The 55552-nt window shown below is 69.7% G+C and carries 54 protein-coding genes and 2 tRNA genes (1 of these 56 cut by a window edge); 24 read left to right on the top strand and 32 right to left on the bottom strand.

Going from position 1 to position 55552, the window contains the following annotated elements; genetic code table 11:
• A protein-coding gene (locus M503_RS0107335; RefSeq protein WP_051414370.1) for a glycoside hydrolase family 127 protein crosses the window boundary here: on the top strand, positions 1–1694 show its 3' portion. It extends 742 nt beyond the left edge of the window; 1694 of the gene's 2436 nt are visible here — the last part of the coding sequence; the start codon falls outside the window, past its left edge; it ends in the stop codon at positions 1692–1694.
• A gap of 172 nt (positions 1695–1866) precedes the next feature.
• Positions 1867–2526: a DUF6766 family protein gene (locus tag M503_RS0107330; RefSeq protein WP_028919708.1), complete on the top strand. Its 660-nt coding sequence runs from the start codon at positions 1867–1869 to the stop codon at positions 2524–2526.
• Between the two features lie 10 nt (positions 2527–2536).
• Here M503_RS0107330 and M503_RS0107325 read toward each other — a convergent pair whose 3' ends face one another.
• Both M503_RS0107325 and M503_RS0107320 read right to left on the bottom strand, forming a co-directional pair.
• Positions 2537–3022: a DUF2269 family protein gene (locus M503_RS0107325; protein WP_028928178.1), complete on the bottom strand. Its 486-nt coding sequence runs from the start codon at positions 3020–3022 to the stop codon at positions 2537–2539.
• Positions 3003–4244 (bottom strand): SDR family oxidoreductase, encoded by a 1242-nt coding sequence (locus tag M503_RS0107320; protein WP_037060815.1) that lies wholly within the window; start codon positions 4242–4244, stop codon positions 3003–3005. The genes M503_RS0107325 and M503_RS0107320 overlap by 20 nt, the downstream gene beginning before the upstream one ends.
• On the opposite strand from M503_RS0107320, the gene M503_RS17335 reads away from it, so the two are divergent.
• Entirely contained in the window at positions 4200–4805 is a 606-nt protein-coding gene (locus M503_RS17335) for a hypothetical protein (RefSeq protein WP_197017192.1), read from the top strand. The genes M503_RS0107320 and M503_RS17335 overlap by 45 nt on opposite strands.
• On the opposite strand, the gene M503_RS0107310 is transcribed toward M503_RS17335, so the two are convergent.
• The 3 genes from M503_RS0107310 to M503_RS0107300 all read right to left on the bottom strand — a co-directional run bounded on the left by M503_RS0107310 (position 4728) and on the right by M503_RS0107300 (position 7678).
• Complete coding sequence (locus M503_RS0107310) at positions 4728–5243, bottom strand: hypothetical protein (protein WP_051414368.1); 516 nt, start codon at positions 5241–5243, stop codon at positions 4728–4730. The two genes, M503_RS17335 and M503_RS0107310, sit on opposite strands and share 78 nt — an antisense overlap.
• Entirely contained in the window at positions 5240–6769 is a 1530-nt protein-coding gene (locus M503_RS0107305; protein WP_028928176.1) for an FAD-dependent oxidoreductase, read from the bottom strand. The genes M503_RS0107310 and M503_RS0107305 overlap by 4 nt, the downstream gene beginning before the upstream one ends.
• 105 nt (positions 6770–6874) lie before the next feature.
• Positions 6875–7678, bottom strand: coding sequence for an exodeoxyribonuclease III (locus M503_RS0107300; RefSeq protein ID WP_028928175.1), 804 nt, complete (start codon positions 7676–7678; stop codon positions 6875–6877).
• A 170-nt stretch (positions 7679–7848) separates the two neighbouring features.
• Between M503_RS0107300 and M503_RS15905 the strand changes: the two genes are divergently transcribed.
• A complete protein-coding gene (locus M503_RS15905) occupies positions 7849–8304 on the top strand; it encodes a hypothetical protein (RefSeq protein ID WP_024869828.1) in 456 nt (151 codons plus the stop codon).
• Positions 8305–8317: 13 nt separating this feature from the next.
• On the opposite strand, the gene M503_RS0107290 is transcribed toward M503_RS15905, so the two are convergent.
• Positions 8318–8881, bottom strand: a complete 564-nt coding sequence (locus tag M503_RS0107290) for a cysteine hydrolase family protein (RefSeq protein ID WP_028928174.1) — start codon at positions 8879–8881, stop codon at positions 8318–8320.
• 275 nt (positions 8882–9156) lie between these two features.
• On the opposite strand from M503_RS0107290, the gene M503_RS0107285 reads away from it, so the two are divergent.
• From M503_RS0107285 to M503_RS0107270, 4 genes are all read left to right on the top strand, one after another.
• On the top strand, positions 9157–10080 hold the full coding sequence (locus M503_RS0107285; protein ID WP_028928173.1) for a magnesium transporter CorA family protein: 924 nt from the start codon (positions 9157–9159) through the stop codon (positions 10078–10080).
• Between the two features lie 231 nt (positions 10081–10311).
• Complete coding sequence (locus M503_RS0107280; RefSeq protein ID WP_028928172.1) at positions 10312–11451, top strand: PAS domain-containing sensor histidine kinase; 1140 nt, start codon at positions 10312–10314, stop codon at positions 11449–11451.
• Position 11452: 1 nt separating this feature from the next.
• On the top strand, positions 11453–11821 hold the full coding sequence (locus tag M503_RS0107275) for a response regulator (RefSeq protein ID WP_028928171.1): 369 nt from the start codon (positions 11453–11455) through the stop codon (positions 11819–11821).
• Between the two features lie 100 nt (positions 11822–11921).
• Positions 11922–12428, top strand: a complete 507-nt coding sequence (locus M503_RS0107270) for a ferritin-like domain-containing protein (RefSeq protein ID WP_028928170.1) — start codon at positions 11922–11924, stop codon at positions 12426–12428.
• A 527-nt stretch (positions 12429–12955) separates the two neighbouring features.
• Here M503_RS0107270 and M503_RS0107265 read toward each other — a convergent pair.
• A tRNA-Val gene (locus M503_RS0107265) sits at positions 12956–13030 on the bottom strand.
• 271 nt (positions 13031–13301) lie between these two features.
• Positions 13302–15329, bottom strand: coding sequence for an excinuclease ABC subunit UvrB (gene uvrB / locus M503_RS0107260; RefSeq protein ID WP_024869834.1), 2028 nt, complete (start codon positions 15327–15329; stop codon positions 13302–13304).
• 394 nt (positions 15330–15723) lie between these two features.
• Here uvrB and M503_RS0107255 point away from each other — a divergent pair, with 394 nt between their 5' ends.
• Positions 15724–16254, top strand: coding sequence for a GspH/FimT family pseudopilin (locus tag M503_RS0107255; protein ID WP_028928169.1), 531 nt, complete (start codon positions 15724–15726; stop codon positions 16252–16254).
• 130 nt (positions 16255–16384) lie between these two features.
• Here M503_RS0107255 and M503_RS0107250 read toward each other — a convergent pair.
• The 7 genes from M503_RS0107250 to M503_RS0107220 form a co-directional block, all read right to left on the bottom strand.
• Positions 16385–16461, bottom strand: a tRNA-Asn gene (locus M503_RS0107250).
• Between the two features lie 51 nt (positions 16462–16512).
• Complete coding sequence (locus M503_RS0107245) at positions 16513–16917, bottom strand: type IV pilin protein (protein ID WP_028928168.1); 405 nt, start codon at positions 16915–16917, stop codon at positions 16513–16515.
• A 4-nt stretch (positions 16918–16921) separates the two neighbouring features.
• Entirely contained in the window at positions 16922–20725 is a 3804-nt protein-coding gene (locus tag M503_RS16815) for a PilC/PilY family type IV pilus protein (protein ID WP_155951990.1), read from the bottom strand.
• Between the two features lie 18 nt (positions 20726–20743).
• Complete coding sequence (locus M503_RS17595; RefSeq protein WP_037060810.1) at positions 20744–21292, bottom strand: pilus assembly PilX family protein; 549 nt, start codon at positions 21290–21292, stop codon at positions 20744–20746.
• The gene (locus tag M503_RS0107230; RefSeq protein ID WP_028919722.1) at positions 21292–22377 is read right to left on the bottom strand and encodes a PilW family protein; all 1086 of its coding nucleotides are present in this window, start codon (positions 22375–22377) and stop codon (positions 21292–21294) included. Before M503_RS0107230 ends, M503_RS17595 begins: the two co-directional genes overlap by 1 nt.
• Positions 22378–22396: 19 nt before the next feature.
• The gene (pilV, locus tag M503_RS0107225; RefSeq protein ID WP_051414364.1) at positions 22397–22846 is read right to left on the bottom strand and encodes a type IV pilus modification protein PilV; all 450 of its coding nucleotides are present in this window, start codon (positions 22844–22846) and stop codon (positions 22397–22399) included.
• 12 nt (positions 22847–22858) lie between these two features.
• Positions 22859–23395: a GspH/FimT family pseudopilin gene (locus M503_RS0107220; RefSeq protein WP_028919724.1), complete on the bottom strand. Its 537-nt coding sequence runs from the start codon at positions 23393–23395 to the stop codon at positions 22859–22861.
• 225 nt (positions 23396–23620) lie between these two features.
• On the opposite strand from M503_RS0107220, the gene M503_RS0107215 reads away from it, so the two are divergent.
• The gene (locus tag M503_RS0107215) at positions 23621–24634 is read left to right on the top strand and encodes a sensor histidine kinase (RefSeq protein ID WP_028919725.1); all 1014 of its coding nucleotides are present in this window, start codon (positions 23621–23623) and stop codon (positions 24632–24634) included.
• A gap of 22 nt (positions 24635–24656) precedes the next feature.
• On the opposite strand, the gene ppnN is transcribed toward M503_RS0107215, so the two are convergent.
• The 5 genes from ppnN to grxD all read right to left on the bottom strand — a co-directional run bounded on the left by ppnN (position 24657) and on the right by grxD (position 31379).
• Positions 24657–26036 (bottom strand): nucleotide 5'-monophosphate nucleosidase PpnN, encoded by a 1380-nt coding sequence (gene ppnN / locus M503_RS0107210; RefSeq protein ID WP_024869843.1) that lies wholly within the window; start codon positions 26034–26036, stop codon positions 24657–24659.
• Positions 26037–26220: 184 nt separating this feature from the next.
• Complete coding sequence (locus M503_RS0107205; protein ID WP_155951989.1) at positions 26221–29472, bottom strand: TonB-dependent receptor; 3252 nt, start codon at positions 29470–29472, stop codon at positions 26221–26223.
• Between the two features lie 232 nt (positions 29473–29704).
• Positions 29705–30304, bottom strand: a complete 600-nt coding sequence (locus tag M503_RS0107200) for a YhgN family NAAT transporter (protein WP_028919727.1) — start codon at positions 30302–30304, stop codon at positions 29705–29707.
• A complete protein-coding gene (locus M503_RS0107195) occupies positions 30301–31062 on the bottom strand; it encodes an SDR family NAD(P)-dependent oxidoreductase (RefSeq protein WP_051414362.1) in 762 nt (253 codons plus the stop codon). The genes M503_RS0107200 and M503_RS0107195 overlap by 4 nt, the downstream gene beginning before the upstream one ends.
• Positions 31059–31379, bottom strand: a complete 321-nt coding sequence (gene grxD, locus M503_RS0107190) for a Grx4 family monothiol glutaredoxin (RefSeq protein ID WP_028918137.1) — start codon at positions 31377–31379, stop codon at positions 31059–31061. Before grxD ends, M503_RS0107195 begins: the two co-directional genes overlap by 4 nt.
• Before the next feature lie 102 nt (positions 31380–31481).
• Between grxD and M503_RS0107185 the strand changes: the two genes are divergently transcribed.
• On the top strand, positions 31482–32063 hold the full coding sequence (locus tag M503_RS0107185; RefSeq protein ID WP_028919729.1) for a superoxide dismutase: 582 nt from the start codon (positions 31482–31484) through the stop codon (positions 32061–32063).
• A gap of 119 nt (positions 32064–32182) precedes the next feature.
• On the opposite strand, the gene M503_RS0107180 is transcribed toward M503_RS0107185, so the two are convergent.
• Entirely contained in the window at positions 32183–33331 is a 1149-nt protein-coding gene (locus M503_RS0107180) for a 5-(carboxyamino)imidazole ribonucleotide synthase (RefSeq protein WP_028919730.1), read from the bottom strand.
• The gene (gene purE, locus M503_RS0107175) at positions 33328–33852 is read right to left on the bottom strand and encodes a 5-(carboxyamino)imidazole ribonucleotide mutase (RefSeq protein WP_028919731.1); all 525 of its coding nucleotides are present in this window, start codon (positions 33850–33852) and stop codon (positions 33328–33330) included. The genes M503_RS0107180 and purE overlap by 4 nt, the downstream gene beginning before the upstream one ends.
• Positions 33853–33911: 59 nt before the next feature.
• Between purE and M503_RS0107170 the strand changes: the two genes are divergently transcribed.
• From M503_RS0107170 to M503_RS0107155, 4 genes are all read left to right on the top strand, one after another.
• Positions 33912–34181 carry a Trm112 family protein gene (locus M503_RS0107170; protein ID WP_024869851.1) on the top strand — a complete coding sequence of 90 codons (270 nt, stop codon included), beginning with the start codon at positions 33912–33914 and terminating at the stop codon, positions 34179–34181.
• A gap of 4 nt (positions 34182–34185) precedes the next feature.
• Positions 34186–35052 (top strand): carboxylating nicotinate-nucleotide diphosphorylase, encoded by an 867-nt coding sequence (gene nadC / locus M503_RS0107165; protein WP_028919732.1) that lies wholly within the window; start codon positions 34186–34188, stop codon positions 35050–35052.
• A 187-nt stretch (positions 35053–35239) separates the two neighbouring features.
• Positions 35240–36556, top strand: a complete 1317-nt coding sequence (locus tag M503_RS15895) for a DUF2272 domain-containing protein (RefSeq protein ID WP_081720967.1) — start codon at positions 35240–35242, stop codon at positions 36554–36556.
• A gap of 56 nt (positions 36557–36612) precedes the next feature.
• Positions 36613–36957 (top strand): DUF3301 domain-containing protein, encoded by a 345-nt coding sequence (locus M503_RS0107155; RefSeq protein WP_028919733.1) that lies wholly within the window; start codon positions 36613–36615, stop codon positions 36955–36957.
• A 36-nt stretch (positions 36958–36993) separates the two neighbouring features.
• Here M503_RS0107155 and M503_RS0107150 read toward each other — a convergent pair whose 3' ends face one another.
• From M503_RS0107150 to M503_RS0107125, 6 genes are all read right to left on the bottom strand, one after another.
• Positions 36994–37452 (bottom strand): ClpXP protease specificity-enhancing factor, encoded by a 459-nt coding sequence (locus M503_RS0107150; protein WP_024869855.1) that lies wholly within the window; start codon positions 37450–37452, stop codon positions 36994–36996.
• Between the two features lie 48 nt (positions 37453–37500).
• The gene (locus M503_RS0107145; RefSeq protein ID WP_028919734.1) at positions 37501–38136 is read right to left on the bottom strand and encodes a glutathione S-transferase N-terminal domain-containing protein; all 636 of its coding nucleotides are present in this window, start codon (positions 38134–38136) and stop codon (positions 37501–37503) included.
• Positions 38137–38306: 170 nt separating this feature from the next.
• Complete coding sequence (locus M503_RS0107140; RefSeq protein WP_028919735.1) at positions 38307–39050, bottom strand: cytochrome c1; 744 nt, start codon at positions 39048–39050, stop codon at positions 38307–38309.
• Positions 39043–40302: a cytochrome b gene (locus M503_RS0107135; protein ID WP_024869858.1), complete on the bottom strand. Its 1260-nt coding sequence runs from the start codon at positions 40300–40302 to the stop codon at positions 39043–39045. The genes M503_RS0107140 and M503_RS0107135 overlap by 8 nt, the downstream gene beginning before the upstream one ends.
• 3 nt (positions 40303–40305) lie before the next feature.
• Positions 40306–40923: a ubiquinol-cytochrome c reductase iron-sulfur subunit gene (gene petA, locus M503_RS0107130; protein WP_028919736.1), complete on the bottom strand. Its 618-nt coding sequence runs from the start codon at positions 40921–40923 to the stop codon at positions 40306–40308.
• A 147-nt stretch (positions 40924–41070) separates the two neighbouring features.
• On the bottom strand, positions 41071–41991 hold the full coding sequence (locus tag M503_RS0107125) for a lytic transglycosylase domain-containing protein (protein WP_028919737.1): 921 nt from the start codon (positions 41989–41991) through the stop codon (positions 41071–41073).
• Positions 41992–42127: 136 nt separating this feature from the next.
• Between M503_RS0107125 and miaB the strand changes: the two genes are divergently transcribed.
• Positions 42128–43588, top strand: a complete 1461-nt coding sequence (miaB, locus tag M503_RS0107120; RefSeq protein ID WP_155951995.1) for a tRNA (N6-isopentenyl adenosine(37)-C2)-methylthiotransferase MiaB — start codon at positions 42128–42130, stop codon at positions 43586–43588.
• 245 nt (positions 43589–43833) lie between these two features.
• On the opposite strand, the gene M503_RS0107115 is transcribed toward miaB, so the two are convergent.
• From M503_RS0107115 to M503_RS0107100, 4 genes are read right to left on the bottom strand one after another with little or no spacing between them, the layout of a single operon-like run.
• Entirely contained in the window at positions 43834–44940 is a 1107-nt protein-coding gene (locus tag M503_RS0107115) for an ABC transporter permease (protein WP_028919739.1), read from the bottom strand.
• Positions 44937–45860, bottom strand: a complete 924-nt coding sequence (locus M503_RS0107110) for an ABC transporter ATP-binding protein (protein ID WP_028919740.1) — start codon at positions 45858–45860, stop codon at positions 44937–44939. Before M503_RS0107110 ends, M503_RS0107115 begins: the two co-directional genes overlap by 4 nt.
• A gap of 40 nt (positions 45861–45900) precedes the next feature.
• Positions 45901–46830 (bottom strand): HlyD family secretion protein, encoded by a 930-nt coding sequence (locus tag M503_RS0107105; protein WP_051414372.1) that lies wholly within the window; start codon positions 46828–46830, stop codon positions 45901–45903.
• Positions 46831–46858: 28 nt separating this feature from the next.
• On the bottom strand, positions 46859–47449 hold the full coding sequence (locus M503_RS0107100; protein ID WP_231472340.1) for a TetR/AcrR family transcriptional regulator: 591 nt from the start codon (positions 47447–47449) through the stop codon (positions 46859–46861).
• Positions 47450–47683: 234 nt separating this feature from the next.
• Between M503_RS0107100 and M503_RS0107095 the strand changes: the two genes are divergently transcribed.
• The 8 genes from M503_RS0107095 (at position 47684) to M503_RS0107060 (ending at position 55491) form a co-directional block, all read left to right on the top strand.
• Positions 47684–48667, top strand: coding sequence for a PhoH family protein (locus tag M503_RS0107095; protein ID WP_028919743.1), 984 nt, complete (start codon positions 47684–47686; stop codon positions 48665–48667).
• A gap of 43 nt (positions 48668–48710) precedes the next feature.
• Complete coding sequence (gene ybeY, locus M503_RS0107090; protein WP_028919744.1) at positions 48711–49193, top strand: rRNA maturation RNase YbeY; 483 nt, start codon at positions 48711–48713, stop codon at positions 49191–49193.
• Between the two features lie 11 nt (positions 49194–49204).
• Positions 49205–49810: a hypothetical protein gene (locus tag M503_RS15890; RefSeq protein ID WP_028919745.1), complete on the top strand. Its 606-nt coding sequence runs from the start codon at positions 49205–49207 to the stop codon at positions 49808–49810.
• A gap of 57 nt (positions 49811–49867) precedes the next feature.
• Complete coding sequence (locus M503_RS0107080) at positions 49868–50752, top strand: HlyC/CorC family transporter (RefSeq protein ID WP_024870404.1); 885 nt, start codon at positions 49868–49870, stop codon at positions 50750–50752.
• Positions 50749–51963, top strand: a complete 1215-nt coding sequence (locus M503_RS0107075) for a DUF4105 domain-containing protein (RefSeq protein WP_051414359.1) — start codon at positions 50749–50751, stop codon at positions 51961–51963. The genes M503_RS0107080 and M503_RS0107075 overlap by 4 nt, the downstream gene beginning before the upstream one ends.
• A gap of 49 nt (positions 51964–52012) precedes the next feature.
• Positions 52013–53026: a magnesium and cobalt transport protein CorA gene (locus M503_RS0107070; protein WP_028919747.1), complete on the top strand. Its 1014-nt coding sequence runs from the start codon at positions 52013–52015 to the stop codon at positions 53024–53026.
• A 142-nt stretch (positions 53027–53168) separates the two neighbouring features.
• Entirely contained in the window at positions 53169–55256 is a 2088-nt protein-coding gene (locus M503_RS0107065; protein WP_028928167.1) for a carbon starvation CstA family protein, read from the top strand.
• A gap of 10 nt (positions 55257–55266) precedes the next feature.
• Entirely contained in the window at positions 55267–55491 is a 225-nt protein-coding gene (locus M503_RS0107060; RefSeq protein WP_028918159.1) for a YbdD/YjiX family protein, read from the top strand.
• The last annotated feature ends 61 nt before the right edge of the window (positions 55492–55552 follow it).

Genomic DNA, 55552 nt, shown 5'->3' with positions numbered 1-55552 from the left:
GCGACCGCCGCTACCTCGCCCTCGCCCGCCGCTTCTGCCACCGCGCCATCCTCGACCCGCTGCTGCGGCGCGAGGACCGCCTCGACGGCCTGCATGCGAACACCCAGATCCCGAAGGTGATCGGCTTCGCGCGGATCGGCGAGCTGGACGGCAACCCGGCCTGGATCGAGGCGGCGCAGTTCTTCTGGGAACAGGTCGCGCTGGAGCGCAGCGTGGCGTTCGGCGGCAACAGCGTGCGCGAGCACTTCAACCCGGCCGAGGATTTCGCGCCGATGCTGCACTCGCGCGAGGGGCCGGAGACCTGCAACAGCTACAACATGCTGCGCCTGACCCTGATGCTGGAGCGGCTGCGACCCGATCCGCGCCACGCCGACTTCTACGAGCGGGTGCTCTACAACCACATCCTGTCCACCCAGCACCCGGACCACGGCGGGCTCGTGTACTTCACCCCGGTGCGGCCACGGCACTACCGGGTCTATTCGCAGCCGCAGGAATGCTTCTGGTGCTGCGTCGGCACCGGCATGGAGAACCACGGCCGCCACGGTACCTTCGCCTACGCGCACGACGGCGGCGCGCTGCGGGTCAACCTGTACCTGGACTCGGAACTGCAGTGGCGCGAGCGCGGCGTGGTCCTGCGCCAGCGCACCCGCTTCCCCGACGAACCAGGCAGCACGCTGGAACTGGCACTGGAGCGCCCGCAGGCCTTCGCCCTGGAGCTGCGCCACCCGCACTGGCTGGCCGGGCCGCTGCAGGTGAAGGTCAACGGCCGCCGCTGGCCGCTGGAATCCACGCCGTCCTCGTACGCGCGCATCGAACGCGAGTGGCAGGACGGCGACCGCATCGAGATCGCACTGCCGATGCAGACGCGCATCGAGAACCTGCCGGACGGATCGGACTGGGTCGCGGTGATGCATGGCCCGCTGATGCTGGCCGCGCGTACCGGCACCGAGGACCTGGAAGGACTGGTCGCCGACGACGGCCGCGGCAGCCATATCGCGCCCGGCCCCTACCTGCCGCTGGACGGTGCGCCGATGCTGGTGGGCAAGCGCGAGCGGCTGGCTTCCGCGATCGTGCCGGTGCCTGGCGAGCCGCTGGTGTTCAGCGCCGACGCGCTGGTGCAACCGACCTCGCTGCGCGGCCTGCGGCTGGAGCCCCTGCACCGCATCCACGACGCCCGCTACATGGCCTACTGGCGCACCGCCACGCCGGATGCGTATCCAGCCGTCCTGGCCGCAGCACGCCAGGCCGAACGCGAACGCGAGGCACTGGAGGCGCGCACCCTCGACCAGGTACAGCCGGGCGAACAGCAGCCGGAAGTCGACCACGCCTACCAGGGCAGGCGCAGCACGACGGGCAGTTTCCTCGGCAGGCGCTGGCGCAGCGCCGAGGAGGCGTTCTCGTATGTGCTGCGCGCGCCGGATGCCGGGGCCGGCACCCCGCTGCTGGTACAGTTGGAGCTGTTCGGCGGCGACCGCGGCGTGGCCATGGAGGTGCGCGCTGGCGGCCGGCTGCTGGGCAAGGTCACGCTGGACGGCGACGGCGTGGACGACTTCTCCAGCCAGGAAATGCGGCTGCCGGATGATGCCGCCGCGGACGCGCGCGGCGACGGCCTCCGCGTCCACTTCGTCGCCACGGATGGGCGGGCGACGCCACGACTGTTCGGTCTGCGCCTGCTGCGCGCGGACACTCCCTGAGCGGTTCAGCACGCCGCTCCCGACATTGACGCGGCCTACGCAGCGCCGGTGCTATCGGTGCCGCATGGAAAGCGACTGCCCTGCTCCACTCCGCGGTGCCGGCCCGATGGCACCTCCGCGCACCGCGCGGCCCGCGGTCCCCTCGGCGCATCCCGCCTGACACCCCGCAGCCATGTCCGCCCCTACTCCGTCGTTCTTCAGGCGCAACGGCCTTTCGCTGGTGCTGGCGGTGCTGTTCCTCGGCTTCCTCGCCGGGCAGATGCTTACCGGCTGGAACGCGGACAACGAGAGCCGCATGCTCTCCGGCCAGGACCCGCTGCCGCTGCGCGAGTACCTGCTCTCCGGCCATTTCATCTCGGCCACCTTCGAGAACTGGGAGAGCGAGTTCCTGCAGATGGGCATGTACGTGCTGCTGACCGTCGGCCTGCGCCAGCGCGGTTCGGCCGAGTCGCGGCCGCTGGACCCGGCCGAAGAGGAAGAACGCATCGATCCGGGCCCGACGCCCTGGCCGGCGCGCGCCGGCGGCATGGCGCGCTGGCTGTACGCCAATTCGCTGGCGCTGGCCTTCATGCTGCTGTTCCTGGCCTCGTTCTTGCTGCACGCGTGGGGCAGCTGGATGCACGAGAACGAGGAGCGCGCCACCGACGGCCAGCCGCCGGTGGCGCTGGTGGAACATGTGACCGGGGCGCAGTTCTGGTACGAGTCGCTGCAGAACTGGCAGAGCGAGTTCCTCGCCGTGCTGTCGATCGTGGTGCTGTCGATCTGGCTGCGCCAGGACAAATCGCCCGAATCCAAGCCGCTGGCGGCGCCGCACCGCCAGACCGGTACCTGAGCCCGCGCGGCTACGCGCCCCAGCCGAACGGCAGGCGCTTGGCGACCATCATGTAGAAGATCGCCAGGAACGAGAACAGCGCCGGCACGCCCAGCGCGGTCCAGGCGCCGAGCAGCCGCGCGTACTGCGCCGGCAGCTCCGCCCTGCCCTGCGCCACCGCTGCGACGGCCACGTCACGCAGGCGCATCTGCAGCCACACCACCGGCAGCCAGCAGGCCGCGGCGAACACGAACAGCACGATCGACCAGTACAGCCACGGCGTGGACAGCGGCAGGTACAGCCGCTGCGCCAGGTAGAAGCCGGTGACCGGCTGGATCACCACGGTGGTGGCGGTGAAGATCCAGTCGGCGACGACCACGTAGCGCGCGACCACCGCGACCGTGCGTGCGTCGCGGGTGAGGCTGATGAAGAACAGGTAGAACGCCGTGCCGACGCCGGTTCCGAACAGGAAGGTCGAGGACAGCACGTGCAGGAACTTAACGGTCACCAGGTCCATCTGTCCGGTCCAGCAGCAGGAGGGCGACGATCATCGCCATGATCGGGACGTTCTTGAGCAGTGGCGCGAACGGGTGCAGCCAGAATTCCGGCAGACCAATGCTGATCAGCACGCTGTAGGCGGTGATCAGCAGCAGCTGCGCCTGGTAGAGCCGTCGCCGCCGCGGCAGCAGCAGGGTCGCCACGCCGAAGACCGCATCGAGCAGCGCACCGCTCCACAGCGCCAGCGTGGCCCAGGCGCCGTGCAGGTCCAGTCGTGCCAGCAGCGCCAGGCTGCCTTCGCGCGGATAGCCCCATAGCGACACCCAGGCCGTGCCCAGCCACAGCGCGGCCAGGCCGGCGCGCATCCACCCCACGGCCCGCTGCACGCGCAGTGGACCGCGCAATGCCCCGGCGGCAGCCGTGTCGATGAACTGCCGGGGGTCGCGCGGCGGGCGGCCGAGCAGGCCGGTGATGGCGGCCGCGTCGCCGGTGTTGCCCGCGGCCAGCATCCGCAGCGAATCCCGGCTGGCCAGGCCCCCACCGAGGCGCTCCGCCAGCGGCATCAGCGGCATGAGCAGGCGCATCGGCACGCCGACGAAGCGCGGCGTGCGGCCGAGCGCCCGCGCAAACCCGGCCAGGTATTCGCGTAGCGGCAGCGCGCGCGGGCCCACCGCGTCCAGGCGCATCGAAGCCGGCGCGGAAGTGGCCGCGCGCAGCATCCCCTCGACCAGGTCGTCGAGATGGATCGGTTGCACCAACTGCCGGCCGCCGCCGGGCAAGGGCGCCAGCGGCGCGGTCGCCAGGCGGGCGAAGAAGCGCGTGCTGCCACCGTCCGGCGAGAACACCAGCGACGGCCGCACGACGACGACCGTCATGGCCGGCAGCGCCAGCAGGTAGTCCTCGGCGGCGCCCTTTGAGGCGAAATAGCCGAGGTCCGAGGCGGCGTCGGCGCCCAGCGCGGACACGTGGACCAAGCGCGGCACCCCCGCCTCGACCGCGGCCTCGGCCAGCGCGCGCACGCCGTTCACATGCACCGCATCGAAGTCCTGCTTTCCTTGCGGCTGGAAGATGCCCGCGGCATTGACCACCAGGTCGAAGCCGCGCAGCTGTTCCACCAGTCCCCGGTGCGGCGGCATGGCGGCGAAATCCAGCCGCAGGCCGCCCGCCCCTTCCCGCCGTCCCGCGAGGACCACCTCATGCCCCGCCTGGACCAGCCGCCGCGCGAACGCGCCCCCGATCATCCCGTGGCCACCCACCACCAGCACCCGCCAGCGCGCCTGCGCAACGTGCTGCTGCGCGCCCTCGGCTCCGGCTCGCTCGCCAGCGTGCTCTCGAGCATCGCGGTCTCGGCCTGGAGCCGCGGCGTCGCCGGCACGGTCCCGGCCGGCACCAATGCCACCAGCCAGTGGGCCTGGGGCCGGCCCGCCCGGCATGCCGATGGATGGTCTCTGCGACATACGCTCCTAGGCTACGCGATCCATCACGCCAGTTCGGTGTTCTGGGCGACCGGTTACGAGGCCTGGTGCGCGCGCTCGCCGCGCCGCCCGCTGGGCAAGGCCGCCACGGTCGCGGTGCTGGCCTACGTGGTCGACTACCACGTGGTGCCGCGCCGGCTCAGCCCGGGCTTCGAGAACCGCGTGTCCGCGCCCGGGATGGTATGCGTGTACGGCAGCTTCGCCCTCGGGCTGGCGCTGGTGCGCCTGGTGGGTGGCGCGCGCCACCGCTCAGGCGCTCCGCGCGCGCCAGGCCGCGCGGTACTCGGCCAGCCACGGCAGCACGCACAGCAGCAGCGCCGGGGCTAGCGCCGCCAGCCACCACGCGGCCGGCGCCGGCTGCCAGGCCAGACCGCCGCGCCATGCGGCGGCCCCGTCATGCACCAGGATCATGCCCAGCGCGATCCACGGCGCCATGTCGAGCACGCTGTGCAAGTGCTGTTCGAACGGTTTGATGGGCCGGCGCCCGTAGGCCACGCGCGTGTCCGCGTAGCCGGCCACCGCATGCGCCACCACCAGCGCCAGCAGCAGCACGCTGCGCCCCAGGCCCGGCGCCAGCGCCAGCCAGGCCAGCACCGCCGCGCCCAGAGTCAGCAGTTGCACGCCGTGCAGCGACGATTCGGCCACGCCCGAGGTATGCGGCAGGTCGGTGCGGCGATGGCTGGCGAAATCCAGGCAGCCGGCGCCCAGCCACAGCAGGTAGCCGGCGTAGGTCCATGCCCAGCCGCCTGCGGCCGTGGTGCTCATCCATCGCGTTCCAGATCGAAGGGCGCCAGTGGCTCGCTGGTGGGGCCGTTGAGGATGGCGCCGCTGCACGCCTCGAAGCGGGAGCCGTGGCAGGGGCAATCCCAGGACTTCTCCTCGCTGCTCCAGCGCACCACGCAGCCCATGTGCGGGCAGCGCGCGTTGTGCGCGTGCAGCGAGCCGTCGCCGGCGCGGTACACCGCCACCCGGTGCACGCCCCGGCGCAGCACCGCGCCGGTACCGGCGGCGATGTCGTCCACGTCGGCGACCTGCGAAGGCTTGACCCAGTCGCGGAACTGCAGGGCGACGTTGGCGTTCTCGCGCAGCCATTCGCCACCGGCGCGGACCGGCTTGCGGCCCGGGTCGTAGAGCTCGCGCCAGGGATTGTCGCGGCCCTGCACCAGGTCGGCGACCAGCAGGCCACCGAGCGTGCCGTGGGTCAGGCCGTTGCCGGAATCGCCGGTGATCAGCCAGACGTTGTCGTTGCGCGGATCGGCGCCGATGAAAGCCAGGCCGTCGACCGGCTCGAGCACCTGCCCGGACCAGGCGGCGTGGAAGCCTTCCACTTCCGGGAAACGCTCGCGCGTCCAGGCCTGCAGGCGCACGTAGGCCTCGGGATCGTCGTCCTGGCCGGTCTTGTGGTCCTCGCCGCCGACCAGCAGTTCCTGCACCGCCGGATCGGAGGTGTCGCGCAGGCGCACGTAGTGGTAGGGATCGGCGTCGTCCCAGTACAGCGCGTCGGGGATCGCGCCGGCCGGCACCCTTCCGGCCACCACGTAGGTCCGGTAGGGCGCCTGCTTGATCCAGGTGGCGTCGGTCTGGTGGAACGGCACGTTGCTGGCGCTCACCGCGGCGGCGGCGTGCAGGCGCGAGCCGTCGCGCAGTTCCAGTTCGACCTCCGCGCCGCCGGTTACCGCGGTGACCTCGCCGCGCATGAAACGCCCGCCGGCGTCGCGCACTTCGCGGGCCAGCGCCAGCAGGTAGGCGCCGATGTCCACCCGCGCCTGGTGGTCGAAGCGCAGCACCGGGCCGAGCACGGCCGGGGTTTCCACGCCGGCCTCGAGCCAGTGGACCGACAGGCCGGCCTCCCGCGCCGCGTCCAGTTCGCGCTCCAGTTCGCGGGTATCGGCCGCATCGTGCGGGAACAGGTAGCCGGGGATGCGTCGGAAGCCGCAATCCTCCGCGCTCGCGGACACTTCCTCGATCCAGTCGATCGCCGCGGCATGGCTGGCCGCGGCCAGGCGCGCGCCGTCCTTGCCGTGGTGGCGGGCCAGCAGGTGGAAACGGTCGTCCAGCGCAGAGGCCAGGTGGGCCGAGGTGCGCATGGTCTCGCCGGCGCCGATGCCGGACTTGTCCACCACCAGCACGCGGCGCCCTTCGCGCAGCAGTGCGGCGGCGGTGGTCAGGCCGGCGATGCCGGCGCCCACCACGACCACGTCCAGCGGACCTTCGCCGGCATCATTGGCGAACCAGCCGGCGGTGGCGTCTTCCACCGGGCCCCAGACGGGAATGGTGCGTGCAGTGCTCATCGTTCCTCCGGAAGCGGGTCACGTTCGCCGCCGCAACGGCGCGCGGCGCGGGTACGCGGCCGAAGCTGCCCCCGTTGCCGTCGTGCCGCCGTGAACCGGGCGGGCTCAGCGCCTGCCTGGCGGCGCCACTTCCACCCAGGTCGGCGCGTGGTCGCTGGCGCGCGGCTGCAGGCGCACCCAGCGATCCACGCCCGCGCTTTTCAGGCCCTTCGCCAGCCGCGGATCGAGCAGGATGTGGTCGATGCGCAGGCCACGATCGCGTTCGGCGTGCTGGCGGAAGTAGTCCCAGAAGGTGTAGATCCGCGCATCGCCGGCGACCTTGCGCAGCGCATCGGTCCAGCCCTGGGCGAGCAGCTTCGCGTACAGCTCGCGCGGCTCCGGCTGGATCAGCGCGTCCCTGCGCCACGCCGCCGGACCGTAGACGTCCTCGTCGGTGGGGATGACGTTGAAGTCGCCCATGATCGCGACCGGCTCTTCGCCCTTGAGCAGGCTCTTCGCGTGCCGGTTGAGGCGCCGCATCCAGGCGAGTTTGTAGTCGAACCGCGGCCCGGGCTGCGGGTTGCCGTTGGGCAGGTAGATGCCGGCCACGCGGATGCCATGGACGATGGCTTCCAGGTAGCGGCTGTGCGTGTCCTTCGGATCGCCCGGCAATACCTCCCGCTGCACTTCCGGCACCACGCCGCGGCCCAGCAGCGCCACGCCGTTCCAGGAACGCTGTCCCAGCCAGGCCGAGCCGTAACCGGCTTCGGCCAGCGCCGCTGCGGGAAAAGCCTCGTCGGTGGCCTTCAGTTCCTGCAGCGCCACCACGTCGGGCTGCTCGCGCGCCAGCCAGCCGAGCAGGTGCGGCAGGCGCGCGCCGATGCCATTGACGTTGAACGTCGCCAGGCGGAGTTTCCTGCTGCGGGCCATCGGTTCTCGCCATGCGGACTGCCACCGACGCTAGGCCAACGGCGATCCAGCGCGGGTGAAGCCATCGCAGCTGAAGCGGTCAGGACGCAGCGCAATGCAAGGTCGATTCTGGATGCACCTTTCACGAGCCGAATGCAATCCTTGGCTCCCGAAACCACCTCGCAACCGGAATGGACGCAGGGCCACGCGCGATACTAGGGATCCGGCTCGCCGACGCTTACAGGCTGGAACAGCACGGACTTCGCGTCCTGGAATCGCTGGTCGACAACCCGCAGCTGCCACCGGACGTGCGCGACCGCGCGGACATGCATCGCGTGGAAACCGCCGTGCAGCTGGCCTGGATCGGCCGGGCGCTGGAGGCATTGCGGCCCGGCTGGAGCGAGCGCTACGCCACGCAGTCGGGCGAAGCGGTGCGCCCGCAGCTGCTGCCGGACTGGGTGCAGCTGGAGCGCCGCGAGATCCACGCCTACCTGGCGCTGATGCCCTACATCCGCTTCGCCGGGATGGACGGACTGGGCGCGGACTGCAGCGCGGCGCTGGACCTGCAGCGCTCGGTGCTGCACTGGCTGGAGGCGCTGCAGGATCCGTCGCCGGTCGAGTCGACGCAGGCCTGGCCAAGCGCCTAGCCCGCGATACCCTTCAACCGGGGAACAGCCCCGCGACCTGCGTCGAAGGCGTCGTGCTGGCGCCCTGCGAGGCCCGCAGCAGGGCCAGCGCACGCTGCCTCCGCGGAACCGTCTGCGCCGCCACGCAGTCCGCCGGCACCCAGACCTCGTACTCGCGCATGTTCGCGTCCTGCGCCGTCGCCAGCACGCAGGAGTCGGCGGCGATCCCGGTCACCACGACCCGGCGCACGCCGAGTTTCGCCAGCAGCACGGGCAGCGCCGTGGCCAGGAAGGCCGAATGCTTGGGCTTGAGGATGTAATAGTGCTCCGGTCCGGGCTGCAGCAGCCCGGCGATCCGCGCCGGCGTACCGCCCGCGTCCACGCACTGCGCGACGAGGTCGCGGAATTCGCCCAGCCAGTGGGTGAAGTTGTCGTTGACGTAGACCACCGGCGCCCTGGCTTCGTCGAACCGCGCGCGCAGCGCGGCCAGCGCCGGCGCGATCCGCCAGGCGTTGCGCGCCAGCGGCGCCCCGCCCGGGAAGTCGAAGCGGTTGATCATGTCCACGATCAGCAGCGCGGTGCCGTCCGGCCTGGCCATCGAACCCCCTGCGGAAAAGGCGCAGGTTTGGGCATCGCCCGTCAGCGCCGGGTGAACCTTCACTCCGTCTTGCATCGCCCGGGCATACACAGGCGCCACGCCAAGCGGACAGGGCCGTGACCAGGAAGAACCGACCAGGCCGAAGCGGACCGCCGTCCGCCGGCACGCATGCGACGGGCACCCCTCCTGCCGGGGCGCGAAGTGGCGCCACGCGCGGTGAAGTCCAGCGCCCCTACTTCGGCTCCCTGTTCGACTGCGAAGGCCCGCCGCGCCCGGTGGACGTCGCCGAGCTGGGCGGACTGGAACTGGACGAGGACCGGCTGCTCTGGGTCGACCTGGAACGTCCCGACGACGAACTGGTGGACGCCGTCTGGAAAGCCTGCGGCCTCCCCGAGGCCGCGCGCGCGTTCGCGCTGGGCGGCGGCACCACCCCGGAGGTGGTGCAGAGCGGCGAGTTCTTCTGGGTGCGCTGCGTGGCGGTGGACGAGGACAGCCGTCGCGCGGAGATGGCCGGGTGCGTGCTAACCTGCGTGGCCGGGCCCAACCGGGTGGTGTCGCTGCACCCGGCGCCGATCCGTTTCATCACCGAGCTGCGCCGCGCCGAGAACGGCGAGGCGGCGGTGGGCGGGCTGTGCTCGGAAAGCTTCGTGGCCACCCTGCTGGACCGCCAGCTCGGCACCTATTTCGACGCGGTCAGCGACTACGAGGGCGCGATCGAACGGCTGGAGGTCGCCGTCCTCGGCCCGCGGCCGCGGGAGAGCCTGCCGGAGATGCAGCAGCTGCGCCGCTGGGCCTCGCGCATGCGGCGCATGCTCGCCCCGCACCGCGGCGTGTTCGGGGTGATGTCGCGCCCGGATTTCCGGCCCACCGGATCGCGCTCGGCCGAGCGCCACTTCGTCGCCCTGGACACGCGCTTCGAGCGGGCCATGGACATGGTCGAGAACGCCCGCGAACTGGTGCTGGGCAGCTTCGAACTGTTTTCCAGCCAGACCGCGCTGCGCACCAACGAAACCATGCGGGTGCTGACCTTCGTCACCTTCATCACCGGCCTGCTGGCGACGCTGGTCGGTGCGCTGGGCATGAACTTCGAGGCGGGATTCTTCGCCTCGGGCGATGCGGGCTTCTGGTGGGTCGTGGTGGGACTGGGGGTGGTCAGCGCCGTGGCGCTGGCCCTCGGGCGCTGGCGGCGATGGTTCTGAAGGCCAGACTGGTCGTGCGCCCCGTCACGCCACGGCAATTGCGGCCCCGGAGCGCCCCCTCTTCGTGCACTATGCGGAACGCGGATCCGGTAGACCGCGGGACGGCATGCAGGAAGCCTGCCTGGCGGCACCGACGTGGGACCAGGGGACGGATGGACTTCCAAGGCGCTGGCGCCTTGCTTCATGTGCTGCAGACAGCCCGTCCGCCAAGGTCGCCGCGAGAACAGATCAATGCCCGAGCGCGAAGTCCCGTTCCACCTGAATGCCGAGGCGTTGCTGTTGCGCAGCCTGACGGATTACGCCATCTACATGATGGATCCCGACGGCTATGTCCTCAGCTGGAACGCCGGCGGAGAGCGGATCAAGGGTTACAGCGACGACGAAGTGATCGGCCAGCACTTCTCCCGGTTCTACCTGCCCGAAGATGCCGCGCGCGGCGAACCGCAGCGCGGACTGGAGACGGCGCGCCGGGAAGGACGCTTCGAGACCGAGGGCTGGCGCGTGCGCAAGGACGGCTCGCGGTTCCGCGCCAACATCGTGATCGATCCGATCGTGCAGGACGGCCGCCTCGTCGGCTTCGCCAAGGTCACCAAGGACATCACCGAACGCTACGAGGCCCAGCAGAGGCTCAAGCAGGCCGAGCGCAACCTCGCCCAGGCGCAGAAGATCAATGCGATCGGCCAGCTGACCCTGGGCGTGGCCCACGACTTCAACAACGTGCTGGCGGTGGTGATGACCAGCCTCGACCTGCTGGGCGAGCGGCGCGACGAATCCCAGCGGCAACGCCTGATCGATGCGGCGCAGAAGGCGGCCACCCGCGGCAGCATGCTTTCCCAGCAGCTGCTGGCCTTCGCCCGCGGCCAGCGGCTGGAGCCGGAGCCGCATGACATCCGCGAGCTCATCCTGCATTCGGCCGACGTCTACCGCCGCGCCGCCGGGCCCAGCACGGCCTGCGGGTTCGAGCTGGGCGACGAATCGCCGACGGTGCAGATCGACGCGACCCAGTTCGAGGCGGCGCTGATGAACCTGGTGGCCAATGCCCGCGACGCGATGCGCTGCCCTGGCCACATCACGATCTCCACCCGCGTACTGGTGCCTGACGCGGCCGTGCATCCGGACGTGCGGCCCGGCACGCGCTACCTGTACATCACCGTGGCCGACGACGGCCCGGGCATGGACGAGGACACCCGGCTGCGCGCCATGGAACCGTTCTTCACTACCAAGGAGGTGGGCCGGGGCAGCGGCCTGGGGCTGAGCCAGGTGTTCGGCTTCGCCAGCCAGTCCGGCGGCTTCGCCTTCATCGAGAGCGCGCCGGGATCCGGGAACTGCGTGACCATCGCCCTCCCGGTCGAACCTGCAGTGGAGCAATAGGGTGAACAGGCTTCTTTACGTGGAAGACGACGAACTGCTGCGCGAGGTGACCACGTTGGCGCTGGAATCCGCCGGTTACGACGTCGTGCAGGCCGGCAACGGCGTGCAGGCCTGCGCGCTGCTGGAAGGCGAGGGCTTCGACTTCGTGGTCAGCGACATCAGCATGCCCGGCGGCGTGACCGGGCTGGAGGTGGCCGTCGCCGCGCAGCAGGCGCAGCCGGGATGCCGGACGATCCTGGTCTCCGGTTACGCGCGCAGCCAGCTGCCGGAGCTGCCGGCGAGCGCGCACCTGCTCGCCAAACCGTACATGGTCCGCGATCTCGTCGCCGCGCTCGACGCGCCGTCGGCCGGCAGCGCACCGGCGGCTTGAACATCATCTTCATCGGGGTTGGACGCGCGCGGAACGGCGGCGTCGATAGCGTGGACGGGTCCCGACCTGGGCGACCCGACCACGACAAGGAACACCCCACATGAGCGTCAAGACCATCGAGGAACTGTTCGTCCACGAGCTCTCCGACATCTACAGCGCGGAGAAGCAGCTGACCAAGGCCCTGCCCCGCCTCGCCCGCGCGGCCGACCATCCGGCCCTGGCCGAGGGCTTCACCAACCACCTGGCCGAGACCCAGGGCCAGATCGAGCGCATCGACCAGATCGTCGAGATCCTCGGCATCCGCCTGAAGCGGATCAAGTGCGCCGCCATGGAAGGCCTGATCGAGGAAGGCAAGGAAGTGATCGATTCGATCGAGGCCGGCCCGCTGCGCGATGCCGCGCTGATCGGCGGGGCGCAGAAGGTCGAGCACTACGAGATCGCCGCCTACGGCACCTTGGCCGCGCTCGCCAAGCAGCTCGGCTACGACCAGGCCCTGCCCCTGCTCCTGGAGACGCTCGAGGAGGAGAAGGCCACCGACATCAAGCTGACCAAGCTGGCCGAACAGGGCGGCAACCAGCGCGCGGCCCGCGAAGCCAAGGCCGCCTGATGCACGCGGGAACAGGAGGACGCCCGCCGGCTCCGTGGAGGGGGCCGGCGGGCGGGCGCATGTCCATCAGGGGGTCGGCGGCGGCGGTCCCGATCCGGACGGAGTCACGGATCCAGCGATTCACGCTCTCCCGGCGGGGCCGGGGTCGTGTCCGGCTCGGGCTTGCCCCGCCTCGCGCCCGGCTGCGTTTCGGGGTCGTTGCGTTCCTCGGCGTCGCGCTTGCCGGTCTGGGCTCCCGGGGGCACTGCGGGATCGTGCGTGGGTTTCGGTCCGGTCATGGCGTCGTCCTCCGTGGTCGCGATGGAGCCAAGGTGGACTGGTGGCTATGAAACCGTCGTGATCCGGGCGCGGAGGATCTGTCACGGGCCGCCGCCAGGTTGCAGGCGCGCATAGCGCAGGGATCGCGGGCGGCCCCCAGGTCGAAGGGGAAGGCCGGCCCACGCGCCGACGCGACATGCTCCCGAGCCGATCGGCAGGTGCCGTGGCTTCGGGTATCTATCGGGGAATCGGGATCCACTCCGTGGGAGTGGTGGGCGGTACAGGGTTCGAACCTGTGACCCCTACCATGTCAAGGTAGTGCTCTACCGCTGAGCTAACCGCCCGTTGGAACTCGCGCTGCGCGGATTGCCCGCTGCAGGGGCGCGCATTCTACCGTGATGACGGGCCGGACTACAACCATCCGGGCAGGTGTCCCGCCGCGGCTGCCGCATAGCGGCCGATTTCCGGCCCGCGATGCGCTGCAGCCTCCACCTCGCTGCCGGCGCGCAGCCCCACCGGAACTGCGGGCCGGACCTCCCGCCCCCCCTTCGGGACAGCGGATCCGGCAGGGTGGTCCGGCTGGCCCGGGTCCGTCCGCGTGTCGGGACCGGTGCCTCAACCGGCCAGGCTGGCTTCCTTCAGTTTGCGGATCTGGTCGCGGACCCGCGCCGCCTCCTCGAACTCCAGGTCGCGGGCATGCTGGTACATGCGCTGCTCCAGCTCCTGGATTTTCCGCGCCGCCTGGGCCGGATCCATGACCGCGTAGTCGGCGGGCGCCTCGGCGACCTGGCGGGCCTTGCCGCGCTGGGACTTGCCGCGGCCGCCCTCGCCCGGCTCGGCGCGGGCGCCTTCCATCACGTCGACGATCGGCCGCACCACCTGGCGCGGGGTGATGCCGTGCTCGGCGTTGTACTGCTCCTGTTTCTCGCGGCGGCGGTTGGTCTCGTCGATCGCGAGCTTCATCGAGCGGGTGATGCTGTCGGCGTAGAGGATCGCGGTGCCGCGCAGGTTGCGCGCGGCGCGGCCGATGGTCTGGATCAGCGAACCGGCCGAACGCAGGAAGCCTTCCTTGTCCGCGTCGAGGATCGCCACCAGCGAGACCTCGGGCATGTCCAGGCCCTCGCGCAGCAGGTTGATGCCGACCAGCACGTCGAACTTGCCCAGGCGCAGGTCGCGGATGATCTCCACGCGTTCCACCGTCTCCACGTCCGAATGCAGGTAGCGGACCTTGATCCCGTGTTCGGCCAGGTAGTCGGTGAGGTTCTCGGCCATGCGCTTGGTCAGGGTCGTGACCAGCACGCGGTCGCCCATTGCCACCCGCTTGTTGATCTCCGACATCAGGTCGTCGACCTGGGTCGCGACCGGGCGGATCTCGACCTTCGGGTCGACCAGGCCGGTCGGGCGCACCACCAGCTCGACCACCTGGTCGGTCGCTTCGCGCAGCTCGTACGGCCCGGGCGTGGCCGAGACGTAGATCGAGCGCGGCGCGCGCGCCTCCCATTCCTCGAACTTCAGCGGCCGGTTGTCGAGCGCCGACGGCAGGCGGAAGCCGAACTCCACCAGCGTCTCCTTGCGCGAGCGGTCACCCTTGTACATGGCGCCGATCTGCGGGATGGTCACGTGCGACTCGTCGACCACCAGCAGCGCGTCGGCCGGCAGGTAGTCGAACAGGGTCGGCGGCGGCTCGCCCGGCGCCTTGCCGGTGAGGTGGCGGGAGTAGTTCTCGATGCCCGAGCAGTAGCCGACCTCGGCCATCATCTCCAGGTCGAACTGGGTGCGCTGGGCCAGGCGCTGCGCCTCGACCAGCTTGTTCTGCGCGTACAGCTGCTCCAGCCGCTCCTTCAGCTCGATCTTGATCGTCTCGATCGCGGTGAGCACGCGCTCGCGGGTGGTCGCGTAGTGGGTCTTCGGGTAGATCGTGTAGCGCGGGATCCGGCGCAGGACCTCGCCGGTGAGCGGGTCGAAGATGGAGATGTTCTCGACCTCGCCGTCGAACAGCTCGATGCGCACCGCCTCGTTGTCGCTTTCGGCCGGGTGCACGTCGACGACCTCGCCGCGCACGCGGAAGGTGCCGCGCTGCAGCTCGTACTCGTTGCGGGTGTACTGCAACTGGGTCAGGTGGCGCAGCAGCTCGCGCTGGTCGATGCGTTCGCCGCGCGACAGGATCAGCCGCAGCGAAAGGTAATCCTCCGGCGCACCCAGGCCGTAGATCGCCGAGACGGTGCCCACCACCAGCACATCGCGCCGCGACAGCAGCGCCTTGGTCGCGGCCAGGCGCATCTGCTCGATGTGGTCGTTGATCGAGCTGTCCTTCTCGATGAAGGTGTCGGTCGACGGGACGTAGGCCTCTGGCTGGTAGTAGTCGTAGTAGCTGACGAAGTACTCGACCGCGTTGTTCGGGAAGAACGCCTTGAACTCGCCGTACAGCTGCGCGGCCAGGGTCTTGTTGTGCGCCATCACCAGCGTCGGCTTCTGCACCTGCTGGACCACGTTGGCGATGGTGTAGGTCTTGCCGGAGCCGGTCACGCCCAGCAGGACCTGCTTGGCCAGGCCGGCCTCGAAGCCGGCGACCAGCTTCTCGATCGCCTGCGGCTGGTCGCCCGCGGGGGCGTACGGGGACACCAGCTCGAACCGCTCGCTCATGGGCGACACCGTGGATGGGGACTGTCCAGTATAGACAGCGGGGCTGTGCCGGCCGTGACCGGGGGTGTCGGCGGCCTCGACTGGCGACCACCGGGCGGGCGGCGATGCCCGCGACCAGGCCGGCGTTGCCGGCCGGGGCCAGCAGCGTCGCGCCGCACTGGCGCCAGGCGCCCGGCGACTGCCGACGGCAGCCGGCGACGGAGGCCGAGGGGGCGCCAGCACGGCTCGGTCTTCGCCGAACGGCCCGCCCTGGCGCTCCAGGTGCGTTCCCGACGGCCCTACTCGGCGCCCGCCCGGATGCGGCGAATTCCTACACCACGCATGCCGGGATGCCGATTCCGCCGGCCGGCCGCCGGCTCCATGCTGGAGTTCCCGAGCGAAAAGGATTTCGCCCATGCGCAAGGATGCGCCGGGATACAGCCTGGTCGAGACCGCCGCGGTGGCGGCCGTGGTCGCCATCACGTGCGGGCTCGCCCTGCCTTCCCTTCAGGAAGCACTGCGCCGCCAGCGCCTGGCTACCGCCATGCACCTGGTCACCGCCCAGCTGGCCCAGGCCCGCAGCACCGCCATCACCCGGCGGATGCCGGTGACTCTGTGCCCATCCCGGGGCGACGGCCGCTGCGCCGCCGGTACCGATTGGAGCGGGGACTGGCTCCTGTTTCTGGACCCGGCCCGGACCGGCCAACCCGCCTCGGAGGCCAACGTGCTGCGCAACATACGCCAGCCTTTCCACCCGGACGTGCGCGTGGTGTCCTCCACCGGACGGCACCGGGTGCGCTACCAGCCCGACGGCCGCAACAGTGGCACCAACCTCACCTTGAGAGTCTGCGTGGGCGGGCAGTTGCGCGGCGAAGTGGTGGTCAACAACGCCGGCCGCACCCGCAGCCAGCGCCTGGAGCGACCACAACCCTGCCCGGAGAGCTGAACCGCCCTTGGCCCACCGCGGCCTTGCCAAACTGAACGAACCGCTCCGCCGAGCACACAGCAGGCGACCAGCGGCTGGCATACAAAAAGCACTTAGGCCCGCCAAGGCGGGCCTAAGTGCTTCATGAATATGGCGCCCGAAGTTGGACTCGAACCAACGACCCCCTGATTAACAGTCAAGTGCTCTAACCGGCTGAGCTATTCGGGCGGGGGCGCAAATTGTATGCAGGCCGGCACCGGTAAGGCAAGCCTCACGTCATCACCAGCAATCGGACGCGGTCACCCCGGTGCCGCCGGCCGAACGCGTGCCCTTCTGATCCAGGCTCAGGGTGCCGCACCTGTCACTCGCTTGTCGCCCTTGCGGGGCCGCGGTCACCGTGTAGGCACTACCGTCCGCGTCCACCTCGATGAGGTAGTGGTCTTCCAGGTCTCCCATGCAGGACAGCGTGGGCAGGCTCGCACCGTCGTAGGTGAGCTTGGTGGTGTAGTAGCGCTCCATGAACTGCGCTGCCTCGGTCAGGCAGGCCGCACCGGCGACGCGGCGGCTCTTGATCACGTGGTTGGTGTAGCTGGGATAGGCGATCGCCGCCAGGATGGCGATGATGGCCACCACGATCATCAGTTCGATCAGGGTGAACCCGCGTGCCTGCTTGACCTTGGCCATTGGCTCAGTCTCCGTAGATCTCTCGCCACGAGGTGCGCCGCGGCTTGCCACCGCCTGTCGCGCCGGGCGCCGGCGCTTCTTCACAGCTACCGTCCGAACCGCAGACCAGGACTAGATCGTCGATCTGGCTGGACTCGGTAGGCATGCCCACCCCCAGGTCGACCGAACCGATCGGAAGGCTGTTGCCGTCGCCGCCGGTGATCACGTCATTGTCGCCCGAGCCGGAGCGGTCGAGGTCGAAGAACGAAGTCGAACCGTTGCCACCGGTAGCCTGCGGACTGGTACCGGTAAACAGGTCGATCACGTTCAGGTAACCGCTGCCACCCGCCTCACAGCCATCACCAACATCCGGGATGATACTGGACACGAACGCCGCGCGGCCATTGATGCGGGCGCCGCTGACCACCCGCTCACCCTCGCTGGGCCGGTCGAAATCCAGATACCAGCCCTTCTTGCCGTTCGGCAGTGCCGAGTAGGCCTCGAAGGCACGCACTTTCTGGCCCTGCGCGTTGGTACCAGTGGCCGCTATGGTGCGCTCTGCCAGATCGGTGGCCCGGCCGCCGATCGGTGCGTCACCATCGATGATGCCATACCAGCTCTGCATGGCAGTGGACGACAGGTCGCTGATGGTGATCAGCTTGCCAGTACCGAAGGTCAGCCAGATCCGCCCGGTACCCGGCTCCCTGGCCAGGGCCAGTCCACCGGTGATCGGCTGGCGGTTGCCCTGGTCGTCGGTGGCCACAAACAGCGGACCATTCACGTCCGGATCGATGCCCCAGCTGGACGGATTGCTGGAGGTGAAGTCGAACTTCCAGACATTGCCGTTCATGTCGCCGGCATAGACGTAGTCCACCTTGGCGTCGCCATCGAGGTCGGCGGCGCGCGGCGACGACAGGCCACCGCCCGAGGGGTCGGCCACAATCTTGCGCAGCAGCGTACCGTCGGCCACGTCATAGACGTAAAGCGCGGAACTGCCATTCGGGCTGTCGATGCCGTTGGGCACGATCGCCAGCACCTTGTCGTTGTTACCGCGGACGATCAGCGGCAGGCCAATCACGTAACCCATGTCGTCATCGGGACTGGCCGTGTGGTCCCACAGCACGTGATTGTTCGTGAACCGCTGGTTCGCAGAGCTGCTGCGGACGTCGCTTACGTCCAGGGCGAATGCCCCTCTGCCACCGCGCCCAAGGGTACCCACCAGGTAGTTCGTGCCCGACTTTACCCGATAACTGGACACGGTCACCGGACCGTCTACGAAGAACGCATGGCCATATGCCGGGTCACTAAGCGTAGCCAGCTTCGCGAAGTCGATGCCTGCCGGCACGTATGAGAACAGCACGTCGCCGGTGAGCGCATCGATGCCATGAAGCATGCCGTCATTGGCGCCGACATAGATCGTATTAGTGTCGCGAATGTAGAACGGCGAGGAGTTGATGATATCGCCCAGCGGCGTAGTGCGGTTACGCAGAGTGCCACCCCTGGACAGTTCCCCGGACTGGTCACCCTTGATATAGGCCGCATTGTTGGCCCCGGTCACCGACGCCGCGCCGGAAGAACGGGCCAGCAAGGTTTCCTGGGCCGAAGTAGGGAAGCTCGCCCCGCTATCGCTGGACGCATTCCAGGTCAGCACGGTCCGGCGGTGGAAGTCGTCGGAGGAAGTGCCGTTGGCATAGGTACTGGCAATATGCTCGCTTACCCGCCAGTCCGGCGTGCTGGAAATGCCACCGGCGGCGGTCACGCTGTAGGCGGTTAGTTCGCCGGTCCAGGTGCCGGTACGATACGTGGCCTGGAAGGCACGGGTATCAGACTGGAACGTGGTGCTGTTGGTGGCCACATTGGAGCCCGACGCCAGGCGCGCCTGGATCTGGCCCAGGACCGAGGTCAGCGAGTCGCGGAACTGGTCGGCGCTGGTGGCGGCGATGAACTCGCCATGGCCGTTGACCGCGGCATGCAGGAGGTCATCGATGCGCTCGGCGTTCTCGTCGTCGGTCGGGTCGGGCCAGTTCACGTCAGTACCGTTCCTTCGCGGGCGGCCGTCCTGCAGCACCTGCGCAACGGAACCCTGGTCCAGGGTGCCCTTCAGGCCGATCGAGATGCCGAAGGTGACCATGTGCTGCCAGAACGCCGGATTCTGCGTGCCGGTCGGGACGATGTTGTCCAGGTCGCTACGCAGATCGGTCTTCCAGTACTTCATGGCCACGTCGGCCAGCGTGTTCGAGTAGTTTGTGCCGCTGTTGGTATCGCGGTACGGGTGGACACGCGTATACCGGACCGCCGTGGTCTCATCCTTCGGGTTGTAGATGGATGCACCGCTGGTGCCGTCCTGGTCGCCGATGGAACGCGAGCCGATGCTGCCGTTCCAGTAACCGTCCGTGGTCAGGACGGCGAAGTTCTGCCGGCAGGCGAGCTGGGCCGCGCCGGCGGCCGGGCCGTAGGGGCCGCTGGAGCTGGAGTCGCTGAAGTACTCGCCGGCGTCGTAGAGGGCCGCGCGCAGGGGCGTGCCGTCGCGACCGCGGGCGCCGAACAGGCGCGAGAACCAGGTTTCGCGCGAGGTGCCTTCGAAGATGCCCTCGTTGCCGTCGTTGACGGGGATGTCGAAGGTATTGCGCTTCCAGATCGTCCGGAAGCCCACGCGGACGTTGTTGCCCAGGCGGGCGAAGGCGGCGCTGGCGCCCGACTTGGCCACCTTCATGCGGGTACGGTGGTAGGAGAACCAGGTGGCGTAGTTCTCCACCAGCTCGTCGACGCTCTGGCCGGCAACCTGGGTCACCAGGGTGCAGTTGCCCCAGTTCCAGCCGCTGCCGCTGCCGCAGCCAGCCCTCACCGTATAGGAATAGTCCACCGTCAGGTTGACGTTGTCGAAGTTGCTGCCCGACAGGCGCACGCGCCACACGCCGGCGGCCATATTGGTGGCGGAGCAGGTCTTGCCGGTGCCGTTGGTGTCCCGATCGCACACCGTGCTGCCGGACGGGTTGTACAGGCGCAGGCGAACGGAACCCGAGCCGCCGCTCGTCGTCGCGGTAAGCGAGGCGCCGGCCGGGAGATCGAAGTAGTGATTCAGGGCATTGGTGCCGCTGTTGTCGTCGATATTGGTGCGGGTATAGGTATCGGAAACCGTACCCAGGACGGCACCCTGACCACCGCCGTCCACCAGCTCGCTGCGGACGACATAGGGGTTGCCGTTGAAGTAGTGGATCTCGTAGCGGTAGTAGTTGGTGCTGTTCTGCAGGTAGGACGTATCGGTCCGGGTCGGATCCTTCGGCACATGGAAGATCTGCGGGCCGCCACAGACCGTCTCGTCTGAGCCGTTGCGGTCATAGTCCTCGCAGCTGCCGGGATCGGTCAGGTCGATCATGTCGCTTTCGCCGCCATGGCCGCTGCCGGCGAAGTTGAAGGAGCCGTACACCGCCGTCATGCTGGTGCCGCCGGTCATCGGCGAGCCACTGGACATGATCCACGGGTCGTAGTCGATGGCCGGATTGAAGTAGATCGTATTGCCGACGTAGGTCTGGCCTGTGATGTTGTGGCGGCCGCTGCTCGCGCAGCTGCTGCCCGAGCGCCGACAGATGGTCGTGACATCCGGATTGGGCATGTCCTCGAAGGCCATCGAACCCGAGTCGTCGAGGATGAACATGATGTTCGGCTCGACGTTGCCCGCGCCGGTCTGCAGCGGAAAATCAGGGAAGCTCTTCGCCGGGGGTGTCTGGTTCTGCGCCAAGCTGGCCGGCAACGCGAGCAGGCATGCGCCGAAGGCCAGCAGCGCCGCCATGACCTGCTGGCGGAAGGAACGGTCGTATTTCCGGTTCATGTCGGTACCCACCTGCCTTTAAGGCACCTGGTAGCTGGACTGGAGCACCACTTCGGCGCCATCGCCCAGGCGCGCGTAAGCGGTGATACGGTAATTGCGGGCGTTGGAACTGCCGGAGCAAGCCGGCGCGGACATGTCGATGTCGCTGGTGCAGCTCGAGGAGGGGGCATTACCCTCGCCCATGTCCTCGATCACATAGCGGGCTACCAGTCTATACGGGTTGGACTGCTGCTCCTGCTCGGAAACCCGGTAGCCGCCGCCAGAACGCCAGAACCCGTCTGCCTGCCACGGCGGCGACTGGTTCACCGGAGTCATAGCGCAGATGCCGTTCGAGCAGCCGGAGGCCGGTAATGCCGGACGGGTCGCGGCCATGCTTTCGGCTTCGCGCAGCACCGCTTCGGCGTACTGGAAGGCTTTGGCGCGCGCGTTCGCGTTGGCGCTCATGCGCTCCTGCATCAGGGTGCCACGCATGGCTGCCAGACCAAGCAAGGTGATCACCAGCAACAGCAGGAGCACCACGATCAGCGTGGCACCGGACTGACGGACGGAAGAACTCGGCCTGGTCATCACAGCGTGGCCTCGCGATTGCGCAGCTGGACCACGTGGGTTACCCGTCGGCGCAGCGCCTGGCCGTCGACACCTTGGGTCTCCCTGGCACTGAGGGCACCCTCGGTGCCGGTCACCAGCATTTCGATACGCACCGCCAGCACCTGGCTCCAGTCCGTCACCGAACCGGCCGCGACATAGTCGCTGGCCCCTGTCTCCAGATAGGTGATCTGCATGTCCTCCACGCCCTCGATCACCTCGTAGGCCTCGTGCAGGGTATCCGGCGTGTTTCCGTTGGAGCGATTCCCCAGGCTGGCCCGATACAGGGAACGGCCACCACGGGAGTTGTTGCCGACGAACCACCGCACGGTCTGGGCCTTGGCCACGAAGGCCGGACCACGGCCATAGCCGATGCACTGGGCGGACGGCGTGGCTCCTGGCACGAAACAGTAGCCGAAGGCACCGCTGGCCCCAGTGCCGGTACAGGGGCTTTGGTACTGGAACTCCTGGGCACAATTCAGGCTGCTGCCGCCGTTGTGCTGGATCTTGTTGCCAGCAGCCAGGCCGGTGGTCTGGAACACAAATGCATAGTCCATGTTGCAGACCATCAGGATGTCGTTGGTTTGCAGGCTAGTGGTGCTGCTGACGTCGATTTGGGCACTTGGCTGGGCATGGCCTGTTACCCGGATGCCGGAGCCGAAGGCACCATGGACCTCGACCGCATCGGTGCCACTCACGCGCTGGCCGGCATTGCTGCCGAACTGGCCCATGCCCGACGCACCCGACGCCATTGCATCGGTGCCGTCATACCCGTGGATGCCCTCCATCCAGCCAGTCCACCAGGTATTGCTGCCAATCGACAGCTGGTTCACCACCACGGCGGAGGCCGAACAGGGGTTACCCCCAGCCTCGCGGATGTCGCGGGACATCAGCTCGAAAGCGGCGCGAGTTCCTTCCTGGATGCGGTTGAGCGTTTCGGTGGAGGCATATACCCGCTTGTTCGCGAGAAATACGCCGCCGGCGGCCACCACGACGAGCAGGCCGATCAGCATGGCGATCATCAGCTCGACCAGAGAGAGACCGGACTGCGCCGTCCTCGGTTTCATGGGTTGCTTCCGATACATGTCAGAGCCTGGTCTGGGTCTCGATCACTTGTTGTGCCGCACCCCCGGTGGCGCGCTCGTCGTCCCAGCGGACCCCGACCACGCATCGATTGGCGTTGCATTCGACACGGGCGCAGGCACTTTCGCCTACGCTCTGCTTGAGCTGCTGGATCCACAGCGCCCGGTCGGCGCCGACCCGGGAACTGGTATCCGAAGGTGCTGCGCAGCGGTAACCCTCGTTGTACTGCCCGGCCAGCGCGGCATCGCGGTTGGCGCGCATCATGTCCAGGATGGCATAGTTCTGGATGATCGCCGCCGTGCGTTCGGAGGCGCTCTGGGTATTCTTGAGCGTGAGCGCTTGCATGGCAGCGATGCCCAGCAACCCGATGGCCAGCACCAGCACGGCCACCAGCACTTCAATCAGGCTGGAGCCACGCTGGCAGGTTGCCGGAGTGCAGCGCTGTCGCTTCATGGAGGACACACCTCAATCATTGATCTTGACCTGGGCGCAGGCAGCCCCGCCGTCACGCTTGACCACGCTGACCCGGCTGACGGCCACCTGGATGTCCCGGGTGTTCTGGCCCTGGGCCACCTTCATGGAGCAGATCGACAGCGTGCCGCTGGTGGCGATGCTGGCACCGGAACCAACCCTGACCAGACCATTGGGCCGGAAGGCGATCCGGTTGCCCACCTTGTTGCTGCCGACCGCAGTGATGCCGCTGCCGGTGACGCCGAACTCGCGCACGACCTCGCTGCTCGACGGCACGCGTACCGCCACGCGGCTCCAGCTGCTACCGCCACAGGTGCTGCCATTCTCCGTGGGACACAACTCCACTTCACGATTGCGGCGAATGGCCTCAGCCCGGGCCAGCTGCACAGCGGCCACCAGTTCGTTGGTCGCGGCGGTCAGGCGGTTCTGCTGGATGACTCCTTGGAAGCTTGGCACGGCCAAGCCCAAGAGCACCGCCAGCACGGCGACGGTGACCATCAGTTCGACCAAGCTGAAGCCAGCGCTACCCATACGGCGGCCGCCCCGGCGATTTCCCCTATGCCGCTTGTCCATTCCGCTCCCCTTTCCGGGCACGGCACAGGCTATTGGCCCGGCCCGGCCACGCCAAGCCGGGGCCGATGGAAGGACGCCCCGGCGCCGTGAGCGGTCGCCAGCAGGCCGCAGCCCACCCTCCCGCACGCTACCCTTCGCTACCCAGAGCCGGCATGATGCCGGCATTCCGCTAGCCGGCTGGACATGGCCCGCACCCCGACGATTTCAGCACTCGACACCCTGTGGCAGGCTCCCGTCATCCTGTGGACCATCCTGGCCGGGGAGGGACTGGCAGCCATCCTCGCCATGGCCCCCGGCGTGGATGGCAACCGCCTGATCTATTTCGGCACCACCTCGCTGGTGGTGCAGTGGGTGTCGCTGTCCACCCTGGGCGTGCTTTACCTGTTCCGGCGCCCGCTGGCGCGGCTGCGTCCGACCCGGATCGCGCAGATGGCTCTGGTGACCCTGATCGCGGTCACCGCGCTTGTGTGCGCTGCCGGCTGGCTGGTACTGCGGGAGCCCTGGCCACTGGCCCGCGACGGTTGGCTGGCCATGTTCCTGCGGCTGACCGGCATCGCCTTGGTGGTTGGCCTGATGGGCCTGGCCGCCTTCCTGCATCACTGGCGTGTGCGGCAGCTGCTCCTGCGCACGAAGCAGGCCGAAATCGAGGTGGTGCGGGCGCGCGTGCGTCCGCATTTCCTGTTCAACACCCTCAATACCGGCGCCGCCCTGGTCCACCAGCGCCCGGCCGAGGCTGAGCAGCTGCTGCTTAACCTGGCCGACCTGTTCCGCGCGGTGCTGGGCGGACCACAGGAGGTGCCACTGACCGAGGAGCTGGCCTTGGCCAGACGCTACCTGGAGATAGAGGGGTTGCGCTTCGGCGAACGCCTGCAGGTGGCCTGGCAATTGCCGGACGAGCTGCCACAGGTGACGCTGCCGGTCCTGTCGCTGCAACCGCTGGTAGAGAACGCGATCCGCCACGGCATCGAGCGCAGCCCCCGGGGCGGCGAGATCGGCATCGTCGTACGCGCAGATAGGGACTGGCTGGAGGTCAGCGTGCGCAACCCGCTACACGGCACCGGTCCCAGCAAGCCCGGCCACCAGGTCGGCCAGAGCGGGGTACGGGCCCGGTTGCAGGCCATGACCCACGGCCGCGGCCATCTGGAAACCAGGATCGAGGACGGCCACTACCTGGCGGCCATACGCTTGCCGCTGTAGCCGCGCCGGGTAGCTCCGGCGCTCAGGCCACCACGCGGTAGCAGGGCCGGTATTCGCCGGCGATCTTCATCCGGCGCTGCTCGACGAAGGCGCGCAACAGGCCGTCCAGCGCCTGCATCATGTCCGGCGCGCCATGGATCTGGAACGGGCCGTGCTCCTCGATCTGGCGCATGCCCTCTTCCTTGACGTTGCCGGCGACGATGCCGGAGAACGCGCGGCGCAGGTCGGCGGCCAGCGCGGACGCGGGGCGGCCGTGGTGCAGGTCGAGCGCGGCCATCGCCTCGTGGGTCGGCGCAAACGGCTGCTGGAACTCCAGCGGGATGCTGATGCCCCAGTTGAAGTAGAAGGAATCCTTGTGCGAGATGCGCGCCTCGCGCACCTTGCGGATCCCGGCCACCATCTTCTTCGCCACCGCGGCCGGATCGCCGATCACGATCTCGTAGCGCGAGGTCGCCGCCTCGCCCAGGGTGAGGCGCAGGAAGCGGTCGATCTGTTCGAAGTACGGCGCGGCGATGGTCGGGCCGGTGAGGATCAGCGGGAACGGCAGGTCGGCGTTCTCCTCGCGCAGCAGGATGCCCAGCAGGTACAGGATCTCCTCGGCGGTGCCGACGCCGCCGGGGAACACCACGATGCCGTGGCCCAGGCGCACGAACGCCTCCAGCCGCTTCTCGATGTCCGGCATGATCACCAGGTTGTTGACGATCGGGTTCGGCGATTCGGCGGCGATGATCCCGGGCTCGGTGATGCCGATGTAGCGGGTGTGGTGGCGGCGCTGCTTGGCGTGGGCGATGGTCGCGCCCTTCATCGGCCCCTTCATCGCGCCCGGGCCACAGCCGGTGCAGATGTCCATGCCGCGCAGGCCCAGCTCGTAGCCGACCTGCTTGGTGTAGATGTATTCGTCGCGCGAGATCGAGTGGCCGCCCCAGCACACCACCAGGTTCGGCTCGGTGGGCTCGAGGATGCGCGCGTTGCGCAGCAGCCCGAACACCGCGTCGGTGATGCCCTCGGAGGTGCGCAGGTCGACGCCGGAGCCTTCGCCGCCCAGCTCGATCGCGGTCCAGGCCAGGTCGCGCACGGTGGCGAACAGCAGCTCGGCCACGCCGCGGATGATCTCGCCGTCGACGAAGGCCATCGCCGGCGCGTTCTGCAGGTCGATGCGGACGCCGCGGTCCTGCTGGGTGACCTGGATGTCGAAATGCGGGTAGAGGTCGCGCGCGGCGCGCGGGTCGTCGTTGGCGCTGCCGCTGGTCAGCACCGCCAGCGCGCAGCGGCGCAGCAGTTCGTGCATGCCGCCGGACGAGGCGTCGCGCAGGCGCGCCACTTCCCGGCGGGAAAGGATGTCCAGACCCCCGCGCGGGTAGATGCGTGCGTCCTGCACGGGCAGCGTGCTGTTCTGGGTCATGGGTTCACGGGCTTGCAAAGGGTCGGTCGGCGACTTTACCCCACCGGCGCCGGCCGCGCGCAAGCGCCGGCCGTCACGGAGTGCCGGGTCCGCCCGGCTGTCCGTTGCCCTCGTCCGCAGGCGCCGGAAAAGCAGACGGCCGGGTTTCCCCGGCCGTCTGCGTCTGTTGCTGTCCAGGATGGGATCAGAAGCGGTACTTCAGGCCCAGCATCACCGACCAGCGCGACACCGCGGTGTTGCCCTTGTCGTTGTTGTTTTCCTGGATCTGCGGCTCCTGCGCCGAACCGGTGAAGTTGTACACGTACTTGCCGGTGGCCGGATCGATACCCGCGTAGTTGGCCACGCGAGCGGTCGAGTTGAAGCCGTAGTCCTCGATGTGGCCCCACTTCTTGTTGAGCAGGTTGCCGACATTCATGATGTCCAGCGACAGCTCGGTCTTGTGGCCGCGGAACAGGCCCGGCAGCTCCTGGCTGATGCGCACGTCGACGCTGTTGGTCCAACTGGTGCGGAAGCGGTTGGCCGGAGCCACCTGGCCCTTGTAGCGCGCCAGGTCGGGGTGCTTGGCCAGCCAGTCGAAGAACTGCTGCTCCATCGCCGCGCCACCGGTCCACAGCACGTCGCCAGGACCGGCCGGCACGTAGAACAGGTCGTTGAAGTAACCCGCACCGTTCGCGCTGGTCGCGTCGCCGTTGGCGTCGTTGTAGAAGATGTAGCTGAACGGACGGCCGCTACGACCCTCGTAGAACGCCGACACGCGGGTCTTGTAGTCGCCGAAGAACGCCTTCTGCCAGTGCAGCTGGCCGCTGATGCGGTCCTTGATCGCGTAGCGCGAGTCGTAGGCCACGTTCTCGTTGACCGAGAAGATCGGCGTGTTGCCCCAGTTGGAGGTGTTCTGCGAGCTGGTCATCGGGCTGACCTCGGTCGCACGGGTGTAGGTGTAGAACAGCGACCAGCCCCAGGTCTCCTGCAGCGGCTTGTCCAGGCCGAAGGTCAGCTGGGTGCTGTCACCCTTGCTGGTGTTGCGGATCAGCAGCACGTCGCCGATGCCGTTCGGACGCTTGGCCTTGGTGGCGGCGCCGTTGGTGCCCGGGTCGATGCCGTAGCGGCCCGCATTGGCCGGGTTCAGGCCCGCGGCGTTCCAGTACAGCGGACGGCCGTCCTGGCCATAGGCGGTCGGGCCTTCGCCGGCGGCGTTGTACAGGTCCAGGCGCTCGACGTAGATGCCGTCGTTGACCTTGGTGAACAGCGCTTCGGCCGACGCGACGATGCCGTACCACGGCAGCTCGGTGTCGAACGCCAGGTTGGCCTTCCACACGGACGGCAGCTTCAGGCCCGGCTCGATGATGTCGACGTTGTGGCGGGCGCAGCTGGCCAGCGTCGGGATCGGGTTGCAGGCCGGGTTGTTGGCGCTGCCCGGGATGTACGGCGGGTTCACCTCCGGGGTGAAGATCGCGCCCGGGTTGTTCAGGGTGTACTCGACGTAGTTCAGGCCGGTGTTGGAGTAGGCACCCGACAGCCACACGTTCGGGGCTGCGCCGCCGAACAGGCCCACGCCGCCGCGCAGCTGGGTCGGACGCTCGCTGTCGAAGGTGTAGTTGAAGCCGAAGCGCGGCTGCACCAGCTTGTCGTCCGGCACGACGGTGTTGTCGTAGCCGTAGACCTGCTCGATGAAGGGGTTGTGCAGCTTCTGCGCGCTGTAGTCAGGCAGGTCGACGCGGACGCCGAACATCAGGGTCAGGTTGTAGTTGACCGCCCAGGTGTCCTGCAGGAACAGGCCGGTGTTCTTCAGGGTGAACGCGGCCGGGACGTCGGCGTAGGTGCCACCGTCCGGACGCGGCGCGCGCACGATGTACTGCGACGGGGTACCGGCGACGAAGGCGGCCAGGTTGTTGAAGGTGTAGACGCCGTTGAGGTTACGACCGTAGTAGTTCATCAGGTCGTTGTCCTGGTGGTCGGCGCCGAACTTGACGGTGTGGTCGCCGACGTACCAGTTGGCCGCGCCGAACAGGCTCAGCTCCTTGCTCTCGACGATGTTGACGTGGGTGTTCTGCTCGGTACCCAGGTAGATCGACGAGTTGTTGGCGCCGAAGCCGCGGATCTGGATCTGCGGCAGGTTCGACGACGGCGAACGGATCGCCGAGTAGTCCTTGTAGGAGGCCTTCAGCTCGGTGGAGAAGTTGTCGCTCCAGTCGCTGAACAGCTCGGCCATCACGGTTTCGTAGGTCTTCGGCTGCGCGTACCAGTAGCTGCTCAGCGAGACCGTGGTGCTGCCCATGCCCGGGAAGCGCATCACGCTCTGTTCCATCTTGTTGTAGCGGATGGCGGCGCGGTGGTCTTCGTTGATGTTCCAGTCGAGCTTGAGCGCGTACTCCTCGATCTCGGTCTTGCTGTCGCCAGGCGAGGCCAGCGAGCCGGCGTCGAAGCCGTGCGCGTTGGCGGCGGCGATGACCGCGGCGATGTCGGCATCGGTCACGTTGCCGGCGCCGTAGGCGGTGTCGCTCAGGCTGACGCCCGGGGCGGTACGGGTGTACTTCTCGTAGTTGGCGAAGAAGAACAGCTTGTCCTTGACGATCGGGCCACCGAAGGTGGCGCCGACGGTCTCTTCCTTGTTGAAGCCGTTGAAGATCCGGCCTTCAAGGTCCTCGCGCACCATGTCCTTGTCGCGGTAGGTGTAGTACACCGTTCCGGAGAAGTCGTTGGTGCCCGAACGGGTCACGGCGTTGATGACCGCGCCGGTGCCGCCGAAGATGGTGGTGTCGTAGTTGGCCAGGTCGATGTTGATTTCCTGGATCGCGTCCATCGACACCGGCTGGCGCTCGGTCGGGAAGTTGTTCGACTCCAGGCCGAACGGGTCGCCGGCGCCGATGCCGTCGATGCGGATCGCGTTGAAGCGGCTGTTCTGGCCACCGGCCGAGATCGCGCCGTCGGCCTTGCTCACCTGGGTGATGCGCGGGTCGAGGCGGATGAAGTCCTGCATGTTGCGGTTGGCCGACGGCAGGGCCTCGATGGTCTGGCGGTTGACGTTGGTGCCGGTGCCCATCTTGGTGGCGCTGAACACGTCGGAGCCGACGGCGTAGCCGACCGCGGTCACGCCCTGCAGGGTGGTGATGTCGCCGGTCAGCTGGACGTTGACGGTGTTGACCTGGTTCAGGCCCAGGTACACGCCTTCCTCGGTCTTGGTGCCTTCGCCCGGCTTGGCGATGGTGATGGTGTACGGGCCGCCGACGCGCAGGCCGCGGGCGTTGTAGCGGCCGCTGGCGTCGGTGGTGGCGCGGCTGACCGTGCCGGACTCGACGTGCGTGATCACCACCTCGGCGCCGACGACCGGCTCGCCGCTGGAGGAGAGGACGGTGCCACCCACACCGGAAGAGGTGCTCTGGGCAAACGCGGGAGCGGCTGCGAGTGCAGCGACCAGACCCAGGGTGAGTTTGGACATCCGGAGTCGACGGTTATCGGTCATGAGTGGCCTCAATGGTGGGTGGCTTTGGGGCGGCAGCCCGTGGCTGACGAGGTGGAAAAAGTTTTCCCCGCAATGGTTGCAGGGGTTAACAACAGATTAACATGCTAGAGACGTGATGTGATCATCACATTACAAAAATCTATTGCGGCGCAACACGCGCAAGTCCGTACGCCGACAGGATTTTTGTCCGGAAGCCCTGACTCCCCAGTCAGGCGCCGGTTCCCGTCCCCAGGTAGGTGGCCAGGCCATCCAGCAGCATCTGCACGGAGATGGCCACCAGCAGCATGCCCATCAGTCGCTCCACGGCCGACAGCGCGCGGCGGCCCAGCAGCCGGTACAGCAGCGGCGACGCCAGCAGGATGGCGGCGGTCGCCACCCAGGCCAGCAGCAGGGCCAGGCTCCACTCACCCAGCCGGTCCGGCTCCTTGCTACCCAGCAGCATCACCGCGGCCATGCCCGAGGGGCCGGCGACCAGCGGGATGGCCAGCGGCACGATGAAGGGTTCGCCATCGGGGATCTCACCCATCAGCCCCTCCGGGCGCGGAAAGATCATGCGGATGCCGATCAGGAACAGGACGATGCCGCCGGCAATGGAGACCGACTCCTGGCGCAGGTGCATGAGCTCCAGGGCGTACTTGCCGCACCACAGGAACAGCATCAGCACGCCCAGGGCGATCAGCAGCTCGCGCACCAGCACCACCCGCTGGCGGTGCGGCGGCAGCGGCTTGAGCACGCTGAGGAACACCGGGACGTTGCCCAGCGGATCGAGGATCAGGAACAGCAGCAGCGCCGCCGAAAGCACGGTCATGCCGGCAGGTCCCCGGGCTCGGGGGCCCAGATGGTGCCGCGATGGGCGGCGCCGGCCGGCGACAGCAGGGTGACGCAGGCCCCGGCGTAGGCAGCGGCGTCGCGGGCGCGCGGGTCGAGGTCGTCGGCGTAGGCGCGGCCGCGCAGGGCGGTGCGCATCGGGCCCGGCTGCAGGCCGGCCACGCGTACCTGGGTGCCGGCCAGCTCCGCGGCCAGCATCTCCACCAGCGCGCGCAGGCCGTGCTGGGCCACGCCGTAGCCGCCCCAGTAGGCCTGGCCGACCCGGGCCGGGTCGTCCACCGCCAGCACCACGGACGGATCGCCAGCCTGGCGCAGCAGCGGCAGGCAGGCCTGCAGCAGCCACCAGGGCGCGGTCAGGTTGACGTGGATGGCGCGGGCGAAGGCGGCCGGGTCGATGTGCTCCAGCGGGGTCAGGCCGCGGAACTCGGCGGCGCAGTGCAGCAGGCCGTCGAGCCGGCCGAGCTCGGCGTGGATGCGTTCGGCCAGCTCGGCGTAGTCGTCGGGGGTGGCGCCTTCCAGGTCCAGCGGGTACAGCACGGGCTCCGGACCGGCCTGGGCGACGGTGTCGTACACCCGGTTGAGCTTGGGCACCTTGCGGCCGAGCAGGACCAGGGTCGCGCCGGCGGCGGCGCAGGCTTCGGCCGCGGCGGCGCCGAGGCCGCCATGGGCGCCGGTGAGGAGGACGACGCGGCCGGCCAGCGGCTGCGGGGCGGCGGTGGGCAGGGCGAACAGGCTCACTGCGACTGCGCTTCGCTGACCATGCGCTGCAGCTCGCCGGACTCCAGCAGCTCCAGGGTGATGTCGCAGCCGCCGATCAGCTCCCCGTGCAGGAACAGCTGCGGGAAGGTCGGCCAGTTGGAGTAGCGCGGCAGGTTGGCCCGGACCTCGGGCTCCTCCAGCACGTTCACCGTGTGCAGCTGCCCGGCGCCGGCGGCCTGCAGGGCCTGCACGGCGCGCGCGGAGAACCCGCACATCGGATAGGCCGGCGTGCCCTTCATGAACAGCACGATCGGATGGCCTTCGACCTCGGCCTGGATGCGCTCCATCACCGCCATTGCGAATCTCCGTGGACGGGGGCGCGTGCCCGCGTCGGCTAGACTGAAGTTGCAATTGTAATCCCTGCGCCGCCGCGCCGACGCCCGAACCACCGGAACCCCATGCCGATCGAGCTGCCCGACCTGCCCTTCGCCCCTGCCGCGCTCGAGCCGCACCTGTCGGCGGACACCCTCCAGGCCCACCTCGCCTGCCACCGGGCCTGCGTCGAGGAACTGCAGCAACGGCTCGCCGGCAGCGGCCTGGACGGACTGGAGCTGGAGGACCTCGTGCGCCGCGGCCGCGGCCGCATCGCCGGGCTGGCCGCCGAAGCCTGGAACCACGGCTTCTTCTGGGCCTGCCTGTCGCCGCGTGGTGGCGGCGATCCGTCCGGCCGGCTGGCCGACCTGGTGTCGCGGCAGTACGGCGACGCGGCGCGTTTCCGCGAAGAGTTCAACCGGGTGGCGCTGGGCCTGTCCGGTCCGGGCTGGGCCTGGCTGGTGCAGCGCCCGGACGGCAGCCTCGGCATCGTCGCCACCCGCGGCGCCAGCACCCCGCTGACCGGGACCGACACGCCGCTGCTGGCCTGCGACCTGTGGGAACACGCCTACTGGCTGGACCGGCAGGACGAAAAGACCGCCTACCTGGACGCGTTCTGGAAGGTGGTGGACTGGCCGGCCGCGGCGACGCGGCTGCGGCCGCTGTAAGGCCCGGCCTGGAGCGGCGGGCACCGGTCGGGTCCTGCCCGCAACCCGTCGCGATTTCCGGGAATCCGCAGGCGCGCGCGCCAGGGCGCCGCGCGCACCGTTCCGGCTGTCGGCCCCGCTTACGCGTCGCCGTGCAGCGCCTTGATCACCGGCGCGACCTGGTCCTCGCGGCCCAGCTTCTTCCCCACCCGCCCCAGCGCGCCGGCGAGGCCCGCCGCATCGTCGCTGCGCAGGGTGGCGTGGCCGACCTTGCGCCCGGCGCGCGGTTCCTTGCCGTAGTCGTGCCAGTGACCGCCGGGCTCGCCCAGCACGGCGCTGGCATCGGGCATGGCGCCGATCCAGTTGAGCATGCAGGCATGGCCGCGCATCGCGGTGCTGCCCAGCGGCATGCCCAGCACGGCGCGCAGGTGGTTCTCGAACTGCGAGGTCTCGGCACCCTCGATGGTCCAGTGGCCGGAGTTGTGCACGCGCGGCGCCAGCTCGTTGGCCAGCAGCCGGCCATCGCGGCAGAACAGTTCCAGCGCGAACACGCCGACGTAGTCCAGCCGTTCGGCCAGGCGCCGCGCGTAGGCGGTGGCGGTGTCCGCCAGCGCCGCATCGGTCCGCGCCGGCGCCAGGCTGGCCGACAGCACGCCATCGACGTGCCAGTTCTCGGTCAGCGGCCAGGTGCGGAACTCGCCGTCGCGGCCGCGCACGGCGACTACGCTCACTTCCCGCTCGAACGGAACGAAGGCTTCCAGGATCAGGCCGACCTTGCCGGCCTGCGCGCCCAGCGCGTCCCAGGCCAGGTCGGCATCGGCCAGCGCGCGGATGCGGAACTGGCCCTTGCCGTCATAGCCGAGCCGGCGGGTCTTGAGGATGCACGGCACGCCTACGATGGCCAGCGCCGCGTCCAGCTCCTCGCGGCTGGACACCGTCGCGAACTGCGGCACCGGGATGTCCAGTTCGCGGAACAGGGTCTTCTCGGCCAGCCGGTCCTGGGCGACGGCCAGCGCGCGCGGGTTCGGGAACACCGGCACCCGCGCCGACAGCCATTCGGCGCTCTCGGCCGGCACGTTCTCGAAGTCGAACGTGGCCACGTCGACCTTCGAGGCGAACTCGGCCAGCGCGGCCTCGTCGCGGTAGTCGCCGACCAGCAGCGGCGCGAACTGGCCGGCGCAGGCGTCGGCCACGGTGTCCATGACCAGGAAGCGCAGGCCCAGCGGCGCGCCGGAAAGCGCCAGCATGCGGGCCAGCTGCCCGCCTCCGAGGATGCCTGCGGTGGTCATTGCCGGGGGTCGTCGTGGGCGAGCACGTCGTCGGTCTGGCGCTGGCGGAACTGCTCCAGCGCCTCGCCGATGTGCGGATGGTCGGCGGCCAGCAGGGCGGCCGCGAACAGGCCGGCGTTGGCGGCGCCGGCGTTGCCGATGGCGAAGGTGGCGACCGGGATGCCGGCCGGCATCTGCACGATCGACAGCAGCGAATCCATGCCGTTGAGGGCCTTGCTCTGCACCGGCACGCCCAGCACCGGCACCGCGGTCTTGGCGGCGAGCATGCCCGGCAGGTGGGCGGCGCCGCCGGCGCCGGCGATGATCGCGCGCAGGCCGCGCGCCTTCGCGGCGGCGGCGTACTCGAACAGCACGTCCGGGGTGCGGTGCGCGGACACGACCTTGACCTCGTACGGCACGCCCAAGGCGTCGAGCTTCTGCACGGCGTGCTGCATGGTTTCCCAGTCGGAACGGGACCCCATCACGACGCCGACGAGGGGTGGAGCGGACTGGGCCGCGGGCGGGTTGGGCTGGGCTGGCATGGCCGTCCTCGGTGGCAAGGCCGTATTCTAGCCGTCTTCCCCGCGAACCGTTCCCGCCCATGGACCGCAAGCTGCTCGATCTCCTGTGCTCGCCCGATACCCGCCAGCCGCTGGCGCTGCTGGAAGCACGCGGCCTGGAAGCGCTCAACCGCGCCATCGCCGCCGGCCAGGTCAAACGCGGCGACGGCAGCGTGCAGGTCGAACCGCTGCGCGAAGCCCTGGTCAGCCGCGACCGCCGCCAGGTGTTCCGCGTCGACGACGGCATCCCGGTGCTGCTGGTCGAGGAATCGCTGGCCACCTCGCAGGTGGCCGACTTCCCGGCGGGCTGAGCCGGTGGCCGCGCCGGTTCCGCCGCCCCGGGACGCGATCCTGGCCGACGTGCGGCGGGCGCTGCAGGAGGACCTCGGCAGCGGCGACATCACCGCCGCCCTGCTCCCCGACGTGCCCGAGCGCGCCTGCCTGCTGTGCAAGGAGCCGGCGGTCGTCGCCGGCGCGCCGTGGTTCGAGGCCTGCCACCGCGAACTGGACCCGCAGGTGCGCATCGAATGGCGCGTCGCCGACGGCGACCGCGTCGAGGCCGGCACCGTGCTGGCCGTGCTCGAAGGTCGCAGCCGCGCCCTGGTCAGCGCCGAGCGCACCTCGCTCAACTTCATGCAGACCCTCTCCGGCACGGCCACCACCACCGCCACCTACGTGGAGGCGGTGCGCGGTACCGGCGCGACGATCCTGGACACGCGCAAGACCCTGCCCGGCCTGCGCCTGGCGCAGAAGTACGCGGTCCGCGCCGGCGGCGGCGCCAACCACCGCATCGGCCTGTTTGACACGGTGATGCTCAAGGAAAACCACATCCGCGTCGCCGGCTCGGTATCCGCCGCGATCGCCGCGGCGCGCGCGGCCCAGCCCGGGTTGCCGCTGGTCGTGGAGGTGGAGACGCTGGAGCAGCTGCGCGAAGCCCTGTCCTGCGGCTGCGACCGCATCCTGGTCGACGACTTCGGCCCCGAAGAGCGTCGCGAGGCGGTACGCATCGCCCGCGCGGCGCCGTTCGACGGACAGATCCCGCTGGAGGTTTCCGGCAGCGTGGAGCTGGCCGGCCTGCGCGCGATCGCCGAGGACGGCGTGGACTTCATCTCGATCGGCGCGCTGACCAAGCACGTACGCGCGATCGACCTGTCGATGAAGCTGGGCGCGCCGCCGGCATAGGCCGCCGGCCGTGCCGCACCTTCCTCGCGCCGCAATGCCGCGCGCGGATCCGGCGCGCACGCCGGCAACCGTTACCCGCTGGCCCCGCACCGCCGCGCCTTGCGTTTTCCGCCGTCATTGCCGGCACGATCACGACCCATCCACCGCCGGCGGCTAAGCTCGTTCCGCACCCAGGGAAGGACCCGTCATGCGCAAGCACCACGCACTCGCCCTGCTCGCCCTCGCCCTGCCCTCCGCGCCTGCCGCCGCCGCGGGCGTGGAGGTGTGCGACCTGCCGCCACGTTTCGGCATCGAACCGGCCGCCGCGGCGATCGTCCGCACCGCCTGCGAGGAGCACCGGCTGTGGACGCGCCCCTTCATCGAGGCCGACGGGCGCCTGGCCTGGCTGGGCGTGACCGAGTCGGAAAGCTCGGCCCTGGCCGATGGCATCACCCCGGCCTGGCAGCGCGTGGCCCGCTACTGGCGCGACAGCGGCACGCTCTACCCGATGGCCTCCAGCGCCGGTGCCAACAGCTGCATCTACCCCGGCGGGGTGCGCGCCACCGACAACGACTGCCGCGCCTTCATCGCCGACAACCCATGGTCGGCGGCGTTCATCTCGTGGGTGATGGCGCGCGCACCGCTGCCGGGCTTCCATGGCTCCCCGCGGCACATGGACTACATCGCCCGCGCCTGGCGCGACCCTGCCGGCAGTCCCTACCTCTACGCGGATCCGTTCACCGGCCGCCCCACGCCGGGCGACCTGCTCTGCTTCCTGCGCGCGGACGACCAGGGCCGCGGCCCGGAAGGACTGCGCCAGGCCCTGTCCGGCCAGGCGCCACTGCCGGTGCGCTCGCATTGCGACATCGTGGTCGCGGCGAACGTCGGCGGCGACCGCACGCTGTACCTGATCGGCGGCAACGTGCTCAACACGGTGATGATGCGCAAGCTGCCGCTGGATGCGTCGGGGCGCCTGCTGCCCGGCCCGTTGCAGGCCGCGGCCGAAGGCGCGTTGCGCGGACCGGAGGCCGTCGCGGGGCAGCCTGTCACCGACGCCAGTGCGGCGGCGCCGGCCGCGGCGACATCGGTGGCCGCCGCCACCAGCAGCATGGCGCCCAGCGACGACATCGTTCCCGCGGCCTGCCGGCCGGGCAATCCTTCGGCGTGCAGCTTCAACCGGCGCGACTGGGTGGCGCTGCTGAAGCTCAAGCCGCAGGCGCAGCTGCCTGGCGGCGTGCGGGCCGTCGCGCCCGTGTCGACCTACACGCCCGCGGCCGGCGCGGCACCGTCGAATGCCGCCGCCACGCCAGCGGGAACGCCGGGTCCACCGGCCTCCGTCCAGCCGGCGAACAGCGTCGCACCTGCGCCGGTTCCGGTCGCCGCGCCGGCAGCACAGCCGTCCGGGATCCCGCCGGCGTCTTCCGCGACTCCGCCCGCCACGCCTGCACCCACGCCTGTGCCGGCCACGCCGCAAACCACCTCGCCGCAGCCACAACCCGCGACCACGCCACCGCCAGGCGGCTGAGCGCGCCGACGCGACGCCGCGCATCGTGGGCTGCATGCTTCGGCTAAAGTTCGCGCATGCCCAGCCTGATCCTGTTGATGATTGCCGGTGCGGCCATCGCCGCGTGGTGGAACGCCTCGCGCGCGGCCGCCGAACGCGCCGAGGCGCTCGGCCGCGATGCCTGCGCCGCCGCCAATGTGCAGTGGCTCGACCACAGCGTGCACGGCACCGGCGTGCGCCTGTACCGCCGCGAGGACGGCTGGCTGGGGCTGGAGCGCAGCTTCCGCTTCGACTACTCGGAGGACGGCATCGAACGCCACGTCGGGCGCATGGTGCTGCGCGGCGAGCGTCTGGTCTCGTTCACCGGACCGGCGCAGGGCGGGCGGGTCCTGCCGTTCACGCCGCGCGACGGCGGGCAGTAGCGACGTCGCCGCGGACGGCGCGGCGGGCTTCCCGGCTTACTTCACCACCCGCAGGTGCGGGCGCTTGCCCGCGGGCGGTTCCGGCGGGGTTTCCGGCGGATGGTCGTCGCCGTCGTGGCCGTCGTGGTGGCCGTCATGGTCTTCCGGCGGCTCCGGCGCACCGGCGCTTTCCTCCGGCAGGACCATGCCCTGCCCGGTCTCCCGCGCGTACACGGCCAGCACCGCGCCCACCGGCACGCTGACCGGCTGGCTCACCCCGCCGAAGCGCGCGGTGAAGCCGATCCACTCGTTGTCCATGTGCAGGCCGACCACGGCGCGGTCGGCGATGTTGAGCACGACCTTGCCCTCGCGCACCGCACCCGGCGGCACACGCACGCCCGGCACCCCGGCATCCACGAGGATGTGCGGGGTCATGCCGTTGTCGTTGATCCACTCGGTCAGCGCCCGCAGCAGGTACGGGCGGTAGCTGGTCATGCGCGGGACGTCGTCGCTCATGCGTACAGTCTACGCCTCCGCGGCGTTTTCCGCCGCGAAGGCCGCCGGTCAGGCCGGCAACTCGCGCAGCTTCTTTTCCTGGTCGGTGAGGCTGCGCAGGAAGCCCGGGTTGCGGAAGATGCGGTTGCCGTAATCCTCGATCGGCTTGCCGTCCTTCGGCAGCGGCACGTCCAGCGCCTGCAGGCGCCAGATGATCGGCGCCATCGCGCAGTCGGCCAGGCTCATTTCGGGATTGAGGAAGAACTTGCTGGCGCGGAACAGCGGCAGCGATTCGGTCAGCAGCTCGCGCAGGCGCTTGCGGCCGGCCTCGGCCTGCTGCCTGTTGCCCAGCTGGATCGCCTGCACCTGCGGCACCCAGTCGTGCTCGATGCGCAGCATCGCCAGGCGCAGGCGCGCGCGCGAAAGCGGATCGACCGGCATCAGCGGCGGATGCGGGTAACGTTCGTCGAGGTACTCGCTCACCACCGAGGCGGCGTACAGCACCAGCTCGCGCTCGACCAGGGTCGGCACCGAGTGGTAGGGGTTGAGGTGGATGAGGTCCTCGGGCGGATTCTGCGCGTCGACCGGGACCAGGTCGTAGGTCACGCCCTTGGCCGCCAGGACCAGGCGGACCCGATGACAGAGCACGTCATCGACGGACGAGAACAACGTCAGGGTATTGCGCATGCGCACGCTCGCTGCCATCTAGGCCTCCGAGACGGCCGGAATCCGCCGGCCGCTTGCGGCGCTGCCAGGCCCCTCGCCGGCAGTCGCCTCCTTCCCCCGAGTGTGCAGGCCCACGACTGAAAAGCGCAAGGCCGTATGGCCCCTTTCCGGGGGCGGGCCGCGCCCATCCCGGGCGCGGCGCCGTTGGATCAGTGCACGTCCGACCAGTATTCCTGCTTGAGCAGGTAGGCCAGGAACGACAGCGCGACCAGGAACAGGATCACCCACACGCCGATCGCCTGGCGCTTGAGCGCGGCCGGCTCGCCGGCGTACTCGAGGAAGTTGGTGATGTCGCGCACCGCCTGGTCGAACTCCACCGCCGACAGCTGGCCGGCGGAGGTCACCACCAGTCGCTCCGGATGGCGCTCGCCCGCTTCGTCCGGCGCGCCGAACTCGGCGTGCTGCAGGCCCTGCAGCTCCCACAGCGGGTTGGGCATGGACACGTTCGGGAACAGCTGGTTGTTCCAGCCCAGCGGACGCGACTCGTCCAGGTAGAACGACTTGAGGTAGGTGTAGATCCAGTTGCTGCCGCGCACGCGCGAGATCAGGCTCAGGTCCGGCGGCATCTTGCCGAACCACTCGGTGCCGTCCGCGTCGCGCATGGCCACCTGGATCTGCTCGCCGTACTTGGCGCCGGTGAAGTTGAGGTTCTGCATCACCTCTTCTTCGGTCAGGCCCAGGTCGTCGCCCATGCGCGAGTAGCGCAGGAACTTCAGCGAATGGCAGCCCGAGCAGTAGTTCATGTACAGCGCGGCGCCGCGCTGCAGCGAAGCCTTGTCGGACAGGTCGTTGCCCGCCTGCTGCAGGTTGCCGCCCGAGGCGGCGAGCGCGGCGGCGGAGAACAGCAGGCCGGCGGCGGCAGAGGCCAGCAGGGCAATCCACTTCTTAGTCATGCGTCGTCACCCGTTCCGGCACCGGCTTGGTCTTGTCCAGCTTGGTCCACAGCGGCATGGTCAGGAAGAAAAGGAAGTAGTAGACGGTCAGCACGCGGCCGACGATGGTCTCCACCGGGTCGGTGCCGGGGCCCGCGCCGATCTTGCCCAGCCAGACGAAGCTGAAGGCGAAGCCCAGCAGCAGCACCCACGACAGCCAGCCGCGGTAGCGGTAGGACTTGGCCTTGGAGCGGTCCAGCCACGGCAGGGCGAACAGGATCGCGATCGCGCCGAACATCACCAGCACGCCGCCGAGCTTGTCGGGGACCACGCGCAGCATCGCGTAGAAGGGCGTGTAGTACCACACCGGCTTGATGTGCTCCGGGGTGACCAGCTTGTTGGCCTCGGTGAAGTTGTCGTGCTCGAGGAACCAGCCGCCGAACGCCGGGGCGAAGAAGATGATGAAGGCGGCGATGACCATCATCGCGAACACGTAGAAGGTGTCCTTCACCGTGTAGTACGGATGGAACGGCACGCCGTCGGCCGGGGCGGTGGGCGACCAGCGGTTGCCCTTCGGGCCCTTCTTGATCTCCACGCCGTCCGGGTTGTTCGAGCCGACCTCGTGCAGCGCGCCCAGGTGCAGGACCACCAGCAGCAGCAGGACCAGCGGCAGGGCGATCACGTGCAGGGCGAAGAAGCGGCCCAGGGTGGCGTCGGACGGCAGGTAGTCGCCCATGATCCACTCGGTCAGGCCCTGGCCGATCACCGGGATCGCGCCGAACAGCGAGATGATCACCTTGGCGCCCCAGAACGACATCTGGCCCCACGGCAGCACGTAGCCCATGAAGGCCTCGGCCATCAGCACCAGGTAGATCAGCATGCCGAGGATCCACACCAGCTCGCGCGGCTTCTGGTACGAGCCGTACATCAGGCCGCGGAACATGTGCAGGTAGACGACGATGAAGAACAGCGAGGCGCCGGTGCTGTGCATGTACCGGATCAGCCAGCCCCACTCCACGTCGCGCATGATGTACTCGACCGAGGCGAAGGCCTCGGCCGCGCTCGGCTTGTAGTGCATGGTCAGGAAGATGCCGGTCACCAGCTGGTTGACCAGCACCACCATCGACAGCACGCCGAAGATGTACCAGATGTTGAAGTTCTTCGGCGCGTAGTACTCGGACATGTGCTTCCGGTACATCGGCGCCAGCGCCGGGGCGCGGTCGTTGACCCAGCCCATCACGCCTTCGACGGTGCGGGTGATGATGTTCGCCATCGCTTACGCCCCCTGCGGATCGACGCCGATGACGATCGTGTTGTCGTCGGCGTAGTGGTGCGGCGGCACGACCAGGTTGGTCGGCGCCGGCACGCCCTGGAACACGCGCCCGGCCATGTCGAAGCGCGACTTGTGGCAGGGGCAGAAGTAACCGCCCTTCCACTCCGGATCGAACGGCTCGGGGCGGATTTCGGCGGCCATTTCCGGCGAGCAGCCCAGATGGGTGCACAGGCCGACCAGGACCGAGATCTCCGGCTTGAGCGAGCGCAGCTGCGGGTTGGCCTGGCGCACGTACTCCGGCTGCTGGTCGGCGTTGTCCGACTTCGGGTCGCGCAGGCGGCCGTCGAGGGTCGGCAGCGCGTCGAGCACGGCCTTGGAGCGCTTGACGATCCAGATCGGCTGGCCGCGCCACTCCAGGATCAGTCGCTGGCCCTCCTGGAGGGCGCTGATGTCGGCGGTCACCGGTGCGCCGGCCAGCTTGGCCCTCGCGCTCGGGTTCCACGACTTGATGAACGGCACTGCGGCGAAACCAGCTCCGACTGCGCCCACCGCTACGGTGGTGGCGGTCAGGAACCGGCGTCGGCCCGTGTTCACGGGCTTGTGGACCTCATCGTTGGCCATCCGGCACTCCGAAAATCTTCTGCTGGTAGCGTTGGCTGCCTGCGGCGCGGACGGTCCAAGAGCGGAACGTCCGGACGCAAAAGACGGGGAAGTGTAACGGAACGCTTAACAGGCCGACAATGGCGCCAGCATGTCCGTCCATGGGCATCAGCGCGCGGCCAGCACGCCGCGGTAGCGCTCGGCGAGCACCGCGACCCGCTGCACGTAGCGCTGGGTCTCGCTGTAGGGCGGCACGCCCCGGTAGCGGTCCACCGCGCCCTCGCCGGCGTTGTAGCCGGCGGCGGCGAGGGTCAGGTCGCCGTTGAAGCGCTTGAGCAGCCAGGCCAGGTACTGGACCCCGCCGCGGATGTTCTGGCCGGCGTCGAAGCTGTCGGCCACGCCGAAACGCTGCGCCGTGGCCGGCATCAGCTGCATCAGCCCCTGCGCCCCGGCGTGCGACAGCGCGGTCGGGTTGAACGCCGACTCGGCATGGATGATCGCGCGCACGACCGCTTCCTCCACCCCGAACTCGCGCGCCGCGGCGGCGATCTCGGCCTGGTAGGCGCTGGTGTTGAGGCGCACGGTGGCGAAGCTGACGCCCGGGTTGACCGCGCAGGCGTAGCAGGTCTCCATGTAGCTGTAGGCGATCGTGCGCACGCCGCCGGCACCGCCGGCCGGCGGCCGGCTGGTGTAGTGCGGCACGCCGTCCTTCACGTAGGCGTAGACCTGGCCCTGGACGCGTCGCCGTGGCGCCGCCCCGGCAGCCGGGGCACTGGCGGCCGGCAGGGGCGCCGGGACGATGGCGTCGCTGCGGGCGGCGGCGGGCACCATGGTCGGCGCCGTCCCCGCCGCACTCGCCGGCACGACCCTCGGGGCCTGGCTGGCGGGGGCGGAGGCGACCTTGGGCCGGCTGCCCTTGCGCTCGGGGACGTAGTGCTGGAAGACCCGGCACTGGGTGCCCGGGATCTTGCGGTTGACGTAGCTGGCGACCCCGTCCTCGCCGACGCAGCGGTACAGCGTCGCCGCACCGGCCGGCATGGCGGCCAGTGCCAGCAGCAGTCCGCCGGCGATCCCCAGGCTCCCCTTCATGGCGCGGAGTATCCCGGCTTCACGCGGCCTTGCCAAGCGGCCCGCCCGCCCCGGGCACCTCCCGGAGGCCAGCCCGGCCCCGTCCCGGCTAAACTATCCGGCTTCCTACCCGCCTGGAATAACCGCCATGACCGGGATGACCGCCTCGCCGGACACCGCTCCGGACGCCGCCATCGCGCCCGCCTCCCCCGCTCCCGCCCTGGTCCCGCTGCCGTCCGCCGGCCCGCGCCCGATCCCGGGTGGCGCCCGCGGCAAGCTCTTCATCAAGACCCACGGCTGCCAGATGAACGAGTACGACTCGGCGCGCATGGCCGACGTGCTGGCTGAACACGAGGGCCTGGAGCTGACCGACAACCCGGAAGAGGCCGACGTCGTCCTGGTCAACACCTGTTCGATCCGCGAGAAGGCCCAGGAGAAGGTGTTCAGCCAGCTCGGCCGCTGGAAGGCGCTCAAGGGCCAGGGCCGCGAGGTGATCATCGGCGTCGGCGGCTGCGTGGCCTCCCAGGAAGGCGAGGCCATCGTCAAGCGCGCGCCGTACGTCGACCTGGTGTTCGGCCCGCAGACCCTGCACCGCCTGCCGGAGCTGATCCGCGCCCGCCGCGAGCAGAACCGGCCGCAGGTGGACATCTCCTTCCCGGAGATCGAGAAGTTCGACCGCCTGCCGGAGCCGCGCGCCGAAGGGCCGAGCGCCTTCGTCTCGATCATGGAAGGCTGCTCGAAGTACTGCTCGTTCTGCGTGGTGCCCTACACCCGCGGCACCGAGGTCAGCCGTCCGTTCGAGGACGTGCTGGTCGAGGTGGCGCAGCTGGCGGCGCAGGGCGTGCGCGAGATCAACCTGCTGGGCCAGAACGTCAACGCCTACCGCGGGCCGATGGGCCCGGATACGGAGGAAGTCGCCGACCTGGGCCTGCTGATCCGCACCATCGCCCAGATCGAGGGCATCGGCCGGATCCGCTTCACCACCTCGCACCCGCTGGAGTTCTCCGACTCGCTGGTGGAGGCGTACCGCGACGTGCCGCAGCTGGCCAACTACCTGCACCTGCCGGTGCAGGCCGGCAGCGACCGCATCCTCAGCGCGATGAAGCGCGGCTACACGGCGCTGGAGTTCAAGCAGAAGATCCGCAAGCTGCGCGCGGTGCGCCCGGACATCTCGATCTCCTCGGACTTCATCGTCGGCTTCCCCGGTGAGACCGACGCGGACTTCGAGAAGACCATGAAGCTGATCGAGGACGTGGGCTTCGACCAGAGCTTTTCCTTCATCTATTCGCGCCGTCCGGGCACGCCGGCGGCGGACCTGCAGGACGACACGCCCGACGCGGTCAAGCACGCGCGCCTGGAGCGGCTGCAGGCGGCGATCAACGCCAACGCGGCGAGGATCTCGCAGGCGATGGTCGGCACGGTGCAGACGGTACTGGTGGAAGGGCCGTCGAAGAAGAACCCGAACGAGCTGACCGGCAAGACCGAGAACATGCGTTCGGTGAACTTCCCGGGCCATCCGCGCCTGGTCGGCCAGTTCGTCGACGTGGTGATCACCGAAGCCCTGACCAACTCCCTCCGCGGCCGCGTGGCCGTGCGCGACGGGGACGCCGCGGCGTAAGAGTGCGCGCTCTCCCGTCCGGGCAAACCGGCTGCAGTTGCAAGCGCAGCGACCCTAACGGCAGCAGCAGCAGCAGCAACTGCAACCGCAACAGCAACAGCAACGGCGTCTGGGGGATCGGCTTCGGACGGAGCCGCGGCAGCGCGGGGGTATGCCGCATCGCGCGGTTCCGCGTCCGAAGCCTACGCACCCGCTTTTCGCTTTCGGCTTTCCGCCATCACCAATGCCGCGGACGCAACGCCTCCTCAATCCAGCCGCTTGCGGAACTGCAGGATCGCCGCGGTCATCATCACCGTGGTGAAAGCGACCAGCGCCAGCACGTCCGGCCACAGGTCCCACAGGCTGGCGCCGCGCAGCATGATGCCGCGCACCAGGCGCAGGAAATGCGTCAGCGGCAGGACCTCGGCCAGCCACTGCACCGCCACCGGCATGCCCGCGAACGGGAACATGAAGCCCGACAGCAGGATCGACGGCAGGAACACGAAGAAGGTCATCTGCATCGCCTGGAACTGCGACCTGGCCCGCGTCGAGATCAGCAGCCCCAGGGTCAGGTTGGCCACGATCAACAGCAGCGCCGCCAGGTACACATGCAGCAGGCTGCCGTTGAGCGGCACCTGGAACAGCCACATGCCCAGCAGCAGCACCAGCGTGGTCTGCAGCAGGCCGATGACGATGTACGGCGCCACCTTGCCGGTCATCAGCTCGGCGCGACTGACCGGCGTGGCGATCAGCAGTTCCATGTTGCCGCGCTCGCGTTCGCGCACGATCGACACGCCGGTGAACAGCACCATGGTCATGGTCAGGATCACCCCGATCAGTCCCGGCACGATGTTCACCGCCGAACGCCGCTCCGGGTTGAAGAACGCCACCACCGAGATCGCCTGCTCGGCCAGCCTGCGCGTCGCTGGCGAAGCCGTCGCCACTCCGTCCTGCACCGGCACCTGCGCCAGCTGCACCGCCGCGCTCTGCATGGCGTTGTCGCTGCCGTCGACCAGCACCTGTACCTGCGCACGGCCTTCGGCGCGGCGCCGCTCGAAGTCCGGCGGGATGGCGATGCCGATGCCGTATTCGCCGCGGCGGATCGCCGCCATCAGCTGCGCGGGCGTTTCGACGAACGCGACCGGCCGCACCACGCTGGTGGCGACGATGTCCATCACCAGCGCGCGCGAGGCCGCGGTATTCGCCTGGTCGGCGATGCCCGCGGGCAGGTCGCGCAGGTTGGTGTTGATCGCGTAGCCGAACAGCAGCAGCTGCATCACCGGGATCGCCACGATCATCGCCAGGGTGATGCGGTCGCGGCGCATCTGCCGCAGCTCCTTGAGCATCACCGCCCACAGCCGCCGCCCGCTCATGGCCGCGCCTCTTCCAGCGGGCGGCTGCGCGTCGCGGCGACGAAGACGTCCTCGAGGCTGGGCGTGGCCAGCTCCACGCGCGCGTCCAGCCCGGCGCCGCGCAGCGCCTGACGCGCGCCGTCGACCGCCTCGCCATCCTCCAGCAGCACGCGCAGCGTATTGCCGACCTGGGCCACGCTGGCCACGCCGGGCACCGGCTCCAGCGCGCGCTTGGCCCGGCGGGGATCATGCGCCGCCACAGCCAGCGTGCGCCCGGCCAGCGCGCCGGTGAGTTCGGCCGGCGAGCCGTCGGCGACCAGCACGCCGCGGTCGAGGATCGCCAGGCGATGGCAGCGTTCGGCCTCGTCCATGTAGTGGGTGGACACCAGCAGGGTGGTGCCGGCGTCGGCCAGCTCGAAGAGCTTTTCCCAGAAGTCGCGGCGCGACTCCGGGTCGACCGCGCTGGTCGGCTCGTCCAGGAACAGCAGTTCCGGCTCCTGGATCACCGCGCCGGCCAGCGCCAGGCGCTGCTTCTGGCCGCCGCTGAGCGTGCCGGCCAGCTGCTTCTGCCGGTTCCCGAAGTGGTACTGTGCGACCAGCTCGTCGATGCGCCGCGCCGCGCGCGCCCGCGGCAGCCCCTGCACCGCGGCGAGGAACTCCAGGTTCTCGCGCACGGTGAGGTCCTCGAACAGCGAGAACTTCTGGGTCATGTAGCCGATCCGCCCGCGCAGCGCCTCGGCCTGCTCCGGCACGCGCAGGCCCAGCACCTCGATCTGGCCTTCGCTGGGCGTGAGCAGGCCGCAGAGCATGCGGATGGTGGTCGACTTGCCCGAACCGTTCGGGCCGAGGAAGCCGTAGACGTGGCGCCGGGGCACGTCGAGGTCGACGTGGTCCACGGCCACCAGGTCGCCGAAGCGGCGGGTCAGGCCACGGGCGCGGATCGCCGCGTCCGCTTCCGGCGCCCCGAGGGGCGCACCCGGCTCAGTCGGCCGCATCGAACTCCACCCGCGCCGGCAGGCCCACGGGCAGCGCCGCCGCCGAGGCGTCGAGCTCGACTTCGGCCAGGTAGCTCAGGCGGGCGGCATCACGGCCGGTCAAGGCGTAGTACGGGGTGAAGGCCGGTTCGCTGCGGATCATGCGCACGCGGCCCCGATACCCGGTGTCCGCGCCCTCCACCCGCACGCGGGCCGCCTGGCCAACCGCGATGCGGGCGCGCAGCGGTTCGGGCACGTAGACGCGCGCATGCGGCGCCTCGCCTACCAGCAGCACCGCCAGCGGTGCGCCGGCCGGGGCACGGTCGCCAAGCCGGTACGGGAGGCTGTCGACGAGGCCGTCGCGCGGTGCGGTGACGTCCAGTTCCTCGAGCAGCGCGGCCAGGTCCGCCACGTGCGCTTCGGCGGCCGACAGCGCGGCGGCGGCCTGGGCCAGCTGTTCGCCGCGGGTGCCGCGCTCCAGTTCCAGCAGCGCCTGGCGCGCCGATTCCACCTGCGCACGGGCGCTGGAGGCGGCGGCCTTGGCCCGATCCACTTCGGCGGCCGAAACCAGGCGCCGCTCGCCCAGCGGGGACAGCCGCCTGCGGTAGGCCTCGGCATCGGCGGCCTGGGCCTCGGCCGCGGCCAGGGCGGCGCGGGCGCGCCCGATCTCCTCGCCACGGGGGCCGGCCTGCAGTTCCGCCAGGGCCTGCGCGGCCTGGCGGGCCTGCGCGCGGGCGACCTCGAGCTGGGCCCGGGTGCGGGTCCGGTCCAGGCGCAGCAGCACCTCGCCGGCCTTCACCGGCTGCCCTTCGCGCACCTTCACCTCGACGATGCGCTCGGACACCTGCGCCGGCAGGGTGATGCGGTCGCGCTCGATCGTGCCCAGCGCCTGCGGCGCGTTGCCGCGGCAACCGGCCACCGACAGCAGGGCCAGCATCGCCGCCAGGCAGGCGCGGCGTGCCGGCTTATCCACCGTTGCGCGGTTCCGCGCGGAAGCCGTGCTGCAGCAGTTCCAGCGTGTGCCGGCACAGGTCCGCCTTGCCCAGGCCACGCGCGTCGAGCAGCTGGCGCCACAACGGCGCGCCGGCGTGGGGGAAGAAGGTCAGCGACACCAGCGACAGTTCCAGCAGCCGCGGGTCCAGCGCCGCGCTCACCTCGCCACGGGCCTGCGCGGCGGCGAAGCGCGAGGCCATCAGCGACACGATCGGCCGCACGGACTCGTCGTTGAGCACGGAAGTCAGCGCACCACCCTCGCTGAGCACCTCGCGCACCCACAGCGCCGGCACCCAGGGGTGCTTCTCGATGGTGTCGCTCATGCCGTTGACGAAGGCCGCGACCGCGGCGGTGATGTCGTCCCCGGCAGCAACCACCGCGTCCCGCATCGGCATGATCGCCGGCAGGATGCGTTCCTCGATCACGGCCTCCAGCAGGTGCTTGCCGTCGCCGAAGTAGTAGTGCAGCAGGGCCGGGGTCGCCCCTGCCTCGCGGGCGATGTCGCGCAGCTTGGTGGCGGCGATGCCCTGGCTCGCATAGCGGGCCAGGGCCGCGTCGAGCAACCGTGGGCGCAGTCCGGGAGCCTCGCCGGTCGGTCGTCCCCTCGTACGCGGAGCGCGGGGGGCCGCGGGCTTGGAACCGGCAGGACGTGGCGTGCGCGGCATCAGTGGATATTAAATCTCCGTATAATCGGTTACAACCGTACCCTGACGGTCGATTCGCTGGTGGCGTGGCGGGTGCCGCGCTACCCTCTGCTTCCCTGCTTCCAACACCGCACGACCCATTGCGTGCGTCACATGCCTGCTTCCTCCCAGCGCGACTTTACCCTCGAGCCGGCCGATAGCGAACGCCTGGCCAACCTGGCCGGCCCGTTCGACGGCCACCTGCGCCAGATCGAACTGCGCCTTGGCGTGGAAATCGCCAACCGTGGCAACGTTTTCCGGGTCAGTGGCCCGGAGCAGGCGGTCGCCAGCGCCGAGCACCTGCTGCGGGCGCTCTACGACGAAGCCGGCGATACCACCTTCGACAGCCATGCCATCCACCTGCGCCTGAACCAGGCCAACGTGGACCGCCTGGACGACACCGGTTACCAGCCACAGGAGGTGTCGGTGAAGGTGCGCCGCGGCACCATCCGCGGCCGCGGCGCCAACCAGGCCCGCTACCTGCACTCGATCGCCACCCACGACATCAACTTCGGCATCGGCCCGGCCGGTACCGGCAAGACCTTCCTGGCCGTGGCCATGGCGGTGGACGCGCTGAACGAATCGCGCGTGCAGCGCCTGGTGCTGGTGCGCCCGGCAGTGGAGGCCGGCGAGAAGCTCGGCTTCCTGCCCGGCGACCTGACCCAGAAGGTCGACCCCTACCTGCGCCCGCTCTACGACGCGCTGTACGAGATGCTGGGCGTGGAAAAGGTGGTCAAGCTGCTGGAGAAGAACGTCATCGAGATCGCGCCGCTGGCCTACATGCGCGGCCGCACCCTCAACGACGCCTTCGTGATCCTCGACGAGGCCCAGAACACCACCATCGAGCAGATGAAGATGTTCCTGACCCGGCTGGGCTTCGGCTCCACCGCCGTGGTCACCGGCGACATGACCCAGATCGACCTGCCGAAGCACGTGAAGTCCGGCCTCAAGGACGCGATCGAGGTGCTGCGCGACGTCGAAGGCGTGAGCTTCACCTTCTTCGAATCGCGCGACGTGGTCCGCCATCCGCTGGTGGCGCGCATCGTCAGCGCCTACGACCGCCGCGACGCCCAGGACAGGGAGACCGGACCGGCATGATCCACCCCGCACGTGCCGCCTCCCCGCGGCGAGAGTACGCACCATGACCCGTGGACCCGTGAGCCTGGACGTCGCCGTCAGCTATGCCGTGCCGCGCGCCGGCGTGCCGTCGGCAGTGAGCTTCCGCAAGTGGGTGGCCGCCGCGCTGAAGGGCCGCATCCGCGAGGCCGACCTGGCGATCCGCATCGTCGACGCGCCCGAGGGCCAGGCCCTCAACCGCCACTACCGCGGCAAGGACTACGCGACCAACGTGCTGAGCTTCCCGGCCGCACTGCCGGAAGGCCTGCCCAAGGGCGTGAAGTTCCCGCTGCTGGGCGACCTGGTGATCTGCGCGCCGGTGGTGGCGCGCGAGGCGCGCGAACAGGGCAAGGCGCTGGCCGCGCACTACGCCCACCTCACCGTGCACGGCACCCTGCACCTGCTCGGCTGGGACCACGAGGACGACAAGGAGGCCGAGGCCATGGAGCAGCTCGAACGCGAGGTGCTGGCCGAACTCGGCCTGCCCGATCCCTACGCGGAGCGCTGAGCGCGATGCGCCTGCGCTTCCTGGCACCGCTGGCGCTGTCGCTCGCGCTGCCGCTGCCGCTGGCGGCCGCGGAGCAGGCCCCCGACGCCGCCCTGCCCTACCTGGCGGCGCTGATCGAATGCCGCCTGGGCCACGGGGATTTCATGGCCTACCAGCCGGTGCTGCGCGATCCGCTGGCGGCGGTGGCGCTGGGCTGGCGGCCGCTGCCGCAGGCCAACCCGTTCATGATCGAGTACCGGCTGAACGCGCCGGTGACGGTGTTCGGCCACAGCAGCGACCACATCGCCTTCGCCGGCGACGGCGTGGTGGCGGTGCTGGACCTGGCCGACCCGCGCGTCCTGGCCCGCGAACTGCAGCTGGAAACGGGCGTGGATACGCCGGAAAAGGCCCTGTTCGGCCGCGAAGTGCGCGCCCAGGAGGCCACCGGGCCGGACGGCAGCCGCGGCTGGATCGATTCGGCGGTGATCAACGTCTCCAACGTGGATTCCCACCCCGGCAAGACCCTGGCCGGCTGCAGCTACAGCCTGGACCCGCCCGAGGAGGCGGAGGAGCCCGCGGACGAGCCGGCCCCGGCCACCGTGGCCGTGCCCTCGCCCGCGCCCGCCGTTCCACGCTAGACTCCCTGCCACGCCCGTTTCCCGGGCGCCCGCTTTCCCAGCGTAATCCTCCAACGAATGTCTGAAGACGACAGTAGTCGCAGCGCGCCGGAACCGCACGAACGCCGGCGCTCATGGCTGGAGCGGATCAGTTCCGCGTTCTCCGGCGAACCCGACACACGCGAGGACCTGATCGCGATCCTGCGCGGCGCGCAGGACGACGGCCTCATCGACGCCGACACCCTGCGCATGATGGAAGGCGCGCTGTCGGTGTCCCAGCTCACCGTGGGCGACGTGATGGTCTCGCGCTCGCAGATGGTGTCGCTGCCGGCCAACGCCCGCTTCCTGGACCTGATGAAACAGGTGGTCGAGTCCGGCCACTCGCGCTTCCCGGTGCACGGCGAGGACCGCGACGAGATCCTTGGCATCCTCCTGGCCAAGGACCTGCTGCGCGGCGTGGTCGCCGACAACGGCCCCGGCGACATCCACGCGCTGCTGCGCCCGGCGGTGCTGATCCCCGAATCGAAGAAGCTCAACCTCCTGCTCAAGGAGTTCCGGCTCTCGCGCAACCACATGGCGATCGTGGTCGACGAGTACGGCGGCGTCGCCGGCCTGGTCACGATCGAGGACGTGCTGGAGCAGATCGTCGGCGAGATCGACGACGAGCATGACGAGGCGGAGGACGCCAGCGCGCTGATCGCCGCGCAGGCCGACGGCCAGTTCGTGGTCGACGCGCTCACCCCGATCGGCGACTTCAACGAACGCTTCGGCGCGACCCTGTCCGACGACGAGTACGACACCATCGGCGGCCTGGTCACCGAGGCCATCGGCCACCTGCCGGAAGTCGGCGAGGAACTGACCCTCGACCGCTTCCAGTTCCGCGTGATCCGCGCCGACGCGCGGCGCGTGCGCGCCTTCCAGGTCGCGGTGCTGGCACCGCAGCCGGAGGACGGCGACTGGTGACCGCCAGCCCCCGCCACCGGCGCGCGCGCGCGTTGCCGGCCCTGGCATCGCTGCTGGTGGCGCTGCTGCTCGCGCTGCTGGCCCTGCCCGCCCTGGCGGCCGCGCCGCCGCGGATCGGCATCCTCACCATGCAGCCTGGCGAGGTGTTCTTCGAACGCTTCGGCCACGACGCGATCGTGGTGGTCGACCCGGAAACCGGCGCGGCGACCTCGTACAACTTCGGCTTCTTCGACCCGACCGAAGCGGACTTCATCGGCCGCTTCATCCGCGGCGAGATGATGTACCACCTGGTCGCGCTGCCGGTGGAGCAGGACCTGGCGCACTACCAGGCGACCGGCCGCGGCGTCGACGTGCAGTGGCTGGACCTGGAGCCCGGGCAGGCGCGTGCGCTGGCCGACGCGCTGGCCGAACGCGCCCGTCCCGAGAACTCGCGCTACCGCTACGACTACTTCACCGCCAACTGCGCCACCCAGGTGCGCGACGCGCTGGACACGGCGATGGGCGGCGCGCTGAAGGCGCAGCTGGCCGGACGCTCGCGCGGCAACACCTACCGCAGCGAGGCGGTGCGGCTGGCGCGGCCGGCGCCGTGGATGTGGCTGGGCTTCGACCTCGGCCTGGGTCCGTACGCCGACCGTGCGCTGTCGCGCTGGGAGGAAGCCTTCGTGCCGATGCGCCTGGCCGACAGCCTGCGCGAGGCGCGCAACACCGCGGGGCGTCCGCTCGTCCTCGCCGAAGAGCCGGTACTGCCGCACCGCATCGCCCCGGAACCGGCGGAAGCGCCGCGCCGCTGGTGGCCGTGGGCGCTGGCCGGCATCGTCCTGGCCGCCGGCGTGCTGGCCCTGCGCCGGCGCCCGCGCCTGCTCGCCGGCCTGGCCCTGCCGCTGTGGCTGCTGTGCGGCCTGGCCGGCGCATTGATGGCCTTCCTCTGGCTGGGCACCGCGCACCAGGCCGGCTGGGCCAACCGCAATCTGTTCCTGCTCAGCCCGCTGTGCCTGCTGCTGCTGCCCGGCGCCATCGCCCTGCTGCGCGGACGCACACCGGGCCGCATGTTCCGCATCGTGCTGGTCGCGGTGGCGGCACTGGCGCTGCTGGGCTGGATCCTGCAGTGGCTGAGCCTGCAGCCGCAGTACAACCTGCCGTGGATCGGCCTGTTCCTGCCGCTGCATGCGGCGCTGGCACTGGCCCTCGGCCGGACTTCGCCGCAGAGGTGAAGGACGCCGGCCTTGCCGGCAGTCGAACCCCGGGCGCAGGATGCGGCGCATGGACAATGCCGCCACCGCCGCCTCCAATCCCGTCTGTGTCATCAACTGCGTCTGGTACGACGGCGACGGCCGGCGCGAGGACCTGCCGCTGGACCAGCTGGGCGAGAAGCTCGCCAGCGACGCACCGGGCTTCGCCTGGGTCGGCCTGTACGAACCGCCGGAAGCAGTCCTCGACCAGCTACAGGAGGAGCTTGGCCTGCACCCGCTGGCGGTGGAGGACGCGCGCAACGCCCACCAGCGCCCGAAGGTGGAGGCCTACGGCGATACCCTGTTCGTGGCCGTGCACACCGCGCAGATGGTCGAGGGCGAGATCCGCTACGGCGAGACCCACGCCTTCCTCGGCCTGCGCTTCCTGCTGACCGTGCGCCACGACGCCTCGCTGTCCTACGCGGCGGCCCGCGCGCGCCTGGAGCGCGAGCCGGAACTGCTGCGGCTGGGACCGGCCATGGCCCTGTACGCGGTGCTCGACTTCATCGTCGACAACTACGCACCGATCGTCGACGAGCACCGCCAGACCCTGCAGCGGCTGGAACACGACATCTTCTCCGACACCTACCGCCGCGCGATCGTGATGCGGCTGTACGACCTCAAGCGCGACCTCACCTACATGCGGGTGGCGGTATCGCCGCTGCAGGACGTGCTGGCGCAGCTGATGCGCAGCCAGGCCGCGCAGGGCCAGCTGGTGCGCGAGGAGGCGCGACTCTACCTGCGCGACGTGCACGACCACGTCCTGCGCATCAACGACACCATCGACACCCTGCGCGACATGCTCGGCACCGCGCTGAGCGTGAACCTGTCGCTGGTGACCGTGGCCCAGGGCGAGACGGTGCGGCGGCTCGGCGCGTGGGCGGCGCTGCTGGCCGTGCCCACCCTGGTCACCAGCTGGTACGGCATGAACTTCGCGCACATGCCGGAATTGCAGCCGAAAATCGCCTATCCGCTGCTGATCGTGGTGGTAGCGGGCATCTGCGCGGGGCTGTACGTGGCGTTCAAGCGCGCACGCTGGCTGTGACGCAGTTCGCGCAGGCACATTTTGCTGCGAATGCACATAGGACCAAAGTCGGGCGCATCCACTGCGCGTTGTTGATTGACCTGTAACGCCGCGCGGCAGACCCTTGGGATTGCCTTCCCCCCATCGCCGGAGTTCGGCTCCCATGAAAGTACTCTCCAAGGCCGCCTGGGCCGCGCTGGCGCTGCTCGGCGCGTTCTGCCTGGGCACCGTGGCGTTGCGCCGCGGCGAATCGATCAGCGCCCTGTGGATCGTGGTCGCCGCGATCTCGATCTACCTGGTCGCCTACCGCTACTACAGTCTGTACATCGCCCGCAACGTGATGGGGCTGGATCCGCGCCGGGCCACGCCCGCGCACATCCACAACGACGGCCTCGACTACGTGCCCACCAACAAGCACGTGCTGTTCGGCCACCACTTCGCCGCCATCGCCGGCGCCGGCCCGCTGGTCGGCCCGGTACTGGCCGCGCAGATGGGCTACCTGCCCGGCATGATCTGGCTGATCGCCGGCGTGGTCCTGGCCGGCGCGGTGCAGGACTTCATGGTCCTGTTCATCTCCAGCCGCCGCGACGGCCGCTCGCTCGGCGACCTGGTGCGCGAAGAGATGGGGCCGGTCCCCGGCACCATCGCCCTGTTCGGCGCCTTCATGATCATGATCATCATCCTGGCGGTGCTGGCGATGATCGTGGTGAAGGCCCTGGCCGAGAGCCCGTGGGGCATGTTCACGGTGATCGCGACCATGCCGATCGCGATCTTCATGGGCATCTACATGCGCTACATCCGCCCCGGCAGGATCGGCGAGATCTCGGTGGTCGGCATCGTCCTGCTGCTGCTGGCGATCTGGTTCGGCGGCAAGGTCGGCGCGCACCCGACCTGGGGCCCGGCCTTCACCTTCACCGGCGTGCAGATCACCTGGATGCTGATCGGCTACGGCTTCGTCGCCGCGGTGCTGCCGGTGTGGCTGCTGCTGGCCCCGCGCGACTACCTGTCGACCTTCCTCAAGATCGGCGTGATCGTCGCCCTGGCCATCGGCATCTTCATCGCCAGCCCGGAAGTGACCTCGCTGAAGATGCCGGCGCTGACCCAGTTCGCCGCCAGCGGCGACGGCCCGGTGTGGAAGGGCGGCCTGTTCCCGTTCCTGTTCATCACCATCGCCTGCGGCGCCGTCTCCGGCTTCCACGCGCTGATCAGCTCGGGAACCACGCCCAAGCTGCTGGCCAACGAGAACCACGCCCGCTACATCGGCTACGGCGGCATGCTGATGGAATCGTTCGTGGCGATCATGGCGCTGGTCGCGGCCTCGATCATCGAGCCGGGCGTGTACTTCGCCATGAACAGCCCCGCCGCCGCGATCGGCACCGAGGCGGTGGACGTGGCCGCCAAGGTCAGCAGCTGGGGCTTCGCGGTCACGCCGGAGATGCTGACCCAGACCGCCAGCAACATCGGCGAGCACACCATCATCTCCCGCGCCGGCGGCGCGCCGACCCTGGCGGTCGGCATCGCCATGATCCTGCACGACGCCCTGCCCGGCGGCGACGCGATGATGGCGTTCTGGTACCACTTCGCGATCCTGTTCGAGGCGCTGTTCATCCTCACCGCGGTGGACGCGGGCACCCGCTCTGGCCGCTTCATGCTGCAGGACCTGCTGGGCAACTTCGTGCCGGCGCTGCGCCGCACCGAGTCCTGGGGCGCGAACGTGGTCGGCACCGCCGGCTGCGTGGCGCTGTGGGGCTACTTCCTGTACCAGGGCGTGGTCGACCCGCTGGGCGGCATCAACACCCTGTGGCCGCTGTTCGGCATCGCCAACCAGATGCTGGCCGGCATCGCCCTGCTGCTGTGCACGGTGGTGCTGTTCAAGATGAAGCGCGACCGCTACGCCTGGGTCACCATCGTGCCGACCGTGTGGCTGCTGATCTGCACCACCTGGGCCGGCCTGATCAAGATCTTCGACGGCAACCCGGCGGTCGGCTTCATCGCCCAGGCCCGCAAGTACCAGCAGGCGATCGCCGACGGGCAGCTGCTGGGCACGGCCAAGAACATGGGCCAGATGAGCCAGGTCATGGTGAACAGCTACATCAATGCCGCCCTGACCGCGCTGTTCCTGTTCGTGGTCCTCAGCATCCTGGTGTACTCGGTGCGCTCCATCCTCAAGGCGCGCCGCACGGCCGAACGCACCGACCGCGAGACCCCGTTCGTTCCGCTCGCCGACGACCAGGTCAAGGCCTGGCTGTAAGGAGGTCGCCATGGGCACCCAGCTCGTTCCGCTCGACCACTTCGCCACGCACAAGCGTGTGTGGCGGAGGCTGGTGCAGACCGCGCGGCTTTGCTGCGGCATCCCGGACTACGACAACTACGTCCGGCACATGCTGGAGAAGCACCCCGACCGGGAGCCGATGGACTACAAGACGTTCTTCCGCGAACGCCAGGAAGCCCGCTACGGCGGCCGCAGCGGGTTCCGCTGCTGCTGAGGTTCCCGACCAGGGAACAGGAAAGGCGAAGCGCGAGCTTCGCCTTTCTTTTTGCCAGCAC

Origin of the sequence: Pseudoxanthomonas suwonensis J47 (assembly GCF_000513955.1) — a bacterium.
Taxonomy (GTDB): Bacteria; Pseudomonadota; Gammaproteobacteria; order Xanthomonadales; family Xanthomonadaceae; genus Pseudoxanthomonas; species Pseudoxanthomonas suwonensis_C.
This window is presented reverse-complemented; position numbering and strand designations above follow the sequence as displayed.

Excerpts from the sequence above, each read along its gene's own strand:
- M503_RS0107330 (WP_028919708.1), top strand. The coding sequence starts at position 1,867 with ATGTCCGCCCCTACTCCGTCGTTCTTCAGGCGCAACGGCCTTTCGCTG.
- M503_RS0107325 (WP_028928178.1), bottom strand. The coding sequence starts at position 3,022 with ATGGACCTGGTGACCGTTAAGTTCCTGCACGTGCTGTCCTCGACCTTC.
- M503_RS17335 (WP_197017192.1), top strand. The coding sequence starts at position 4,200 with ATGCCCCGCCTGGACCAGCCGCCGCGCGAACGCGCCCCCGATCATCCC.
- M503_RS0107320 (WP_037060815.1), bottom strand. The coding sequence starts at position 4,244 with ATGATCGGGGGCGCGTTCGCGCGGCGGCTGGTCCAGGCGGGGCATGAG.
- M503_RS0107310 (WP_051414368.1), bottom strand. The coding sequence starts at position 5,243 with ATGAGCACCACGGCCGCAGGCGGCTGGGCATGGACCTACGCCGGCTAC.
- M503_RS0107305 (WP_028928176.1), bottom strand. The coding sequence starts at position 6,769 with ATGAGCACTGCACGCACCATTCCCGTCTGGGGCCCGGTGGAAGACGCC.
- M503_RS0107300 (WP_028928175.1), bottom strand. The coding sequence starts at position 7,678 with ATGGCCCGCAGCAGGAAACTCCGCCTGGCGACGTTCAACGTCAATGGC.
- M503_RS15905 (WP_024869828.1), top strand. The coding sequence starts at position 7,849 with ATGGACGCAGGGCCACGCGCGATACTAGGGATCCGGCTCGCCGACGCT.
- M503_RS0107290 (WP_028928174.1), bottom strand. The coding sequence starts at position 8,881 with ATGGCCAGGCCGGACGGCACCGCGCTGCTGATCGTGGACATGATCAAC.
- M503_RS0107280 (WP_028928172.1), top strand. The coding sequence starts at position 10,312 with ATGCCCGAGCGCGAAGTCCCGTTCCACCTGAATGCCGAGGCGTTGCTG.
- M503_RS0107270 (WP_028928170.1), top strand. The coding sequence starts at position 11,922 with ATGAGCGTCAAGACCATCGAGGAACTGTTCGTCCACGAGCTCTCCGAC.
- uvrB (WP_024869834.1), bottom strand. The coding sequence starts at position 15,329 with ATGAGCGAGCGGTTCGAGCTGGTGTCCCCGTACGCCCCCGCGGGCGAC.
- M503_RS0107255 (WP_028928169.1), top strand. The coding sequence starts at position 15,724 with ATGCGCAAGGATGCGCCGGGATACAGCCTGGTCGAGACCGCCGCGGTG.
- M503_RS0107245 (WP_028928168.1), bottom strand. The coding sequence starts at position 16,917 with ATGGCCAAGGTCAAGCAGGCACGCGGGTTCACCCTGATCGAACTGATG.
- M503_RS16815 (WP_155951990.1), bottom strand. The coding sequence starts at position 20,725 with ATGAACCGGAAATACGACCGTTCCTTCCGCCAGCAGGTCATGGCGGCG.
- M503_RS17595 (WP_037060810.1), bottom strand. The coding sequence starts at position 21,292 with ATGACCAGGCCGAGTTCTTCCGTCCGTCAGTCCGGTGCCACGCTGATC.
- M503_RS0107230 (WP_028919722.1), bottom strand. The coding sequence starts at position 22,377 with ATGAAACCGAGGACGGCGCAGTCCGGTCTCTCTCTGGTCGAGCTGATG.
- pilV (WP_051414364.1), bottom strand. The coding sequence starts at position 22,846 with ATGAAGCGACAGCGCTGCACTCCGGCAACCTGCCAGCGTGGCTCCAGC.
- M503_RS0107220 (WP_028919724.1), bottom strand. The coding sequence starts at position 23,395 with ATGGGTAGCGCTGGCTTCAGCTTGGTCGAACTGATGGTCACCGTCGCC.
- M503_RS0107215 (WP_028919725.1), top strand. The coding sequence starts at position 23,621 with ATGGCCCGCACCCCGACGATTTCAGCACTCGACACCCTGTGGCAGGCT.
- ppnN (WP_024869843.1), bottom strand. The coding sequence starts at position 26,036 with ATGACCCAGAACAGCACGCTGCCCGTGCAGGACGCACGCATCTACCCG.
- M503_RS0107205 (WP_155951989.1), bottom strand. The coding sequence starts at position 29,472 with ATGTCCAAACTCACCCTGGGTCTGGTCGCTGCACTCGCAGCCGCTCCC.
- M503_RS0107200 (WP_028919727.1), bottom strand. The coding sequence starts at position 30,304 with ATGACCGTGCTTTCGGCGGCGCTGCTGCTGTTCCTGATCCTCGATCCG.
- grxD (WP_028918137.1), bottom strand. The coding sequence starts at position 31,379 with ATGGCGGTGATGGAGCGCATCCAGGCCGAGGTCGAAGGCCATCCGATC.
- M503_RS0107185 (WP_028919729.1), top strand. The coding sequence starts at position 31,482 with ATGCCGATCGAGCTGCCCGACCTGCCCTTCGCCCCTGCCGCGCTCGAG.
- M503_RS0107180 (WP_028919730.1), bottom strand. The coding sequence starts at position 33,331 with ATGACCACCGCAGGCATCCTCGGAGGCGGGCAGCTGGCCCGCATGCTG.
- purE (WP_028919731.1), bottom strand. The coding sequence starts at position 33,852 with ATGCCAGCCCAGCCCAACCCGCCCGCGGCCCAGTCCGCTCCACCCCTC.
- M503_RS0107170 (WP_024869851.1), top strand. The coding sequence starts at position 33,912 with ATGGACCGCAAGCTGCTCGATCTCCTGTGCTCGCCCGATACCCGCCAG.
- M503_RS15895 (WP_081720967.1), top strand. The coding sequence starts at position 35,240 with ATGCGCAAGCACCACGCACTCGCCCTGCTCGCCCTCGCCCTGCCCTCC.
- M503_RS0107155 (WP_028919733.1), top strand. The coding sequence starts at position 36,613 with ATGCCCAGCCTGATCCTGTTGATGATTGCCGGTGCGGCCATCGCCGCG.
- M503_RS0107150 (WP_024869855.1), bottom strand. The coding sequence starts at position 37,452 with ATGAGCGACGACGTCCCGCGCATGACCAGCTACCGCCCGTACCTGCTG.
- M503_RS0107145 (WP_028919734.1), bottom strand. The coding sequence starts at position 38,136 with ATGGCAGCGAGCGTGCGCATGCGCAATACCCTGACGTTGTTCTCGTCC.
- M503_RS0107140 (WP_028919735.1), bottom strand. The coding sequence starts at position 39,050 with ATGACTAAGAAGTGGATTGCCCTGCTGGCCTCTGCCGCCGCCGGCCTG.
- M503_RS0107135 (WP_024869858.1), bottom strand. The coding sequence starts at position 40,302 with ATGGCGAACATCATCACCCGCACCGTCGAAGGCGTGATGGGCTGGGTC.
- petA (WP_028919736.1), bottom strand. The coding sequence starts at position 40,923 with ATGGCCAACGATGAGGTCCACAAGCCCGTGAACACGGGCCGACGCCGG.
- M503_RS0107125 (WP_028919737.1), bottom strand. The coding sequence starts at position 41,991 with ATGAAGGGGAGCCTGGGGATCGCCGGCGGACTGCTGCTGGCACTGGCC.
- miaB (WP_155951995.1), top strand. The coding sequence starts at position 42,128 with ATGACCGCCTCGCCGGACACCGCTCCGGACGCCGCCATCGCGCCCGCC.
- M503_RS0107115 (WP_028919739.1), bottom strand. The coding sequence starts at position 44,940 with ATGAGCGGGCGGCGGCTGTGGGCGGTGATGCTCAAGGAGCTGCGGCAG.
- M503_RS0107105 (WP_051414372.1), bottom strand. The coding sequence starts at position 46,830 with ATGCTGGCCCTGCTGTCGGTGGCCGGTTGCCGCGGCAACGCGCCGCAG.
- M503_RS0107095 (WP_028919743.1), top strand. The coding sequence starts at position 47,684 with ATGCCTGCTTCCTCCCAGCGCGACTTTACCCTCGAGCCGGCCGATAGC.
- ybeY (WP_028919744.1), top strand. The coding sequence starts at position 48,711 with ATGACCCGTGGACCCGTGAGCCTGGACGTCGCCGTCAGCTATGCCGTG.
- M503_RS0107080 (WP_024870404.1), top strand. The coding sequence starts at position 49,868 with ATGTCTGAAGACGACAGTAGTCGCAGCGCGCCGGAACCGCACGAACGC.
- M503_RS0107070 (WP_028919747.1), top strand. The coding sequence starts at position 52,013 with ATGGACAATGCCGCCACCGCCGCCTCCAATCCCGTCTGTGTCATCAAC.
- M503_RS0107065 (WP_028928167.1), top strand. The coding sequence starts at position 53,169 with ATGAAAGTACTCTCCAAGGCCGCCTGGGCCGCGCTGGCGCTGCTCGGC.
- M503_RS0107060 (WP_028918159.1), top strand. The coding sequence starts at position 55,267 with ATGGGCACCCAGCTCGTTCCGCTCGACCACTTCGCCACGCACAAGCGT.